Origin of the sequence: Rouxiella silvae, from assembly GCF_002093625.1 — a bacterium.
Taxonomy (GTDB): domain Bacteria; phylum Pseudomonadota; class Gammaproteobacteria; order Enterobacterales; family Enterobacteriaceae; genus Rouxiella; species Rouxiella silvae.
This window is the reverse complement of sequence record NZ_MRWD01000030.1, coordinates 1-57,671: the sequence shown is the minus strand read 5'-3', so window position 1 is coordinate 57,671 and position 57,671 is coordinate 1. Positions and strand designations below refer to the sequence as shown.

The following is a 57,671-nucleotide window of genomic DNA, read 5'->3' as shown; positions in this document are numbered from 1 at the left end:
CCCGAGCCTAGATGCACGCTGTCGTGCAATATAGCTTGATGCTTTTTGAGCGTTTCGAACGCCTGATAACGATTAGGCATAGCGTGGCTTCCCAGGGGATGAATAGCGATATTGTAGTGTTTTGGCGGGGTCGAGAGCGAGAAATGACTGCATTTTTGCCCTAAAAAAACCGCAAGATTATGCAAATGACCGCAAGTTGATGAAAGCCCGTGTTTTATCAAACCGCAATAATCAGTCTGGAACTTCTTTCTCTTGGCTGGACAACACTATGAACGCGCTGCTGTATATTTCTGTGATCCTCATTTGGGGCACAACCTGGTTTGCCATCTATCTGCAACAGGGTGTCGTTGCCGTTACCGTATCCATTTTCTATCGTTTTTTACTGGCCTCATTGTTGATGATGGTCACCCTGCTCGTCACCCGGCGCCTGCGCAAACTGGCGCTGAAAGACCACCTGTTTTGCGTCGCACAGGGCTGTTGTGTTTTCGCATTCAATTTTTACTGTTTTTACCATGCGGCAGCTTACATCAGCAGCGGACTGGAATCGGTCATTTTCTCGATGTCGGTATTGTTTAACGCCTTCAACGGCATGCTGTTTTTCCGCCAAAAGCTTTCACCTGCGCTTATCCCAGCCTCTATTCTGGGCCTCGCCGGGATCGTGACGCTGTTCTGGCATGACCTCAGTGCTGCGCATATCGCTCCAGGCCTGCTCAAAGGAATCGGACTCAGCCTGCTGGGTACCTTCGGTTTTTCATTGGGCAATATGATCAGCACCCGCCACAAGCAGCACGGGCTGGACGTAGTGAGTACTAATACTTACGCGATGGGTTACGGCGCGGCGGTAATGGCGCTGCTTAGTCTGTTTCAGGGTGCCTCTTTTGCGGTTGAATTAACGCCGTCTTATTTAGGATCGTTGGTCTATCTGGCCGTATTTGGTTCAGTACTGGGATTTGGGATGTATTTCAGTCTGGTCGGTCGTATTGGCGCCAGTCAGGCGGCCTACAGCACGCTGCTGTTTCCACTGGTAGCGCTTACAGTATCAACCTTCTATGAAGGATATCAATGGCATACCAACGCCGTTATTGGACTTACGCTGATCTTGCTGGGGAACCTGGTGATGTTTTATCGTCCACGCTGGCTTACCGAGTGGAAAAAGCCGCGGCCCGCACTGAGTTAACAGAACCTCAGTGGGTGCGCCGCGAATGCTTGTAATTATTAGGTAAAAAATGACTCACCCTGTCAGAGGGTTGTTTGTAGATATAAGGAGTCTACAAATTCAATCAAATTATCCCGCCGTTCACCCGCAGCGTTTGGCCATTAACCCAAGCGCCGTCAGGACCGGCGAGGAAAGCGACGCTGGCTGCGATATCGTCTGGCTGACCCAACCGCTCAAGCGGCGCAAGTTTGGTGATGTTTTCAATCAGCTGCTGTGATTTTCCGTTGAGGAAAAGTTCGGTCGCCGTCGGGCCAGGTGCCACCACGTTGACGGTGATATTGCGTCCGCGCAGCTCTTTGGTCAACACGCGGCTCATAGCTTCCACTGCCGCCTTGGTCGCGGCATATACGCCGTAAGTTGGCTGATACAGTCCCACTACGCTGGTAGAGAAATTAATCACGCGTCCGCCGTTACGCAGGCGTTTTGCTGCCTCACGCAGGGTGTTAAAGGTGCCTTTGAGATTGGTGTCGATCAGACGGTCAAAGGTTTCGTCATCGGTGTCGGCAATAGTTGAGAGTGTCATGATACCGGCATTATTGACCAGCACGTCAATGCCGCCAAAAGCCTGCTCGGCGCTGTCAAACATCTTGCGTACCGATGCCGCATCGCTCACGTCAGCCTGGGCGCTGACCGCGCGTCCACCGGCCTGCTCAATCTTGCGAACCAGCTCATCGGCTTCGTCGGCGCTACGGGCATAGTTTACGATTACCGTGAAACCGTCTTTTGCCAGACGCTCTACTATCGCGGCGCCAATACCGCGCGAACCGCCGGTAACCAACGCAACTTTTTGTTCTACAGGCTGTGCGTTTGAAGTCGTCATGCTGTGTATCCTTATTAGAGGTGTTCAATTGAGCCACGCTTGCTGGCCGGTGAACAAATAATGCACCTTTGAATCGTTCGGATAATCACCTATTATTCGTTAACACTATCCGGATAAAACGAACAATTGCGGCATAAAAATGGATAAACTCGACAGCATGCGGCTTTTTACGCGCGTGGTAGAGCTACGCAGTTTTACGCGGGCGGCAGAGGATTTAAATTTAAAACGCTCAACGGTGACTGACGCCATCAAGCAGCTAGAGACGCGCCTGAATGTACGACTGCTGCAACGCACGACGCGCCACGTCAGCTCAACGTTGGACGGTGAAGCCTATTACCAACGCTGTCTACGTATTCTGGCCGAGGTTGAAGAAGCTGAAATGGCGTTTGCCGGCGCGAGGCCAAAAGGTTTGCTGCGCATTGACGTTAATTCTGCCATCGCGCGAAACTTCATCTTTCCTGGACTCGAGAGCTTTTTGGTTCGTCACCCTGAAATGACGCTGGCTATCAGTGAAGGCGATCGGCTGGTGGACCTGGTGCGTGAAGGCATTGACTGTGTCATTCGCGCAGGTGAACTTAAAGACAGCGACATGGTGGCCCGCTCGCTGGGGCATTTTCAGGAAGTCACCTGTGCCAGCCCGCATTATGTGAAGAAATTTGGCCTACCGGACACGCTCGACGCGCTGCAACGGCATCATCAGATGGTGGGATTTCACTCTAGCGCCAGCGGAAATATTCTGCCTTTGACCTTTTATGTTGAAGGCGAAGAGCGGATTATTAATTTGCCGACCAGCGTTTCCGTCACGGGTTCAGAAAGTATGAAAGAGGCAGCACGACAAGGATTAGGCATTATCCAAGTGCCACACTATGGCGTGGCTGCTGATTTGGCTCAGGGAACGCTGGTGCCTATTTTGCCGCAGTTTCCCGCCGGTTCCATGCCCGTTTCCCTGCTTTATCCGAGAAATCGCCAGCTTTCGCCGCGCGTCAGGGTCTTTATTGATTGGATGGTGCAGGCATTTTCCATGCATAACGTTTAAAAATGGAGCGCGTCGCCACTCAGTCAGATTGCGTAATCTGGCTAAGTGGGAGTAAGTTATTCAAAGACTCACGGCCTTATCGGCCATCGGCTACGGAGTAAAACATGGCGCCAGCTTTATCAACCGTTTTTCTGCATATCGGCAGCGAAGACACTCAGGTCACTCTCGACGGCACAATACAGCGCTTAACATTGGGTTCACAGCTCACATCATTGGCGTATTTCAGGCACCAGCCTCCTACCCCCGCCGAGATGGAAACCGCCATTATGGTGGTAGAAGATGAGATTGCACGTTTGCGTCATGATATCGCTCCGGGCGCGCGTTTATACAGTGAAGACAATGATATCCGTGCCATCGCACGCCTGGCTGGCGTGGCAGAAAACGAAGAAATGTCTCTTTCCGTTGAGGCCGTCGAACGCACCTTCGACCGATTGGCACTGGTTATCAATGGGCGCCCTGCCAGCTTTGAAGGTATTCCAGACGGTAACGATTTCGCTGCCACCCTGCTGATCCTCAGAGAATTTATGCACCATCTCCAGTTCAACGAAATTGTGATAAAAGGCGCGAAATTTGAGATGCTAAATCAGCCTTCTCGCTAATTAAAATATCTGAAAATAAGCATCGCTCCCGAGGCAAGCAGAATGATATTGAGAAGCTTAAGAAACTGCTCACGTGACATTTTCAACGTGAAGTAACGCCCCAGCGTGATGCCTATCAGCATGCCCGGCAGCAGCGACAGCGCCAGTAGCCATAGATTGACGTCGAGATAGATCCCGGCAAAAGCGAAGATAATCACCCGCGTCAGCGTACTCAGGCCAATCAGTGTGGTTTGAGTAATGCGAAAAGCCTCTTTCTTCTCGATGCGCCCGCTGAGATAAATGGCATAGATAAATCCACCGCTGCCAAACAGCGCGCTGAATATTCCGCCGACCAGTCCAAATGGCACAGATGCCTTGGGCGAAAAAGGACGATGCGGTTTCAGTCCACTAAACGAGTAAAGGGCATACAGGACGACAAACATGCCCAGCGCGAGCAAAAGAATATCGGGACGAGTTTTTAACAGGATCGTTGCACCAACCAGGCTACCGATAATCATCAACGGCACCAGCCTTTTCAACTCTGACCACTGCGCGTTACGCCCATCTCGACTAACGTTGACCAGTGCGGCGCACAAGTCTAACAATGCCAAAACCGGCACAATCTCTTTCAGTGGAATGTAGAGCGCCATCACCGGGCTGGCGATAAGCGCCGAGCCAAAACCCGCGATGCCGAAAATCACGTAAGCCACCAATAACGTGGCAGCGAGCAGCAGATAATTTGCGAACGTGAGTGTGTCGAGCATGGTGTACCGAGTCCTTGGGTTAGCGGCGATTACTGCTAAACGAGATAGTTAAGCTGTTGCAGGCGGCTTCGCGTGCGCTGAATATCTTCCTGTTGAACACCTTCGGTCATTTTGTGCAGCGCATAGTCGCTGATTAAAAATAACCGGCAGTGTTGGTCATAAAGCACGTCGATCACGTTAATAAAACGCTGCTGCACTGCGGGAGAAGAGTTTTCGAGTTTGGGAACACCCTCTATTATCCAGCAGCGGTAATGCTCACACAGACTCAAATAATCCATCACGGCCGTCGGTGCAGCGCATAGCGCTTCGAAGGTAAGGTGAAGAAAATTCTCACTGGCCGACAACACATTAATGTGGCGATGACCCACGCGAAGCGGCAGAGGATCGCTGACCGGCAATAACGGTAGCACGCAGTCGCGACGCTGTGCCTCAGTGCCCGGACAGAGATAAGCCCCTTTGCTAAACGGCGTGAAAGTGTTGCCGCCCAGCGTGCGGTAATCCAAAGTCCCGCCCAGCGCCACCACCTGCATATTCTGCTTAATCAGTTCAATTGAGGAGGCAAAACGTGAATGATAAAGAGGATTCGACAACAGCTGGTCAGGGGGATAGTTCGAGGTGGCGACGAGGATAATTCGCCGCCTTGCAATCAGTTCAAGCAGGCTTTTCACCAGCATCGCGTCACCGACGTCGTGCAGATGCAGCTCATCGAAACACAATAGCTCGCAATGGCCCAACTGCGCGTTTAATGCAGCATCAAGAGTATTTTCACCGGTGTGCGGGCGGTTGATATGGCAGTGCAGTTCACGCAGGAAATCATGGAAATGGACCCGTATTTTATTTTTGACGGGAGCCGCTGAAAAAAAACTGTCGACGATAAAGCTCTTACCGCGCCCGACCGTTCCCCAAACGTAAACACCTGACTTAGGCAACGTCTCTTTTCTAAAAAACTTTTTGGGGGGACTTAACGACCGCTTCATCAGTGCATCAAGACAAGCAATAACCTGTTGCTGGTCAGGATCCAAAACAAACTGGTTCAAGCGGGCTTTATCATCCATAACCTGATGAAAATCAAAAAGGCTGTTCGCCTGTTTCATTTACGGCTCCCTGCATGATGGAAAGTACGTTTTACAGCCACGAACCTGCAATTTTTTAAGATTACGCCAGATATGAGCCCAAAAAAACCCCGCTAAAAGCGGGGTCAGTCGTCGTGAAAATTACCTGTCTTTTAAAGACTCACCAGCAGCCGCTAGGTGGGCAAGGATCAGAACGGGATATCGTCGTCGAAATCCATGGGTGGTTCGTTGCTTTGCGCCGGTGCATTCTGAGCCGGACGAGATTGCTGACCGCCGCTGAACTGATTACCGCCCTGTGGCTGCTGAGGTTGACCCCAACCGCCCTGCTGGCCACCTGAAGCTTGGCCGCCAGAAGGTTGGCCGCCGCCTGCAGGAGCACCGCCGCCCGCACGACCACCCAGCATTTGCATGGTGCCACCGACGTTTACCACGATTTCGGTAGTGTATTTTTCAACACCTGCCTGATCGGTCCACTTGCGCGTTTGCAGTGCGCCTTCAATATAAACCTGAGAGCCTTTACGCAGGTATTCACCTGCAACTTCTGCCAGCTTGCCGAACAGCACAACGCGGTGCCATTCAGTCTTCTCTTTCTGCTCGCCGGTCGCCTTGTCGCGCCAGCTTTCAGAGGTTGCCAGGGTGATATTGGCAACAGCACCGCCGTTAGGCATGTAGCGGACTTCGGGATCCTGACCCAGATTCCCAACCAGAATCACTTTGTTTACGCCTCTGCTGGCCATGTCGACTCTCCTGATGAGTTAATTTTATACAGTATAAACCATGAATTTTAGCATGGGCAGATTCTAGATAATACCTGCAATGCATATCGAGATAATGTTTACGGAGTCGACAAGGTTGCAGACTTCTACTGGATATCCATTCAGGTTTTTTTGTGTCATACTTACTCGTTTCGTACTTTCTGTGCCCAATTTTCTGATTCAGATGCCGTGTCTGGGGCGGATATACCCGAATCAATCGGTAAGCGGGTATGCAATTTCACACACGCATCGCGGACAGTCACCGGCACGGTGAGCTTTCAAGTTATTCCGGGAATGATGAATGGATAAGATAGAAGTTCGGGGCGCACGTACCCATAATCTCAAGAATATCAACCTGATTATTCCGCGCGACAAACTGATTGTTGTCACCGGATTATCCGGATCTGGCAAGTCCTCACTGGCTTTTGACACCCTGTATGCCGAAGGTCAGCGCCGCTACGTTGAGTCGCTTTCAGCCTATGCGCGGCAATTTTTATCCTTGATGGAAAAACCGGACGTCGACCATATTGAAGGGTTGTCACCGGCTATTTCGATTGAGCAAAAATCGACGTCGCACAACCCGCGTTCAACAGTCGGGACGATTACCGAAATTCACGACTACCTGCGCCTGCTGTTTGCTCGCGTGGGCGAACCGCGCTGCGCTGAACACGGCGTTCCGCTGGCCGCGCAAACCGTGAGCCAAATGGTCGACAACGTGCTGGCACAGCCTGAAGGGCAACGCCTGATGCTGCTGGCACCGATCGTCAAGGATCGCAAAGGCGAGCACACCAAAACGCTGGAAAATCTGGCGGCGCAGGGCTACATCCGCGCAAGGATTGATGGCGAAGTGTGCGATCTGTCCGATCCACCGAAGCTGGAGCTACAGAAGAAACACACCATTGAGGTCGTCGTCGATCGCTTTAAAGTGCGCGACGATCTGGCTCAGCGTTTGGCGGAGTCTTTTGAAACCGCGCTGGAGCTTTCCGGCGGAACTGCCGTGGTCGCCGACATGGACGACCCTAAAGCCGACGAAATGCTGTTCTCGGCCAACTTTGCCTGCCCGATTTGCGGCTACAGCATGCGCGAGCTGGAACCGCGTATGTTCTCGTTTAACAATCCGGCCGGTGCCTGCCCAACCTGTGACGGTCTGGGCGTGCAGCAGTTTTTTGACCCTGATCGTGTGATTCAAAATCCGGAGCTTTCGTTGGCCGGTGGCGCGATCCGCGGCTGGGATCGTCGCAACTTCTACTATTTCCAGATGCTGCGTTCGCTGGGTGAGCACTACAAGTTTGACGTCGAAGCGGCTTTCAACGAGCTGAGTGAAGACGTGGTGCACGCCATTCTGCACGGCTCCGACAAGCAGACCATAGAATTCAAATACATCAACGATCGGGGTGATACCTCGGTGCGTCGCCATCCGTTCGAAGGTGTGCTGCACAATATGGAACGTCGCTATAAAGAGACGGAATCCAGTGCGGTACGAGAAGAGTTGGCAAAATACATCAGCAATCGCCCCTGCGCGTCCTGTAAGGGTACGCGCCTGCGCGAAGAAGCACGTAACGTCTTCGTTGAAGAGACCACGCTGCCGGAAATCTCCGATTACAGCATCGGTCACGCGATGGAATTTTTCCTCAGCATGAACCTTACCGGTCAGCGCAAGCAGATTGCCGAGAAGATCTTGAAAGAAATCGGCGATCGGCTGAGATTCCTGGTTAACGTCGGCCTGAACTATCTTTCTCTTTCTCGTTCGGCCGAGACACTGTCGGGCGGTGAAGCCCAGCGTATCCGTCTTGCCAGCCAGATTGGTGCGGGCCTGGTGGGTGTAATGTACGTGCTCGATGAGCCTTCTATAGGTTTGCATCAGCGCGACAACGAACGCCTGCTCGAGACATTGATTCACCTGCGAGACCTCGGCAATACCGTTATCGTGGTTGAGCACGACGAAGACGCCATTCGCGCCGCCGACCATATTATCGATATTGGCCCAGGTGCCGGTGTTCACGGCGGTGAAGTGGTCGCGGAAGGCACGGCAGAAGACATTATGGCTACCGAGAACTCCCTGACCGGACAGTATCTCAGCGGCAAGCGCGAAATTTCTGTGCCTGAAAAGCGGGTTCCGGCCGATGCGGCCAAAGTGTTGAAACTGGTAGGCGCAACGGGTAACAACCTGAAAGACGTGACCCTTACCCTGCCGGTTGGACTATTTACCTGCATCACCGGCGTCTCAGGATCGGGTAAATCGACGCTGATTAATGACACGCTGTTCCCGCTGGCGCAGCGCCAACTTAATGGCGCAACCATTGCGGAAGCCGCGCCTTATCGTGATATTCAAGGCCTCGAGCATTTCGATAAAGTCATCGACATTGACCAGAGCCCGATCGGTCGTACACCGCGCTCAAACCCGGCCACTTATACCGGTATTTTCACACCAGTGCGTGAGCTGTTTGCCGGTGTGCCAGAATCGCGGGCGCGGGGTTATACGCCAGGACGTTTCAGCTTTAACGTGAAAGGCGGTCGCTGCGAAGCCTGTCAGGGCGATGGCGTAATCAAGGTCGAGATGCACTTCTTGCCGGATATCTACGTACCCTGCGACCATTGCAAAGGCAAACGCTATAACCGTGAAACGCTTGAGATTAAGTACAAAGGCAAGAGCATTCACGAAACGTTGGACATGACTATTGAAGAGGCGCGTGAGTTCTTCGATGCTGTTCCGGCATTGGCCCGCAAGCTGCAAACGCTGATTGACGTCGGCCTGTCGTATATTCGTCTCGGCCAGTCGGCCACGACGCTGTCCGGCGGTGAGGCGCAAAGGGTTAAACTGGCGCGTGAGCTGTCGAAACGCGGCACCGGTCAAACGCTGTATATTCTTGATGAGCCGACGACCGGTCTGCACTTCGCGGATATCCAGCAGTTGCTTGAAGTTCTGCATCAGTTGCGTGACCAAGGCAATACCATTGTGGTGATTGAGCACAACCTTGATGTGATCAAAACCGCAGACTGGATTGTGGATTTGGGTCCTGAAGGCGGACACGGCGGCGGTCAAATTTTGGTATCTGGCACGCCGGAAACCGTCGCGGAGTGCAAAGAGTCGCATACCGCACGCTTCCTGAAGCCACTGCTGGAACGCCATACGCAGAAAGCAAAAAAAACCGCCTGATTTAAGCCGGTAACAAAAATAGCGAGTCCTCGGACTCGCTATTTTTTTGCCTGTAACAGGATATGCATCATCATTATCATTCAGGAACGAATTTGCGGAACCTGGCTTAATCTCTCACGCGCAAAGTCCCAAAAAGCGCGAACTTTTAATGGCATACGCTGAATATTTTGCACCACCAGCTGTACGGGAAGCGGCAATGGCTCAAACTCGGGTAACAGGCGCACCAGCGAGCCGTCGGCAATATCATCGGCAACCTGATAAGAGAGTAATCTCGCCACGCCTTTCCCCGTCTTGACGGCCAAGCGACGGGTTTCAACGTCGTTAAACAATAAATGGGGGGCAAGCCGAACGCGCGGCCCCTCTTCGTGCGGGCCAAATCGCCATTCGTTGAAAGCGTCATTACTGCTAAGTACGGTTTGATGGGTATTCAACTCGCTGGGATGACGTAACGCCGGGTAGCGCGCTAAATAGTGCGGGCTGGCCACCAGTACAATACTCACCTCGCCTAGCCGACGGGCAACTTTGGCGGAATCATCGAGATGGCCAATGCGGACAGCAACATCGATGCTTTGGCCAATCATCTCCAGATTGTGGTCGTTGAGTATCAGCTCAATTTGGATTTCGGGATGCAGAGACTGAAACTCCATCACCAGCGGGGCGACGTGCCATCGTCCAAACAGCACCGGCGCAGTGATGCGCAGCAGGCCCTTCAACTGCGTGGCGGCGGTGTCCAGCACAGCATCATCATAGCTGCTCAGCACCAGAGCAGCGCGTTCGGCCAAACGCACGCCGGCCTCGGTCGGTGCCAAACGTCGCGTGGTGCGCTCCACCAGCCGAGCGCCAAAACGTTGTTCAAGAGAGGCAATGGCGCGAGTGACCGCCGGTGCAGAACGCCGTAATTTACGCGCAGCTCCCGACAAGCTGCCCTGATTGAGTACTTCGAGAAAAATAGCCAGCTCATCCAGACGATCCATAAATTATTCCATTTAATGAAATTATCAATTTCAATGTTCTCGGATTTCATTCATCCGTTGCAAGAGTAATCTATTAATTCACGCAATATCTTATAAGGAAGAGAATGATGAACATGTTAAAACTGTATGGCACACCGCTTTCTGGGCACGTCCACCGCGTGGCGCTGCTGCTGAAAATGCTTGAGCTGCCGCACGAATTTATCGAGGCCGGGGCAGAGGTTCGGGCGTCTGCGGCATTTCGGAAATTAAATCCTTGGGGACAAATTCCCGTGCTGGTCGATGGCGATATTGTCATTAGCGACAGCAATGCGATTCTGGTTTATTTGGCCAAAACCTATGCGCCCGACAGTCACTGGTTGCCAAACGAACCGGTTGCAGCCGCGCTGACTCAACAATGGCTGTGTAAAGCGGCCGGTGAGGTTCGCTACGGGCCGGCTTCGGCAAGGCTTATCGCGCAGTTTGGCACTGACGAAGATTATGCCTACGCAACCAAGTTGGCGGGCAAGTTCTTGCCTCATCTTGAGCAACATCTGACCGCGCGTGATTTTTTAGCCACCGATCGCGTCACCCTCGCCGATTTAGCCTGCTATACCTACATTGCTTTGGCCCCGGAAGGCGGTATTTCTCTCGACGCCTTTCCCGCGATCCGCCAGTGGCTAACGCGCATCGAACAGTTGCCGGGCTTTTTCTCAACCCCAGCGCTGCCTTTACCCGTAAAGGCAAAAGTCTGAGGTGACGTGATGGACATCTTCCATGCGGATGAAAAACGCGCGCAGTTAATGGCAGGATTTATGGTCGGCTCGGCGGGTATTTATCCGGCCATGCCACAGCAGCATCGCGATTTTTTTGCCGGATTGCCGTCATTTTTCATTGCCACTTTGGACGCCACCGGCTGGCCGGTGGCCACTGTGCTGAGCGGACCGCCGGGCTTCATCAGTACGGTCGATAATTCACACCTGAGAATTAATGCCCCGCGCCGAGAAGACTGTCCGGCGCTGTCGGCACTGCGCCCCGGTCAAACGCTGGGTGCATTGGGGTTGGACTTTACCAACCGCCGTAGAAATCGCGTCAATGGCGTGATTAGCCGCATGGATAAAAATCGGCTTGAGTTAGCGGTTAACCAAAGCTTCGGCAACTGTCCGAAGTATATTCAGCGGCGAAAAATTTCAGCGCAGGTCAATCATCCTCAGCCAATTGTTTATCTTGATAAACTAGACGCGGAGGAAAGAAATCTTATCCGCTCTGCCGACACCTTTTTCGTGGCCACGCACGCCCATGGGGAATCAATAAACGGCGGCGCGGATATCTCTCATCGCGGTGGAAAGCCCGGCTTTGTAAAAATTGAAGGCGACACGCTGTGGGTGCCCGACTTCTCCGGGAATCGCTACATGAATACGCTGGGCAACATGTTGGCAGAACCCCGCGCGGCGCTGTTGTTCCTCAACTTTGAGAGCGGCGACGTACTGCACGTGCAGGGAGAGACGGAAATACGCTGGCAGGGAGAAACCCAACATCCTCTTGAAGGTGCTGAACGTTTCTGGTGCCTGCACATTAGGCGAGCATGGCGTTTTCAGGCTCTGCTGCCGTGGCGAGGAACAGACATTGAATATTCACCCGCGACGCTTGATACCGGCGTATGGGCTTAACTATTGCTGCTCCTGCGCTTATGGAGGATCACCCGGTAATGTGGTGACGCTTTTCCTCTGGTAAACCGGAAACAACCTGCTGATAAGCCGTGTCGATCAGCGCATAGAACTGGGAATCCGGCAGATTCCCGTCGAGCAGTACGCTGTTCCAATGTGCCTTGTTCAAACAGTCACAGGGCACAATTTCAGGATGCTGATGGCGAAGATTTTCCGCACTTTTATTGCCAACCTTCAATGAAATTGCCGGATGACCTTCTATATCGCGCAGCATGGCAAACATCACACCCGCCACTTTTATCTGACTGGCCTGCCATTGATTTTCAGTGCTTTGATGCGTACCTGGTTTAGACAGACAGTAATCGAGCAGTTGAGCATTGTTCATATTAATCACACTTTCCGTAAGTAAAATGGGAAAGAGAAGTATAGCTGGTTAAAAAACATGCAACTGCAACCCGCTTAACAAAATCTATTCACCGTTCAACGTGACGACAATTCTTCTCGACCCGCCGTGATTGCGATGCTCGCACAAATAAATGCCCTGCCAGGTGCCCAGATTCAGGCGACCGTTAGTGATCGGGATATTCAAAGTGCAGCCCAGCAGGCTGCTTTTCAGGTGCGCGGGCATATCGTCGCTGCCTTCGTAGTCATGCTGATACCAAGGCTCATCCTCTTTTACCGCACGGTTGAAATAGCTCTCAAAATCGAGCCGCACCGTCGGATCGGCGTTTTCGTTAATCGTTAAACCTGCCGAAGTGTGCTGAATAAACACGTTGCACATTCCCACCGAAAGCTGGCGGATCTCCGGCAACAGCTGCAAGACTTCGTCGGTGACCAGATGGAACCCACGCGGCCGCTGTTTAAGTTTAAGCTCTTTTTGAAACCACATAACGCACTCCTTTTTTGATGAAAATCAAAGGAAGTTTCACTTCCTTTAGCAAACTTTTGATTTAACAAGACGGTCGGTCTATATTCATGCAATGACTGTTGAAAACTCAAAACCACGCCGTGGTCGTCCGCTTAAAGCTGGGCGAGAAAACACTGACACCCGCGAAACGCTGATCCGCAGCGGAACCGCCGTGCTGACCGAACAGGGTTTTGCCGCCACCGGCATTGACGCCATACTCAAGCAGGTTGGCGTTCCCAAAGGCTCTTTCTACTACTACTTCGACAGCAAAGAGAGCTTTGGTCAGGCAATTATTGAAAATTATGCCCGCTTCTTCGCGCATAAGCTGGATAAATTCCTGCTTGATGACACCCTCGCTCCTCTTTTGCGTCTCAAGGCCTTCGCTGAAGATGCCGCACGCGGCATGGCGAAATATGACTATACGCGCGGCTGCCTGGTCGGAAATCTCGGGCAGGAAGTCGCCAATCTGCCGGTTAACTTCCGAGAACAGCTCAAAGATATTCTGCACAGCTGGGAACATCGCGTGAGTGAGTGCCTCGCCCTGGCCCAGCGCCACGGCTCGCTATCGCCGCAGGCCGACTGCGACAACTTGGCGACCTACTTTTGGAGCGGATGGGAAGGGGCGGTAATGCGCGCCAAGCTTAATGCCAATGCCACTCCGCTGAATAATTTTATCCGCTACTTTCTGGCCGGTCTCCCCCGCTCGCCTAACGAGAGTTCCCACTCTGGAGTTGATGATGTTTAAAGCAATCGTGATTGATAAAACAGACGACACGTATCAGGCCGCCCTTAAAGAACTGGACGAGAGCCAGCTGCCTGCGGGCGAAGTCCAGGTTGACGTGCATTATTCAACGCTGAACTATAAGGATGGGCTGGCTATTACCGGCAGTGGGCCTATCGTACGCCGCTTTCCGATGGTGCCGGGCATCGACTTTTCCGGTATCGTTTCACACAGCAGTAACCCACAGTTTGCAGTAGGCGATCGCGTGCTGCTTAACGGTTGGGGTTTTGGTGAGAAAGCCTGGGGTGGACTGGCACAAAAAGTCAGTATTGATGCCCAATACCTGACGCCGGTACCGCCGTCTGTGAGCCTGAAGGACAGCATGATTGTCGGCACAGCGGGGTATACCGCAATGCTGGCAATTATCGCGCTGGAAAAAAACGGCCTCACGCCAGACAAAGGTACAGTGCTGGTGACCGGTGCCAACGGTGGCGTCGGCAGCTTTGCCATCGCGCTGCTCTCCCGACTCGGCTATCAGGTTGCCGCCTCAACCGGGCGTTCGGACGAGGCTGAATATCTGACAAAACGCCTGGGTGCCCGTGAAATCATCGACCGCAACACACTTAGTGAACCGGGTAAACCGTTGCAGAAGGAGCTGTGGGCAGCGGCAATAGATTCAGTCGGCAGCCACACGCTGGCCAACGTTTGTGCCAGTATTAAAGAGAGCGGAACCGTTGCGGCCTGCGGGATGGCACAGGGGTTGGACTTTCCCGCCAGCGTCGCCCCGTTCATTCTGCGCAATGTTACGCTGGCAGGCATCAACAGCGTGACGCGTTCATCTGAGGAGCGCAGGGTTGCTTGGTCTCGACTTGCCCAGCTTGTTGACGCCGAGCTGCTTGAGGCCGTCAGTCAGGAAATTACGCTTGATGAAACGATTGATGCCGCCGCGCGGTTAATTAAAGGCGAGATCCGCGGACGTGTCGTGGTTAATCTGAGGGCAGAGTAAGCGCGCAGTGATGAGTACTGAGCAAAAAAAATCGGCGTGAGATTTCGCTCACGCCGAAGGTTATCAGACCGCTTTTAACGATTACTGTACCGCAGCAAACGCCGCAGCAACCTGCTCCACGTTGTGGTGGTTCAGACCGGCCATGCACACGCGACCGCTGGCAATCAGATAGACGCCAAACTCGTCGCGCAGGCGATCAACCTGCGCCACGCTGAAGCCGGTATAGCTAAACATGCCGCGCTGCTGTAGCAAATAGTCAAAATCACGGCCCGGTAACGCTTTCTTCAAGCTGTTAACCAGCGTCTGGCGCATTTCAATTATGCGCGTACGCATAATTTCCACTTCGGCTAACCACTGGGCGTTAAGCTCTGCGTTGTTCAGCACGGTGGCCACCACTTTTGCGCCAAAGTTTGGCGGGCTAGAGTAGTTGCGACGCACGGTTGCTTTTAGCTGGCCGAGTACACGCCCTGCGGCTTCGGCGCTTTCACACACCACCGACAGTCCACCGACGCGCTCACCGTACAGTGAGAAAATTTTGGAGAATGAGTTACTCACCAGCATGTTCACACCGGCAGCGGCCATTGCACGGATGGCGTAAGCATCTTCGTTCATCCCTTCACCAAAGCCCTGATAGGCGATGTCGAGGAACGGGATAAGCTCGCGCTGCTTAACCAGCTCAATCACCTGATCCCACTGGGACGGGGTTAAATCGGAACCGGTCGGATTATGGCAGCAAGGGTGCAGCAGTACGATGCTTTGCGCGGGCAGAGTTTGCAGCGCGTCAATCATACCGGCAAAGTTAACGCCGAGATCCTCAGCATCAAAGTACGGATAAGTGTGCACCTCGAAGCCCGCGCCGGCAAAAATCGCGACGTGGTTGTCCCAGGTTGGGTTACTTACCCATACTTCTGAATTAGGGAAATAGTGTTTAAGGAAGTCGGCGCCCACTTTAAGCGCGCCCGATCCCCCCACGGTCTGAATGGTGGCAATACGCTGCTGTTGCAGCGCAGGATGTTCTGCACCAAAAAGTAGGGTCTGAATGCTGCTGCGATAGGCACTCAAGCCTTCCATCGGCAAATACACTGAAGCAGCCTGAGGCAGGGCATTCAGCTGATTTTCAGCGGCTTCGACAGCGCCAAGCTGAGGAATAATCCCTTTGTCGTCGTAGTACAGACCGATGCTCAGGTTTACCTTTTTCTCTCTTGGATCGTTCTTGAAGCTATCCATCAGCGACAGAATGGGGTCACCGGCATAAGCATCAACATGTTGGAACACGGTATATTTCTCCTAGGATTGTTTCTTGAACCAGCGCCAGAACCCCGTGATACGGGGCGCCGCTGTGTCGAAGCACCGACGTTTGACTGCTTTTTTACTGCTGTATTTTAATACCCCGTAGACTAGCAAATATCGCTCAGGAAGAAACATTTATGTTCAGTTCTTGTTGAGCGTGCCGTCAGACTCGATAGCGCCCAGGGCGGTGGTTCATGGCAATAATCAGGTTGAGCACGAAGGCGCCCAAAATCGACGCAATAAGCATCGGAATACTCACGACAAACAACGACGCCAACACGATGACAAAATCGACGCCCATCTGCAGTTTTCCCGCACGAATGCCGTATTTATCCTGTAGATAGAGCGCAAGGATATTCATGCCGCCCAGACTTGCCTTGTGGCGAAAGAGCACAATAAAGCCCATGCCCATAATCACGTTTCCGAAGAGTACGGCATAAAACGGCTCAAGATGGTCAAAATGAGCAAACAGCGGATGCAGGCTGGTAAAGACTGATACCAACGCCACAGCACTGAAGGTTTTGATGGTGAAGGCCCAGCCCATGCGGCGAATTGCCAGGTAATAAAACGGCAAATTGATGACGAAAAACACCGCACCGAATGAGTAATGCGTCAAGTAGTGCACCAGAAATGCCAGACCCGCGGTGCTGCCGGTCAATGCGCCCGACTGACGCAACATCATTACGCCAAAAGAGACCATCAGGGTACCCATCAGAATGGCCAGCACGTCTTCGACCCAAGTGTGTGAAATACGCGGTTCCGGGATGTTATCGATATTATCCATAGCAGTGTCTGTCGCCCTTAAGTGCTGATCATTTAGAAAATAAAGAAACCGCACAGGCTATCTTGCCCGTTGGGGTCTGCGAATTTTCATAGATAATTAACGACAGGGCCAAAGAAGGCAACCGTTTTTGCACAATTCACGCACTTTAAAATACAAAAACAATCAACTCATGCAAATATTGGCAACGCAGTAGCATTAACACGCATAAAACATTCTTTATATGCACCAAATAAGGGATGCTGCACCATAACAGTTCAATAAAGTCAGGGTATCTGACAGTTAACTTTATTGAATACTAAGCAGGCCATTCTCTTTTATTCGATTCAGAACTACGGAGGTTTTAATATGAGCAACGCTCTTATGAACCGAAAGAATATGGCTTATAAGCGTGCTCAAACCCGCCAAGTCAGCGACGGCAACTTTCAGCAAATAGTCTGCATCCCCCGTGGTTTTATAGGCGTCGATCACGGCATCAACCTCTTCAAGCATCAGATGAAATTCACTCACACTTTCTGGCAAGTGATTGATTAAACGTATTTCTATCAGTCCAATCATGCCTAAACCCAAAGCTTCGGGGGCAAGGCGCGCGTGATAGCCCAGAATCATTTGCTGCTGTTCAAGGCTTATCCTTCTGCGTGAACACTGTGAGGCAGACAGCCCCACGATTTCACTCAGCTCCTGATTGGTCAGCCGCCCGTTAGCCTGCAACAGGGTCAGTATTTTTAAATCATAATCATCAATGCTGTACATGAGTACTCACCTGCCTCTCTATTTTATTTATTAACACACTATCAGTTTTTTAATAGCCAAACCGGTCCTTTATAGCCCGAGAGATGCTTTTCGTGCTCAATGCATCGTTTACTGACTAAAGCCCCCGTGACGCTGAAAAATATGCGAGGTAGGCATTATTAATTAACCACGATATTTCTTATACTTACGCCGCAATTAAAAAATACATCACCGTGACTGTTGTCCTTTTTATTACACAGGTCACCGACAAGGGAAAGTAATGAAAAAACTGCTTGTTTCTCTCGTTCTGCTGGCTGCGGGCACCGCAACGGCTCAGGCAGAGGGCGTCTCTTCACATCTCGACAGGGTTATTCAGAAAGGCTCACTCAACGTTTGTACCACCGGCGATTACAAGCCCTACACTTATTTACGCCCCGACGGCCAATATGAAGGCATTGATGTCTCGATGGCGCAATCATTGGCGGCGAGTTTGGGTGTAAAAGTGGTTTGGGTGAAAACGACTTGGAAGACCATGATGGACGATATGAGTGCTAACAAGTGCGATATCGCGATGGGGGGAATTTCTGTCTCTTTGGCCCGCCAGCAAAAAGCCTGGTTTGCCAATATGTTGACTCAGGATGGCAAAATTCCGTTTGTACGCTGCGAGAACGTGCATAAGTACCAAACGATCGAACAGTTGAACAAACCTGAGGTTCGCCTGATTGAGCCGGTGGGCGGCACCAATGAAGCTTTCGTGCACGCACACTTGCCCAACGCTCACCTGGAGCTTTCACACGATAATCTGGCAATTTTCCAAATGCTGGTCGATAAAAAAGCCGACGTCATGGTTACCGATGCTTCTGAAGCTCTGTTCCAGCAAAAGCATTATCCCAAGCTTTGCGCCGTAAATCCTAAAAAGCCGCTGCAGTATCTTGAGAAGGCTTACCTGCTGCCAAAAGATGATATTAGCTGGAAAATGTATGTCGATCAGTGGCTACATTTAAGTAAAGCAAACGGCGATTATCAGAAAGTTATCGCACAGTGGCTGGGAGCGGCTCACTAAGTTTTGAAGGACTAAGCAGGCCGTCAGGGTGCAGCATGGCTACGCCCTGACGGGGATTATTCGCCGAGATAGAGGCGGGCAACGCGGGACGTTAAGGTGGTGATCAGTTCATAGGCGCTGATGCCAGTCTCACGGGCGATGCGCTCAACCGGCAGGGAAGGTCCCCACAGAATCGCTTCATCACCCACGCAATCCTGTGCATCCGGGCCTAAATCGACAGAAATCATGTCCATAGAGACCCGGCCTACGATCGGCACTTCTCGTCCATTGACCAAAACCGGCGTGCCGCTGGGTGCACTGCGTGGATAACCGTCGCCGTAGCCAATGGCTATCACGCCCAGCCGAGTGTCTCGCGGGCTGGTCCAGATACCGCCATAGCCAACCGGTTCGCCGGCACGATGGTCGCGTACGGCTATCAGGCTCGAGCTTAAGGTCATGGCCGGGCGGCAACCGTACTCGCTGGCTTCGGTTGCGGCCAGCGGAGACACGCCGTACAGAATAATTCCTGGGCGCACTAAATCAAGATGCGAGGCAGGCCAAAGCAGAGTTCCCCCTGACGCGGCGATCGATTTAAGGCCCGGTTTATGCTGCGAAAAATCGTGAAAACACTGCATCTGCTTTAGGGTGTAATCATTTTCCGGCTCATCGGCGCGGCTAAAATGACTCATCATATTCACGGGTTGAACTGCGTTTGTGCACCGGCAGAGTCGCTGGTAAAAAGCCTCGGCCTCATCGGGCGCAACGCCTAACCGGTGCATGCCGGAGTCAAGCTTCATCCACACTTTTAACGGCGCAGTCAATTGAGCGCTTTCAAGCACGTCAAGCTGCTCGACGCTGTGAACCGCCGTTTCCAGACTGTGTTCAACCAGCAGCGGCAAGTCTTCGGCGGCAAAAAATCCCTCAAGCAGCAAAATCGGCTTAAGAATGCCACCCGCGCGCAGCGCCAGCGCCTCCCCCAAACGAGCAACACCATAGCAATCAGCATCTTGCAAACTGTGTGCTGCCTCAAGCAGGCCGTGCCCGTAGGCGTTGGCCTTCACCACTGCTACCACCCGACTTTGCGGAGCAACGTGCCGAATCCGTTGCAGATTATGGCGCAAAGCGCGGCGATCAATCACAGCCGTAGCCGCCTTCATTGATTGTCCTTATGAAGAATTTAATAATGCAGATTCCGGGCACTGCCCGAACACTCGCTGCCAAGTCACTCGCCCTGAAAAGAACTAGTCCTCGTCGTATTGCGGGCCGCCATAATTATCAAATCGCGACCATTGCCCGTTAAACGTCAGGCGTACCGTACCGATTGGACCATTACGCTGCTTACCTAGAATGATTTGCGCGATGCCCTTCTCTTCACTGTTGTCGTGATAAACCTCGTCACGATAAATAAACATGATCAAGTCGGCATCCTGCTCGATTGAACCCGATTCACGCAGGTCGGAGTTGACTGGGCGCTTATCGGCGCGCTGCTCCAGGCTTCGGTTAAGCTGAGAAAGGGCAACAACCGGCACCTGCAGCTCTTTCGCCAGCGCTTTAAGCGAACGGGAAATCTCAGCGATTTCCAGAGTACGGTTATCCGACAGCGAGGGAACGCGCATCAGCTGAAGGTAGTCAATCATGATCATGCTCAGGCCACCGTGCTCACGGAAAATACGCCGGGCACGAGAGCGAACTTCGGTGGGCGTCAGACCTGAAGAGTCATCGATGTACATATTACGTTTTTCAAGCAGGATACCCATAGTGCTCGAAATACGCGCCCAGTCCTCGTCGTCGAGCTGACCGGTACGAATTCGGGTCTGGTCAACGCGCGACAGGGACGCCAGCATACGCATCATCAGCTGATCGCCGGGCATCTCGAGGCTGAAAATCAGCACGGGTTTTTCCTGCATCATGGCGGCGTTTTCGCACAGATTCATGGCGAAGGTGGTTTTACCCATCGAGGGACGTGCGGCAACAATGATTAGATCAGATTTCTGCAAACCGGCCGTTTTCTTGTCTAAATCGCTGTAACCGGTAGAAACGCCGGTTACGCCGTCGTGCGGACGCTGGAACAGCTCTTCAATGCGCGCCACGGTGCTTTCAAGAATGCGGTCAACGCTTTTCGGGCCTTCATCTTTATTGGCGCGGCTTTCGGCAATCTGGAAAACACGTGACTCTGCCAAGTCCAGCAGATCTTCACTGCTGCGGCCCTGCGGATCATAACCGGCGTCGGCGATTTCATTAGCTACCGAGATCATTTCTCGTACCACCGCTCGCTCGCGGACGATATCCGCATAGGCACCGATGTTGGCCGCACTCGGGGTGTTTTTTGATAATTCTGCAAGATAGGCAAAACCACCCACCGAATCCAAATCCCCTTTCTGCTCGAGAGATTCAGACAGCGTAATCAGGTCGATAGGCTTGCTCATCTCCAGCAGGCGCTGCATCTCGGTAAAAATCAAACGATGCGGACGGCTGAAGAAGTCATTGCTTACCACGCGTTCAGCAACGTTATCCCAACGCTCGTTGTCCAGCATCAGTCCACCCAGCACGGACTGCTCGGCTTCTATCGAATGTGGCGGAAGCTTTAACCCTTCCATCTGACGATCGCGGGGTTCGTTCGGTTTATTGGTTGGTTTGTTGTTTCCTGCCATGGGTGAATGCTTTCCTACTATAAATAACTGGCTTGGTACCGTCTGGCTGACGGTCAGAGCGAACGCTAATAACGCGTCAGTATACCCAATTATAATTCCTTGTGATGCCTCATTTCCAAACGGTCTTAACAGCAGCACTTGCCGACTAGGAAAGCCCAATCAATTAGCGTAGGGTAAAAATCACACTTTATAACGAGGATAAAAGATGGCTAAGCGTATTCAATTTAGCGCCACGGGCGGTCCGGAAGTCTTGGAATATGTTGATTTTGAACCACAAGATCCGGCGGCGGGCGAAGTTCAAGTCGAGAACAAGGCGATAGGCATCAATTATATCGATACCTATGTGCGCAGCGGTCTTTATCCCACCGCCTCGCTGCCATCAGGTTTGGGGACCGAAGCCGCAGGTGTCGTCACTAAAGTCGGTGCCGAGGTTAAGCACGTTAAGGTGGGTGACCGCGTGGTATACGCCCAGTCTCCACTCGGTTCCTACAGCGAAATCCATAATGTTTCAGGGCAAAAGGTCTTTGTACTGCCTGATGCCATCAGTTTTGAACAGGCCGCGGCTGCCTTCCTTAAGGGACTGACGGTACAGTATTTATTCCGCCAAACTTATAAAGTGAAAGCGGGTGACGTCTTCCTGTTTCAGGCTGCAGCGGGCGGCGTAGGGCTGATCGCCTGCCAATGGGCCAAGGCGTTGGGTGCCAAACTGATTGGTACCGTCGGTTCCGATGAAAAAGCGGTGCTCGCTAAAGAAGCGGGAGCATGGGCAACGATCAATTATCAAACCGAAGACATCGCCGCCCGCGTTGCCGAACTGACTCAAGGGGAGAAAGTGTCGGTAGTGTATGACTCGGTGGGTAAAAGCACCTGGCTGGACTCGCTCAACAGCCTGAAACGTCAGGGCCTGCTGGTGAGCTTTGGCAACGCTTCAGGTCCGGTAACCGGCGTAGACCTCGGCATCTTGAATCAAAAAGGGTCGCTGTACGTCACGCGCCCTTCCCTCAATAATTACGTCACAAATTACGAAGAATTGACGGCCGCCAGTGAGGAGCTTTTCTCGCTGATTGCCAGCGGCGCTATTAAAGTTGACGTAAAAGATACGCAGAAATTTCCGCTATCTCAGGCACGCAAGGCACACGAAACGCTGGAAAGCCGCGCCACAACTGGCTCAAGCCTGCTGATCCCAGGTCAATAACCGGGTTTTGCCTAAAAGCAAAGAGGGCTCCGGTTAGGGAGCCCTCTTATGCTGTTCTGGCGTCAATCATGTTGAGTTCAGAACGGTACTGCCTGTAGGTTACTGCAAGGTAAATCGGGTGGCGATGTTGCTTAAGCAACTATTTTAGAGCTCACCAGATCGGATGAAAGCTTGTCGTCTGTCACGATATGCCCATCCTAGCAGCCACCAATGTTAAAAAATATGATTAATTGATTGCGAAAGCACTTTATCACTCAACCTGTGATCGAGCCCACATAAGTAAAAGTTATGCCTGAGGTCTTACATTTTCCGCATTCCCGATGGAGAATTTATCCCGCTGATAAGGTTGGCGTTTATATTTTAGTCAGCAAATACAGCATGCTTAACGAAAGCGTCTGCGGTTATAACGTGGTTTTTCAGGCTGCTTGAAGGCGCGATAAATCCACACAATCACTACCGCCAGAATAAGCCAAGGTAACATTTTTATAACAACTGCCAGCAGTCCACCCAACATCATTACGGCAAACGCCACCACTAACGCAGCAACCATCCCCAGCAATGAAATACCGGTCAGCAATAGCATAAAGAAAAAACCGAGTACGAATAAAATTTCCAACATGGCAATACTCCTCAGGAAAAACAGTGTCGACAGACATGACTGATAAGACGTTCTACCGAGAGATGTATCAAGAAACGTGCCAGTGCGGAATATTATTTAAATCTTTATATATCAATATGTTGCATATCCCGCCGTTTCAGCGGGATATATTCTTTGGTCAAAAAAACCAACAATTGGTGAAATCACTCAAGCCTGCAATAAAATCACGCTTCAGTCGTGGCCATTTGCGGACGGGTCACCATCGACAAGGCCTGCTCAACGACGTCGATTCCAGCCCCTGGCTTGTGCGCATTTTCACTCAAATGCCTGCGCCACTGGCGAGCGCCAGGAATACCTTGGAAAATGCCCAGAATGTGTCGCGTAATGTGGCCGAGGTAGGTGCCTTTTGAAAGTTCCGCTTCAATATAGGGATAGAGCGCGCGGATCACCTCAGGACCTGTCAGTGCCGATTTCTGGCTGCCAAACAGTTCGCGGTCAACCTCTAGCAGCATGGACGGATTTTGATAGGCTTCACGACCGATCATCACGCCATCCATATGTTGCAGATGCTGCTTTGCCTCATCCAGCGATTTGATACCGCCATTGATTGCCATGGTCAGGTGTGGAAAATCCTGCTTGAGCTGATAAACGCGCGGATAGTCGAGCGGCGGGACTTCGCGGTTTTCCTTTGGACTCAATCCGGAAAGCCAGGCCTTGCGCGCATGGATGATAAAAGTATCGCAGCCGCCGTGCTCAGAAACCTGCTGCACAAAGTCGCAAAGAAACGCGTAGCTGTCGAGTTCATCAATACCGATGCGGGTTTTTACCGTTACGGGGATAGACACCACGTCGCGCATTGCTTTGATACAGTCGGCGACCAAGGAAGCCTGCGCCATGAGGCAGGCACCAAACATGCCGTTTTGTACGCGATCGGAAGGACACCCCACATTAAGGTTGATTTCGTCATAGCCGCGTTCCTCGGCCAGCTTGGCGCAGGTGGCTAAATCTTGGGGATTGCTGCCGCCGAGTTGCAGAGCAATAGGATGCTCCTGCTCGCCAAACGCCAGATAATCACCCTTACCGTGAATAATAGCGCCGGTGGTGACCATTTCGGTATACAGCAGCGCTTCGCCGCTCATTATGCGATGAAAGTGGCGGCAGTGGCGATCGGTCCAGTCCAGCATGGGCGCGATAGAAAAACGCTGTGCGCTGTATTTTTGCGTCGTGATGGGGGTTTCACCGCGATGGGATAAGGTGTTCATTTCTGTATTTTCGTGCATTTTTATCTATTTAGGCTAATTGATGCTTTCTCAGTACACCATGCAGCACACATAACAGGGTGCACTCGGATACAGGAATTAGCGGAAGTATCGCTCACTATACCATAGTTGTGCGGGTACGTGCTGACGCGCCAATGCTCTGGCGGGGGCAGAAAAATTACGCCAGAGTGACCTAATACTGTTAATAGCACGACTGGCTGGTACGCATTCAGAACGAAGTAACTGCGGGTCAGGTCTCGGCGAATAGACAGAAGCATGATAAAATCAGCACTCTTTTTATGCAGAGACGTCGCGATGAACCCAACCACTACGGAAAATATCCTCATTCAGGCTGAGCATCTTTGTCAGCAACGTAGCGTACGGCTTACCCCGCAGCGGCTCGAAGTATTGCGTTTAATGACGCAACAACCTGGGGCCATCAGCGCCTACGACCTGCTCGACCTGTTGCGTAAAACGGAGCCGCAGGCCAAGCCCCCAACAGTTTATCGCGCTCTCGATTTCCTTTTGGAACAAGGTTTTATTCATCGGGTTGAGTCGGCAAACAGCTATGTTGTCTGTCACCACTTTGAGGAACCAAGCCACACGTCTGCCCTGTTTATCTGCGATCGCTGCGGTTTTGTCACCGAAAAAACCACCGACGGCATCGAAGAACGTTTAAGCAAGCTGGCTAAAGACTCAGGTTTTGTGCTGCGTCATTCCGTGGTTGAAGCACACGGGCTGTGCTCCGACTGTTCAGTGATTGAATCCTGTGAAAGCCATGACCATTGCGAACACGACCACAGCATTGCAGTTAAAAAGCGATAAACAACGCGTTCAATTTCAGCTGAGGAAAAGTGATGCGAGATATCTTCAAGGCCAGCTGTCACTGTGGCGCTGTAAAGTTTAACGTCAAACTTACCGACGGGTTTAACACCATCAGACGCTGCGATTGCTCGCTTTGCCGCATGCGCGGAGCTGTTGCCGTGTCGGCAGACCTGAAAGATATTAGTTTCACTCAAGGGCAGGAAAAACTGATCGAGTACAGCTTCAATACCAAAACGGCCAAACACTACTTTTGCTCAACTTGCGGCATTTACACCCACCATCAACGTCGGTCCAATCCTACGCAATACGGCGTTAACGTAGCCTGCCTAGAAGGCGTTTCTCCGTTTGATTTCGCTGAAGTACCTGTATTGAACGGCAGAAGTCATCCCGCTGATTCCAAAAGCGGTGCACTCATTGCGGGATATCTAAGATTTACTGCAACGGATGAATGAATTATCGGTGAGACGAGTTGACTATTTGATGGGGAGAAATGGCTCAAGGGGGGGCTAAAGTCGGTAAATGGTTGGGTACGTCCTTGTACCCTGCATCCTGAAAAGCGTCTTGGGTAGGAGCAGCTTAATGCTCAGGATGCAGATTCGGGGAGAATCACCTTCTACCAGTGGTATTTATGGTCTGATTCCCAGGACTTAACTTCCTTTTCAGCCTCTTCTTTCTGATATCCATATCTTTCCTGAATCTTGCCGACAAGCTGATCGCGCTTACCTTCAACGACGGTCAGGTCATCATCGGTCAACTTACCCCATTTTTCTTTCACTTTGCCTTTAAACTGCTTCCAGTTACCGTCTGCTTGGTCCTTATTCATCATCAACTCTCCTGATTAGCTTAGGTTTGACTGCATTTGATAAATGCTTATCAACAGTTCTAATTGTAGTAGAGGATTTCAATAATTCAGGTTAAAGCAGTAATAAAGCGTATAACTAGGATTAATCTAAAGAATTTAAAACCATGTATCATGACGCCAATGGCGACGCCAAATCCATCCTAAGGCCAGCCCCCTTAGGGATAAAAATACCGCCACCGCCAACCACAGCGCGTGATTACCCAAAGCGGGCAACGCCAGCAGCGACAGAGCATAGCCGAGCGCGGCGATCGCCATACTGTTGCGCATTTCACGTCCGCGAGTAGCACCGATAAACATGCCGTCGAGTAAATAACACCACACGCCAACCAGAGGTAAAATGATTTGCCAATTTAAATAGCGGTCTGCCTGCGCCCGAAGCTCGGGTAGAGATGTCAGCAAGTTGACAATATGCTCTCCGGCCAACGCATAAACGACGGCAAACATCAGTGCCACCAGCCCTGCCTGACGGCAAGCGGCGTGCCAAACGTGCAACAGCCGGCTTTTATTTTTGGCACCAAATGCCTCACCGGAATGAGCCTCTACCGCATAGGCGAAGCCGTCTAAAGCAAAGGCGGTGAAGGTCAGCAGGTTCATTAATACGGCGTTTACGGCAACAATCTCACTGCCTAAGCGCGCACCGAGGATGGTCAAAGAAGCAAAACACAGTTGAAGCAGCAGCGAGCGCAGCATGATGTCACGATTAAGCGTAATCAGCTGGCGCAGATTTCCCCGCCAAGACTGTTTTAAGAGGCTAAAACTGATCCCCCGCCTTCTCATTACAATTGAAACCAACCATAGTCCAAGTGCCAAGGTGGCATATTCTGAACAGGCGGTCGCCACGGCGGCGCCTTTAACATTCCACCCAAGCCCCATCACCAGCCACAGGTCGAGCACGACGTTCAGCAAATTTCCGGCGATTAGCATAATCACCGGCGCTCTGACGTACTGAATACCCAATAGCCAACCTAGAATTACCAAGTTTGCCAGTGAAGCCGGCGCGCTGTACCAGCGAATAGAAAGAAAGATCTCGGCCTGATCCAAAACCGCCTGACTGCCGCCGACAATGCTCAAGGCCAATGAAATCAATGGATGGCGAAACAGGAAAATCAACACGCCGGCAATCATGGCTAACATAAACGGCTGGACGAAAGCGCGTGCTAACAGGACGTTATCTTTTGCTCCCAATGCCTGCGCTGTCAGCCCTGTGGTGCTCATGCGTAAAAACAGCAACAGCATAAACAGGAAGCTAGTGACCATTGAACCCACCGCAACGCCGCCAAGATAATCGGGACTGTCGAGATGGCCTATGACGGCGGTGTCCACCAGCCCCAGTAAAGGCACGGTAATGTTTGAGAAGATCATCGGCAGCGCAAGCAGCCATAGGGCCTTGTCGGCTGGGCTGAAAAAGGTTTTTTTGAGTGCAGGCAAGCTGAAAAGCGATCGCATAATGGCTAAAAACCCAGGCTGAGATAACAATTCGGGACAAAAACAATATCGCCCCAATTAAGGGGCGATGGGCAAACGGCAAGCGTTTGCTGGCAGGGAATATATGCCGAACGAATGGCCAGATCCTGACTGCAAATGTTAGATCCAATCACCATTGCGAATCACGCCGACCGCAAGACCTTCAATGCTGAAGCTTTGTTGACGTAGGTCGACCACAATAGGTTCGAACTCACTGTTTTCTGGAAGCAGCTGTACGGTATTACCCTGTCGCTTAAGACGCTTAACCGTGACTTCGTCATCGATGCGCGCAACAACAACCTGACCGTTGCGAACGTCCTGCGTTTTGTGAACCGCCAGCAGATCGCCATCGAGAATACCAATATCGCGCATCGACATACCGCTTACGCGCAGCAGGAAGTCAGCGTTAGGTTTGAACATGGCAGGATCAACCTGATAATGCGCTTCAATGTGCTGAGTAGCCAGTAAAGGCTCGCCAGCGGCAACGCGGCCAATCAGTGGCAGGCCTTCTTCTTCTTCCATCAGCAGGCGAATGCCGCGAGAAGCACCGGAGATAATCTCGATTACGCCCTTGCGCGCCAGTGCCTTAAGATGTTCTTCTGCCGCGTTAGGGGAACGAAAACCCAGACGTGTGGCAATCTCGGCACGAGTTGGCGGCATACCGGTGGTGGAGATATGATCGCGAATAAGGTCATAGACCTCTTGTTGTCTGGTCGTTAGTGCTTTCATTCCGCCCCCTGGTTGTTTATACAGTCCAGCTGTGAGTATATACAGGTAATGGGTGAATTAAAACCTAAGAGTGAACAAAAACAGACATTAAGAATATTTAAAACATTCAGAGCCAGCGCGGCACTAGGATAGTTGCCCAAGTGAAAATGGCAAAAACAATGGTAATGAGAACGGCGGCCGACCCCATGTCTTTGGCGCGGCCAGAAAGCGTGTGAAATTCCGGTCCTATGCGGTCGATGGCGGCTTCTACTGCACTGTTTAATAATTCAGCAACCAAGACTAAAATCAGTGAACCAATCATTAAAATACGCTCGATGCTGCTCACATCCAGGTAAAATGACAGTAAGATGGCAGGCACCACGACAATGGCTTCCTGACGAAATGCAGCTTCGTTTTTCCAGGCCGCGGTTAATCCCTTTAAGGAGTAACCTGCGGCCTTGTAGATTCGGGTCAATCCCGTAACTTGATTTGACATTATTTTGCGTCTTAGAGTGATTTTGGGGCATTTTAGCCTGAATCCGTTGTCCTATCACCACAGATCTCATACCGGGTTTCTGGTATCCTTGCGGCGAATTGCTAACAAGAGGCTTTACGTTTTTTATGTCAGGATGGCGTAGACTTTATTATACCCTATTGAATTTACCGCTAAAATTGCTGGTAAGAAGCAAGGTCATACCTACAGATCCGGTGACGGAGTTGCGTTTAGATCCAACTCGCCCAATTCTGTACGTTTTGCCTTATAACTCCAAGGCCGATCTGCTTACTCTACGGGTTCAATGCCTCGCGCAGAACTTGCCCGATCCTCTTATTCCGCTAGAAATAGACGGCGTACACCTGCCAAGCCACGTTTTTATTGGTGAAGGGCCGCGCGTATTTTCCTATTATCAGCCCAAACAAGAGTCAGTAAAACTTTTCCACGACTATCTCGACCTGCATCGCAATAACCCTAACTTGGATATTCAGATGCTGCCGGTCTCGGTTATGTTTGGTCGTGCGCCGGGTCGCGAAGGTCAGGACGCGCCGCATCTTCGTGTCTTGAACGGCGTACAAAAATTCTTTGCCGTGCTCTGGCTCGGCCGCGACAGCTTTGTGCGTTTCTCGAACACGGTATCGCTTCGCGATATGGCAACCCAGCACGGCACCGATAAAATCATTGCCCACAAACTTGCCCGCGTGGCGCGTATGCATTTCTCGCGCCAGCGTTTGGCCGCGGTGGGCCCGCGCCTGCCGGTTCGTCAGGATTTGTTTAACAAGCTTTTAGCCTCAAAAGCCATTGAGAAAGCGGTTGAAGACGAAGCGCGCACCAAAAAGATCTCCCACGACAAGGCACAGCAAAACGCTATCGCCTTAATGGAAGAAATTGCTGCTAACTTCAGTTATGAGGCGGTTCGCCTCTCTGACCGCGTATTAAGCTGGACCTGGAACCGTCTTTATAAAGGCATCAACGTTAACAACGCCGAGCGCGTACGTCAGCTTGCCCAGGACGGTCAGGAAATCGTTTATGTGCCCTGCCACCGCAGCCATATGGACTACCTGCTGCTCTCTTACGTGCTTTATCATCAAGGATTGGTTCCGCCACATATTGCGGCAGGTATCAACCTCAACTTCTGGCCAGCGGGACCTATCTTCCGCCGCTTGGGTGCGTTCTTTATTCGTCGAACCTTCAAAGGGAATAAACTTTACGCCACGGTTTTCCGTGAGTACTTGGGTGAACTGTTTAGCCGCGGCTATTCCGTCGAGTACTTCGTTGAAGGAGGTCGCTCACGCACCGGCCGTCTGCTCGAACCTAAAACCGGCACCTTGGCGATGACCATTCAAGCTATGCTGCGCGGCGGATCGCGTCCTATAACACTGGTGCCGATTTACATCGGATACGAACACGTGATGGAAGTGGGCACCTATGCGAAAGAGCTGCGCGGAGCCACCAAAGAGAAAGAAAGCTTCCTTCAGATGATCAACGGGTTGCGTAAATTGCGCAACCTGGGTCAGGGCTATGTCAACTTTGGCGAGCCGCTGCATTTGACACCGTATCTTAACCAGAACGTTCCCCAGTGGCGCGATGCGATAGACCCTATCGAAGCACATCGCCCAAGCTGGCTGACACCGACTGTGCAGGATATTGCCGACAAAATAATGGTTCGAATCAACAACTCGGCGGCTGCCAATGCCATGAACCTGTGCTGTACGGCGCTGCTGGCATCCCGTCAGCGCTCATTGACCCGCGAGCAGCTGATTGAACAGCTGGATTGCTATCTGCAGCTTTTGCGCAATGTGCCTTACACCGCTGACTCAACCGTGCCGGACCTCACAGCCGATCGACTGCTCGACCACGCACTGAATATGAACAAGTTCCAGGTCGAGAAGGACAATATTGGCGATATCATCATCCTGCCGCGCGAACAGGCAGTACTGATGACCTATTATCGCAACAATATTCATCACCTTCTGGTGATGCCATCTCTGATAGCAAGTATTTTGATGCACCACCGCGAGGTGAGTAAGTCCGAGCTTCTGCGTCAGGTCGAGCTGATTTATCCAATGATAAAAGCCGAACTGTTTATGCACTACGGTAAAGAGCAGTTGCCGCAGGTGCTTGACGTTCTCAGCGCCGAACTTGCACGTCAGGGGCTGATCGTGGTCGAAGGTGAACAGCTTACACTGAATCCTCTGCGCAGCAGGCCTCTACAGTTGTTGGCTGCGGGCGTGCGTGAAACATTGCAACGCTATGCGATTACCCTGTCGCTGCTGAGCAATAATCCAAGTATCAGCCGTGGCGCGCTGGAAAAAGAGAGTCGTATCATGGCACAGCGTCTGTCGGTGCTGCATGGTATCAACGCTCCGGAGTTCTTCGACAAGGCAGTATTTACTACGCTGGTCGGCACGTTGCGCGATGAAGGCTATATCAATGATATTGGTGATGCTATTCCGGAACATACCCGTGAAATCTATACCATTCTCAGTGACTTGATTACGCCAGACATTCGACTGACGATTGAAAGCGCAGGCATGCCTTCTGAATTACCGGTGGCGACCGAGCCTCCGGCCGAAGCTAAAATCGACGTTAGAGATACCGACCACTAATCGACTTTATATTCGCGTCGTCACTGTATGGCACAAAAAAAACCCCGATCGCTTCAATGCGCATCGGGGTTTTCTTTTTACAGGACTGGCTAGCCGCCGGCCATTGAGTAGCTCAGCAAGATGCCGATAAACATTACCATGCCGACGTAATTGTTATTGCGAAAGGCCTGAAAACACTGCTCGCGCTGGCGCTTTGCCGTGATTTTCTGCTGATGTACAAACAGGCAAGCGGCAAGCAGCAGCGACCAATAAAACGGGGCACCAAGCTGGTTGAGATGACCCACAGTCGCCATTAACACCAGCGTTGCCAGCTGCAAAAGCCCGTTAATCAGGTTGTCGTAGCGGCCAAAAAGAATCGCGGTAGATTTCACGCCTATCCTAAGGTCATCGTCCCTGTCTACCATCGCGTACTGAGTATCGTAGGCAACAGTCCAACAAATATTAGCCAAAAATAGCAGCCAACAGCTCAGCGGCACAGCTTCGCTCACGGCCATGTAGGCCATCGGGATAGCCCAACCAAATGCCGCGCCCAGCACCACCTGAGGCAGGTTACTCACACGCTTCATAAACGGATAGATCCACGCCAATGCCAATCCGCCCAGCGACAGCAGAATGGTTTTTCCGTTTAACAACAGCACCAGGCAGAATGACAGCAGAATCAGCGCAGCAAACAGCATCTTGGCCTGCGCGCTGGTGATTGCGCCACTCGGTAACGGGCGGCCAGCGGTACGCTTCACGTGCCCGTCAACCTTCCTATCGGCATAATCATTGATGACACACCCCGCCGCGCGCATGAAAAATACACCCAGAACAAAGACAATCAGAATCTTGAGCGGCGGCATACCGCCGCTGGCCAGCCACAGCGCCCACAGCGTCGGCCACATTAAAAGCAGCGAACCAATCGGCTTATCAATTCGCATCAGCCGGCAATAATCACGCCATTGTCCCTGCATCACAGTCCCCATCAACTTGATCTTCTCCCTTACAGCATTACTTTTCTGTCGTTGGTTTTACCGCATCGTCGCCACTCGCGTACACAGGCGAAGCAGGCAAGAAAATTTCGGTCAGCAGCAGTGGCTTGTCTGAAAGCCTCAGACGAGACCGCCGGGCCCAGTATTTAGCCTGCTGCCCCAGATGAATATAGTCACGGCTCAGATGATTGCCGCTAAATAAATAGCGCCCAAGTGGCAAGGTTCCCAAGTCCACCAGCGCCTGATCGTCTCCAGTCAGCGTTTCGAGTGGAATAACCGTGCGGCCCAGCAGCCAGGGCACATCATCACCAAAAAGGACGATTTCGCGCAGCCAGTAGCGCTCACTCATCGGCAGTTGCTCGGCCTCTTCTTTGCTTAACTGGTGGTGTTCAATGAAACACTCTTTCTGCGGGGTCACGCTGACGGTGGAACAGTGCTGTTCAAAACGACGCGTCATCGACCCCATTTCCAGCAGCCAGTCTACGACCGAGGGAGGGACGTCGGAAGAGAATTCAAACCAGTGAATAGCATCCGGAAAGGGAACATAAGACTCAGACATCAACGCACTCCGAGTGGGTAGAAATCTCTACCACAAAAGAAATTAAGGCTGGCATTCTAGCGCAGATTCCCCCGGCGGTAATCCCGCCGAGGAGAACATTTACTCACGTTTCAGGCGTTCACCGTTAGCCAAATAAAGGGTAACAACCAGCACCAAAATTGCGGCGGTATAAAGTAGAGTATCAATCGGACTTTTGTGGTCGACGATGATAAAGCGAATAATCGCCGTGATCGCGATATAGACGAAGTAACGCAAAGGGAAATGGTATCCCGACGCAAAGTACTTAACTATCAGGGCAATAAACTCAAAGTACAGGAAGTAAATAACAATGCCTTCAATCAGCATATAAGACGAGGATTCGTCGTTATTAACGAACAATACCAGAGCCAAATGATACGTTTCTCGCCCCAGGAACAGCATTAAAATTGCCGCCAGCCCCAATAGAAAAACGTTTAAAATTCGCTGCATGATGACCGCAATCATCGTTGCCTTTTTAGATCCTGCCATGTGATGTAGATCCCACTTTTGATGTTGAATGGCAGAAGAATACCACAGCGTTCAAAAGGGTAAAGGCGGATGTTTTTGCTGTAATCTTCTTTTTGGTTATCGTTTCTTTCAAAATAAAAAGGGCTAACTGACAAACAGTTAGCCCTTCAAGCTGCGAACAATTAACCCAGCAAATCACACATTATTGCTGGAGAAAGTTCTTAGGCACGCCAGTTTTTAAAGCGGTTGATTAAACCGTTGGTAGAACTGTCGTGGCCGGTCACGTTCTCACTGCCTTCAAGCTCAGGCAGGATACGGTTTGCCAGCTGCTTGCCTAATTCTACGCCCCATTGGTCGAAGGTATAGATATTGAGGATAGCGCCCTGAGTAAAGATTTTATGCTCATACAGCGCAATCAGTGCGCCCAGGCTGAACGGGGTAATCTCACGCAGCAGAATAGAGTTAGTTGGGCGGTTGCCTTCAAACACTTTGAAAGGCGCCACGTGTTTAACGTCTTCAGGCTTTTTGCCCTGTGCAGCAAACTCTTCCTCAACCACGTCCAGCGATTTACCAAAGGCCAGCGCCTCAGTTTGCGCGAAGAAGTTGGACAGCAGTTTGGCGTGATGATCGCTTAACGCATTATGGCTTACCGCCGGTGCGATGAAATCACAAGGGACGATTTTAGTACCCTGGTGAATCAGCTGATAAAAAGCGTGCTGTCCGTTGGTGCCCGGCTCGCCCCAGATGATTGGGCCCGTCTGGTAGTCCACGGCATCGCCGTTGCGGTCAACGTATTTGCCGTTGGATTCCATATTTCCCTGTTGGAAATAGGCAGCAAAACGGTGCATGTACTGGTCGTATGGCAGAATTGCTTCGGTTTCAGTGCCGTAGAAATCGTTATACCAGATACCGATCAGTGCCAGAATAATTGGCAAGTTTTTCTCGGCAGGCGTTTCGGCGAAGTGTTTATCCATCGCATGCGCGCCGCTCAGCAGCTGTTCGAAGTTTTCGAAGCCTACTGAAAGGGCAATCGACAGACCAATCGCAGACCAAAGAGAATAACGACCGCCCACCCAGTCCCAGAACTCGAACATGTTGTCGGTATCAATGCCGAACTCGGCCACGGCTTTACCGTTAGTAGAAAGCGCGGCGAAATGCTTGGCAACGTGCTGCTCATCACCGGCAGTTTGCAGGAACCAGTCGCGCGCGCTGTGGGCGTTGGTCATGGTTTCTTGCGTGGTGAAGGTTTTTGATGCCACCAGGAACAGCGTGGTTTCTGGATCCAACGGTTTCAGCGTTTCGGCGATGTGCGTGCCGTCAACGTTGGAAACAAAGTGCATATTTAAATGGTTTTTATAAGGACGCAGCGCTTCGGTCACCATGAAAGGCCCCAAGTCTGAACCACCGATACCGATGTTAACGATGTCAGTAATTGGCTTGCCGGTGTAGCCCTTCCAACTTCCGCCGATCACACGTTCGGTGAAGCCTTTGATTTTGGCCAGTACGGCGTTCACTTCTGGCATTACGTCTTTGCCATCAACCACAATTGGCGTATTGCTGCGGTTACGCAGGGCAACGTGCAGCACGGCGCGGTCTTCCGTACGGTTAATTTTCTCACCTGAGAACATCGACTTGATGGCGTCCTGCAGACTGGTCTCTTTGGCCAGCGCATGCAGTTTTTCAAGCGTTTCTGCCGTGATGCGGTTTTTAGAGAAGTCGATCAGAATTTGATCGTCGAAGGTCGCAGAAAACTTGGCGAAGCGATCGCTATCTTCAGCGAACAGCTGACTGATTTGCACATCTTTAACTTGGTCGAAATGCTGCTGCAGGGCCTGCCAGGCAGCGGTTTTAGTTGGATTGATATTTTTCATAGCAATGCTCTTAGGCTGAGAATGTAAGGTGACATCTTGACTATTATTTAGCGCAACTGCCTTGATTGTATCCGGTATTTTACAAGTTTAGATGCCTTTTCTTGCGTTTCTTGCAATAGGCAATAACTGTTGGCAATGCGCCGCATAGACAAATACCGCAATCAATAATAGATGACAATCTTTCAAAATGTGAGACAGATGCCGCGCGATCGTTGACAGATGGCGCAGAACCAGTAATTCTAGGCACCTAACTTATACGCGTCCGCGCGCGTAAGCCAGAAGAGGCGCGTCGCCCAGGCAATGTATCGGAGGAACCGTATCCTGCGAAGGTGCATTATGGGGTGCGACGCCGAGGTCAGACACCCAACGGTTGGGAAAAGATCGACTACAGGGGCTGAATCCTCTGGGTTGTCACCGCTATAGCTCTGTGAGCTATTGGCATGGTGGGGCGCTTCTGGGTGTATCGTAGCATCTCTACGTCTGCTCCCGTTTCCCGCTCTACCCTTGTGCCAAGGAATATGCAATTAAAAAGGCCGTCATAAACATGGCGACCCTGACACGAGGTTTTAAATGAATCAAGCAACAATCCGCAACGCCGACCCGACGCCTTTGAGCAGCACGGTCATTGCCAAATTTGGTGGCACCAGCGTGGCGGACTTCGAAGCGATGAACCGCAGCGCCGACGTTGTACTCTCCAATCCTGATGTTCGAGTCGTCGTACTCTCCGCCTCTGCTGGCGTAACGAATCTGCTGGTTGAACTGGCCGAAGGTTCCGACAGCACGCGCCGCGTATTCCTGCTCGACGAAATTCGCCGTATCCAAAACGCTATTATCGACCGCCTGGACAAGCCTGAGGTTATCCATGAAGAGATAGAGCGGATGCTGGAAAACATCAGCATGCTTTCCGAAGCGGCAAGCCTTGCCACCTCGAGTGCATTGACCGATGAACTGGTCAGCCACGGTGAAATGATGTCGACGCTGCTATTTGTCGAAATCCTTCGCCAGCGCAACGTTTCTGCCGAGTGGTTTGACGTGCGCAAAATCATGCGCACCAATGACCGCTTTGGCCGCGCCGAGCCAGATACTCAGACACTGTATGAACTGGCAAGCCAACAGCTGCTGCCACGTCTGAAGGAAGCACTGATTATTACTCAGGGCTTTATTGGCTCAGAACCTAAAGGCCGCACGACTACGCTGGGTCGCGGCGGCAGTGATTACACCGCAGCCCTGCTGGGTGAAGCGCTGCACGCGTCTCGCGTTGATATCTGGACCGACGTTCCGGGCATTTACACCACCGATCCCCGTCTGGTCCCGGCCGCTAAACGCATTGATCGTATTGCGTTTGAAGAAGCGGCTGAAATGGCCACCTTCGGCGCCAAGGTTCTGCATCCGGCCACGCTGCTGCCCGCTGTTCGCCGCGGTATTCCGGTGTTTGTGGGCTCAAGCAAAGACCCGTCCGCCGGTGGAACGTTGGTCTGCAACACCACTGAGAATCCGCCGCTGTTTCGCGCACTGGCGCTGCGCCGCAAGCAGACGTTGCTCACGTTGCACAGCCTGAGCATGCTGCATTCGCAAGGTTTTTTGGCCGAAGTTTTCAGCATCTTGGCGCGTCATAACATCTCGGTGGACTTGATAACGACCTCCGAAGTCAGCATTGCATTGACGCTCGATACCACCGGGTCTACCTCGTCCGGCGAGAGCCTGTTGACCACTTCTCTGCTGACCGAGCTTTCTTCACTGTGCCGCGTCGAAGTTGAAGAGAATCTGGCGCTGATAGCAATCATTGGCAATAAGCTTTCTCAAGCCTGCGGCGTGGGCAAAGAGGTCTTTGGCGTGTTGGACCCGTTTAACATTCGCATGATTTGTTACGGTGCCAGTAGCTATAACCTGTGCTTCCTGGTTCCGGGCGATGATGCTAATCAGGTTGTTCAAAAACTGCATCATAATCTATTCGAGCAAAATCAATAGATTATCGATTCCAGTTAACCAGATAATTAAGCCGGGTCGAAAGATCCGGTTTTTTTTACCAAGAAAAACACAACATTAAAAACTATTAAATTATAACAAGACACTGAGGATCACTCTGCATGTTAGCCAAAATTACACGCCTGTTCCCCCTGTGGGCCGTTTTACTGGCCGTCGCCGCCTATTACACGCCCACGACCTTTACCCCTATCGGCCCGCACGTCAGCACCCTATTGATGCTGATTATGTTTGCAATGGGCGTAACGCTTGAATTTGGTGATTTTAAGCGCGTGCTGTCTCGGCCCGCGCCGGTTGCCGCCGCCACTTTCCTGCATTATTTGGTGATGCCGCTGGCCGCATGGTTGCTAGCGAAGCTGTTCCACATGCCTGATGATCTGGCAGCCGGTATGATTTTGGTGGGCAGCGTTGCCAGCGGAACGGCGTCCAACGTGATGATTTACCTGGCCAAAGGTGACGTGGCACTTTCTGTGACCATTTCCTCCGTCTCTACCTTAGTCGGCGTATTCGCCACGCCCCTGCTCACTCGTCTTTATGTGGATACGCACATTAACGTTGATGTCGAGGGCATGCTGTTAAGTATTCTACAAATTGTCGTGATCCCTATTTTGGCTGGTTTGATTATTCATCACCTGTTTACCAAAGCCGTCAAACGCATCGAGCCTTTCCTGCCACTGTTCTCGATGGTCTGCATTTTGGCTATCATCAGCGCAGTGATCGCAGGGAGCCAAGGTTTGATTGGCTCGGTAGGACTGGTAGTGGTTATCGCGGTGATTCTGCACAATGCCATTGGCCTGCTCAGCGGTTACTTTGGCGGTAAGCTGTTTGGATTTGATGAAACCACATGCCGCACCATTGCGCTGGAAGTGGGCATGCAAAACTCCGGTCTGGCCGCAACGTTGGGCAAACTGTACTTCACTCCCATTGCAGCACTGCCGGGTGCAATCTTCTCGGTATGGCACAACCTCTCCGGCTCGCTGCTGGCCGGTTACTGGTCGGGTCGTCCGGTGAAGAAAGAGCAGAAATCCGCTGAGGAATAATCTGCGCTGACAGACAAATTGGATTGATAAAAAAGGGTCGCGATATTCTCGCGACCCTTTTTTTTAAACGGTGAGTTTTATTTAGCCAGACCAGGTACGTCGTCCAACTCTTCACGTTCGTCGTCTTTTTCGTCTTTATCGAGCACGTTGTAGGCGACGGCGCAGAACAACGAGTTAAGGCGTTTCATGTCGCCCAGCAGCCCAAGATGCAGCGAACTGGTTTCAATGCTTTGTACGTTGTGCTGATGAAGCCTGTCAACGTGGGCGTGCGCATAACGGCGGTCAAGCAGGCGGAAACGATGTTTGGAACGACGCAGTCTTTTTGCACTGGTCAAATCGTTTGAAAGGAACACCGACAGGCTAAGTCGCAGGTTATCCACCAGCTTCTCATGCAAATTGTCGAGCTCACCGAGGCCTTCCGCCGAGAACGCGCGTCGGGTGTCGTGAGACTTGGCGGTGATATCACCGGTCATGCGTTCGATAATATCGCCGGCTTGCTCAAGGTTAAGCGCCATCTCGATGATTTCGGCCCAGCGACGAGAGTCGTCCTCTCCCAAATCTTCTTTATGAATTTGTGCCAGATAGAGTTTTATCGCGGTATACAGCACGTCGACATCGTCATCCAGGCGGCGAACCTCACGGTCGTTAGTTATCTTTCCATGCATCACTTCATGCTGCAGGATAAGCATATGTTCAACCACGTCACCCATGCGCAGCGTCTCACGCGCGGCATTAGCCAGCGCCAACGTAGGGGTGTCGATAGCGCTAACGTCCAGATGGCGAGGACGCAAACGTGGGTCATCTTCTGGCATATCGGCAATCCACAGTTCACAAATTCTTGCCATCATGCCAGCCATTGGCACCAGCGCCAGACAGCGGATCAGGTTATAGAAGACGTGGAAATAGATAACCAATTCCTCATCGGGGATACCAATTTTAGCCAACAGGCCAGTCAATGGCCCGATAAAGGGCAGCACGATCACGCAGCCAATCAGCTTGAAGAGTAGGCTCCCCAACGCAACTCGTCGACCGGCAGCATTTTGTTTACTGGCGTTGATCATCGCCAAAATACCGCTGCCGAGATTGGCACCGATGACCAGACACAGTGAAACTTTCAGTGAAATAACGCCCGTAGCCGCAAGCGTTGCCGTTAACAGCACCGCAGCGAGGCTGGAATAACTGATGATGGCAAAGACGGCACCGGTCAGGGCATCAAGAATGGTATCGCCAGTTAGCGACGAGAACAGCACCTTCACGCCCGACGCCTGAGTAATCGGCGTGGCGGCACTGACGATCAGTTCGAGAGCGAGCAGAATAAGGCCCAGACCAATTCCGACCCGCCCCATCTGCCCCGCCCGCGTCTGTTTGCGGCTAAGGAAGAACGACACGCCAACGAAGATAAGCAGCGGAGATAGCCACGAGAGGTCGAAAGTCAGCACGCGCGCCATCAGTGCGGTGCCAACATCGGCGCCGAGAATAATCACCAACGCCGGGGAAAGTGCGACCAGCCCCTGGGCAACAAACGAGGTCACCAGCAGTGCCGTGGCGTTGCTGCTCTGCACCAGTGCCGTAACACCGATGCCCGAAACAAACGCCAGAGGCTTCTTTTCAACACTGCTGCTGAGAACGCGGCGCAAATTGGCACCAAACACGCGCATGATGCCAGTACGCACAATGTGCGTACCCCATACGAGTAATGAAACAGCAGAAAGCAAATGAAGAAGAGTTAACACTAAAAAATAGCTCCTTTAGCGCCAGGCCTGGATAGGCCATCCTGCCTGCCTGGCGTGTTGGAGCAGGATAGCATCCGGATTAATGGCCACCGGATTGCCGACCAGGGTTAACAGCGGCAAATCGTTGTGCGAATCCGAATAAAAACTGGCGTGCTCAAGCCGGCTCGAGTCCTGATTTAACAGGGTCATCAACCGGGAGACTTTTCCTTCACGGAAAGTCGGCACGCCTTGGGTAAAACCGGTATACAGGCCGTCGACAATCTCAACGCCGATGGCCAGAGTTTCGTCCACGCCAAGAAATCTGGCAATAGCCGCAACCAGATGCTCGCCCGAGGCGGAAATGATAATGATCTGGCAGCCCTTAGCGTTATGCTCGGCCAAGCACGCGCGCGCGTCGTCATACACCCGCTCGGCAATAACTTCATGCACGAACCGCTCAACCATTGCGCTCACGTCGGGCACACTTCTGCCTTTCAGCGGGGTCAGCGTCCAGTTCATATATTCAGTCATGTCCATCTGGCCTAGTGCATACAGGCGCATCATTTCGGCATCCTGCTGCAAAAATATTTCCGGTTCAGCGACCCAACCCTGCTCAACCATAAAGGCTGACCACAGGCTGGAACAGTCTCCACCAATCAGCGTTTCATCAAGATCAAATAGCGCCAGATTCATGCAACTTCCCGTAAGGTATCAAGATCTAACTGTAGACCAATATCGGTGCCATCAGCGATGAGTGACGCAACGGAGCGGTTTAAAACGTCCACGGATAACTCGACATTGTGAGCCATAACACGATAACGAACGACGTTACCCAGCAGGCTGTGATTGATAATTCGGGCTGGAATACCCTGTTGTGGAGCACAAAAAGCGATCGACTCGGGCCTTATTGCCACCTGTGAAGGGTAGCTTTGGCCGGTCAGGGCATGTGCCTGCTCGGCGGTGAGCAGATTATAACTGCCAATAAATCCTGCCGCGAAAGCATTTACCGGAGCAGTATACAATGTTTCAGCGTCGCCATTCTGTACGATTTGTCCTTTATTCATCAGAACAATGCGGTCAGACATCGTCAACGCCTCCTCCTGATCGTGGGTCACAAAGATGGCAGTGAGGTTCATCTCGCGCTGAATACGGCGGATTTGCTCACGTAAATGCTTACGAATACGGGCATCCAGCGCCGAAAGCGGTTCATCGAGCAGCAGCAGTCGAGGCTCAGTTACCAGCGAACGTGCCAAAGCCACACGCTGACACTGGCCCCCAGAAAGTTGATGAGGATAACGACGGGCAAATTCGTTTAATTCCACCAGCGCCAACACCTCGGCCACTCGGCGTTTAACCTCACTGGTTGAGAGTTTCTGCATTTTCAGGCCAAACGCCACGTTGCCCTCAACCGTCATGTTAGGGAACAACGCATAGCTTTGAAACACCATGCCAATGCCGCGCTTTTGTGGCGTAAGTGGAACAATGTCTTGCCCCTGCAGAATGATTTTTCCACTGTCAACCGAGGTCAGGCCTGCCAGACAGCGCAGCAGCGTTGATTTTCCACAGCCACTTGGGCCAAGGAGGGTGACAAACTCGCCCTCTTTGGCGCTGAAATCAATATTATTGAAAATCTGCGTCTGGCCGTAGTGCTTGTTGAGTTGGGTGACTTCTAAATAGGACATATCAGCGCTTCCCTTTATTCAGAACGTTGGCCACCCAGGTAAATACCAAGACAACCACGAAATAGGAGATGACCAATGCGCTGGTGAAATGGCCACTGCCATTGCGCATATTGTAGAGATAAACCTGCAGCGTTTCATAGCGGCTGCCGACCAATAGGTTAGCAAACACAAACTCACCGATTAAAAACGAGAACGACAGCAGCACAGCAATCGACGCGCCCTTTCGCAAGTTTGGCAAAATCACCATCAGCGCGGCTTTCCAAGTGCTGGCGCCGAGCAAATGTGCCGCATCCATCAGGTCACGCATATTAATCGCCTGAATGTTGTTGGAAATGGCCCGATAGATAAACGGCAGTGCAATGGTGAAATAACAGCCAATCAAAATCCACGGAGTGCCCGTCAACTCAAACGGCGGAGAGGAGTACAGTTCCATCAGGCCGACCGAAGACACCACCGGCGGCACGGCAAAGGGCAGCAGGATCAACACATTCATCAGGGCATCAAGCCTTGGGAAATAGTAAGCAATCACAAACATAAGCGGCAGGATAAGCACCATCGAGAACAAAAGCGTCCCGAAGCACACCAGCAGCGAGTGTCCTAATGCCACCAGAAAACGCGGATCGCTCCAAAGAGCTATCAGCCATTTCAGGGTGAATCCGCTGGGTAAAATCGTTGCGCCCCAGTCCTCCACCAGCGCATAAATTAGCGTCGCTGCTAGCGGCAAGAGAAGAACGATAAACAGCAACCACACGATGAGCCGATGATAAATGCTTTCAGCACGCGACATGATTTGCCTCCAGAACCAGAATATTCACAGAATTAGCCTTAACGAACATTGAGATAGCTCCTGCGCAATATCCACTGATGTACCAGTGTAATGACTGCCATTAACAGCACGAGCAAAATCGCCAGGGCACTGCCCATATTCGGGTCGAGGGAGATATCACCCGATACTAGCGCCGCAATACGCACTGGCACCACGTTAAAGTTGCCGGTGGTTAGCGCATAAACCGTCGCGTAGGCACCGAGCGCGTTAGCCAGCAAAATGACGAAGGTCCCCATCAGAGCCGGGGCAAGCACCGGCAAACCAATATAGCGCCAAAAACGCCATTTCCCGGCCCCCAACAAGGCTGCCGACTCTTTCCAGTCTTCACGCAGTCCGTCGAAAGCTGGGTATAGCAGCAGCACGCCCAAGGGAATTTGAAAGTAGGTATACAGCACGATCAGGCCGTCTTTTGAGTACAGATTGAAGGTGCTCATCAGGCCATATTTACGCATTATCAGCGTGAGCGTGCCGTTGAGTCCCAGCAGAATGACGAAGGCAAAAGCCAAGGGTACGCCCGCAAAATTACTGGTCATGTTGGTAAAGGACATCACAAAATCGTGCAGTTTTGTCGGACCTAGCTGGCGAAGTGAGTAACTACCAACTAAAGCAATCAGCAAACCGTACAGGCTCGACCAAACCGAAATATCCAACGAGAATTTAATCGCCTGCAGATAAAAAGGTGAGGTCAATATGTCGCTGTAGTTACCAAAACCCCAGGCTTCATAAGTGTCGCTATAAAAGCTGCTCACCGCGACCCACACCAGAGGTGCAAGCTGGAAAGCAATAAAGAACACCGCGAAAGGCAGCACAAACAGCAGGGCGAGCCACTTAGCTTTCATCCGTTATCCTCGGCGGTTTCAGACCAGTAAATCCGCGCAGTGCGGTTTGTCGTGGCTGATATTGAGTAATTGGCAAACGGTGCCACACAGTTCAGTTTGTAACGGCTCGGCAGCAGCCATGCTGAATGCGCTGCCAAATACAAACATCGGCACCTGACGCTCTTCGTCAAGAATTCCGCCGTGGCTGCGATCGTTGTTCATGCCGTGATCGGCGGTGACAATCACCTGGTAACCCTCGGCTAACCAGTTATCAAGATAGTGAGAAAGAATTCCGTCGGCGACGCGCGCTTTGTTGCGATATTGCATCGAGTCCAATCCAAACTTATGGCCGGTATCATCGATATTCATGGGATGAATCAGCAAAAAGTCAGGATCATGCTTAAGGCGCAGGCTTTCCGCATCATCAAACAAATGGGAATCCGGATAGGTATCGTCGTAATAAAAATGCCCGTGCTGGATAGTCAGGCTTTTATCGTCGGTATGGCGATCGCGCGCTGGGGTAAAAGGCGTACGGTTATAAAGCTCGCTAACCCAGTGATAGGCCGCCGCCGCCGTAGTTAATCCCGCATCGCGCGCATAATGGAAAATGCTGCGCTGGGTTGATAAACGGTCGACGTGGTTGTGAACAATTCCACTGACCACCGGCGTTACGCCGGTAAGAATGCACTCATATAGCGGTCGTGACAGCGAAGGTAGCTCGCATTCCAGTTGATATAAGCGTCCGCGTCCTGCGGCACACTGTGCCTGTAAATATCCCATTGCATCGCGGGCTACCTGAAAATTCAGGCCGTCCAATACCACCAGAATGCTTTTCATTACGTGTGACCCTGATAAATTTATAAAAATTCAACACATGTCGAAGGCGATGACTTTTTAGTAACGATCTATTTAGCTTTAGTGAGAGCAACACCGTTCAATATTCTCACCAGAGTATTACCTGAAACATTTCCCTCCTCTTCAAGGTAGGAAAATGAATCCTCTAAAGATTTCGCGTTGCAGGAAGGCGGCGACCGAGTGTTTCCCGGGAGCTTACTGAAGTAAGTGACCGGGAAACGAGAGGGAGGCCAACGCCCCTGCGGTGCGAAAGATGACGAGGATTTATTGCTGCATGTTGATCATGACGTCTTCTTGCCACAAACGTGGGAGAGTCTTAGAACTCTTGTTCCAGGCTTCTGGGTCAGCAATCGGATGGGCATTAGCGTATTCGCTGTTTGGCAGCAGTTTAGCTTTCACGTCTTCTGGCAGAGTCAAATGTTCTGCGCGAATAGGTCGTGCATAACCGCGTGCCAGGTTGATTTGGCCAGCGTCAGAGAAGATATATTCGCGTGCCCACTTAGCGGCGTTAGGGTGCTTGCCGTATTTATTGATGATGGTTGAATAACCGGAGGTGATGCTGCCGTCAGACGGGATAACAACGTCAAAACGGGTTTTATCAATCTGGTCACGGTAGTTCAGGCCATTGAAGTCCCATACTACGCCAACCTGCACTTCACCTTTTTCCAGCGAAGCAATGACCGGATCCGTCAGGCTCAGACGGCCTGCTTTAGCCAGCTTGGCAAAATACTCCAGGCCAGGCTTGAGGTTTTTCTCGTTGCCACCCATCGCGTAAGTGGCCGCCAGCACGCCGTTAGCGGCCTGAGCCGCGGTGCTTACGTCGCCAATAGTCACTTTGTATTTGCCTTTCAGCAGGTCAGCCCAGCTGTGCGGCTCATCTTTAACCTGTGATTTATCAATGATAAACGCGATAGTGCCGGTGTAGGCTAGAACCCAGTTACCGTCTTTGTCTTTTGCCCAGGCAGGAACCTGATCCCAAGTGCTTGGTTTATAAGGCAGAGTTACACCCTCTTTCACCGCAACCGGACCAAAAGCGGCACCCACGTCACCGATGTCAGCGCTGGCATTATTTTTCTCCGCCAAGAATTTGGCGATTTCCTGCGCCGAACTCATGTCGGTATCACTGTGTTTGATGCCGTATTTAGTGTTTAAATCATTCCAGGTATCTTTCCAGTTTGCCCATGAGTCAGGCATACCGACGCTGTTTACCGTACCTTCAGCTTTAGCGGCTTTCTCAAGATCCGCAAGAGATTCGGCGGCAAACGCCGTCGTGGTGGTCATTACCAGCGCGGTGGTTAACACAGAAGCGAACAACTGTTTCATAACTGATGCTCCAGATGATAGTGTGTGTGAGTGCTGGTCTAGTCCAGCAAGAACCAAGCCAATCTAACGATCGTTTGTGATAATTATATGACAGCGTGAAAAAGCAGCATTTTTAAGCTCATCGCTGTTAGCGAGCGCACAAATTTTCGACCTTTACTTGCCATTGTGGTGCAAAAACGCACTGAAATGAGGCTGATGACCAATGAGTGAATCGCAGACCGCCGTAGCAACCATCTGCCAGACACTGAGTGAAAAGATAGCTGCCGGACTTTATTTTGCCGAGGGGCGACTGCCTTCGGAAAGAACGCTGAGCGAGCAATTCTCTACCACGCGAATAACGTTGCGCGAATCACTGAGTCAACTTGAGGCTCAAGGGTTGATTTATCGTGAAGTGCGCCGCGGATGGTTTATTTCCCCACCGCGCATTCTGTATAACCCGCTGCAACGCAGCCATTTCCATGCGATGGCTCAGGAACAGGGTCGTTTCGCGCAAACGGAACTGATTGATGCCTGTCAGAGAAGAGCCAGCGACAATCTATGCCAAAAGCTTAATCTGCCACTGCAAAGTGACATTTATTGCATTCGGCGACTGCGATATATCGATGGCCGCGCGGTGCTTTACGTTGAGCACTACCTTAATCCGCAATTTTTCCCCGATATTCTTCACGCCGACCTGACTCAATCGTTGACTGATCTGTATTTATCTCGCTATGGCATAAAGTATGGCCGAGTGCGTTTTGACATGGTGCCAACCCGTTTGCCACAGGAGGCGTCAGATGCATTGAAAGTGACAGCAGGAAGCCCGGCGCTATTTATTACCAGGATCAACCGCGATCAGCAGGATCGGGTTATTGACTGCGATCTTGAATACTGGCGCTATGATGCCTTACAGATCGACGTTGAGGTGGGGTAAAAAATTTTTCGGGACCAGAACTTATCTCCGTCTCCTTGCCCTTCCCAAAATGGGTTAAAGGCCAAGAAGACGGACAATAATCGATTAATCAGCGTCGTATCCGAGATTAGGTGCCAACCAGCGCTCGACCTCGGAAACAGGCATGCCCTTACGTGCCGCATAATCTTCGACCTGATCGCGCTGAATCTGGGCAACCGCAAAGTACTTGCTGTCCGGGTGGCTGAAATACCAACCTGAAACGGCGGCACCCGGCCACATGGCGAACGATTCGGTCAGTTGCATACCGGTATGAGTTTCAACATCCAGCAGCTTCCAGATCTGGCCTTTTTCGGTATGCTCGGGACAAGCCGGGTAACCCGGCGCAGGACGAATCCCCTGATAATTCTCGCGGATCAGCTCTTCATTACTCAACTTCTCATCGGCAGCAAAGCCCCAGTGGACCTTGCGCACCTGTTCGTGCAGATATTCTGCAAACCCTTCAGCTAATCGGTCTGACAGCGCTTTAATCATTATTTTATTGTAATCATCGTGCTGCCGATCATAAGCCTCGGCCAGTGCGTCCTCTTCCAAACCGCCGGTTACCGCGAAGGCCCCCATATAATCGGATTTACCGCTGGATTTTGGTGCCACAAAGTCCGCCAAGCAGTAGTTAGCAAAGTCAGTTTTTTCAGTTTGCTGACGCAGATGATGACTGACCACTAGCACCTCATCTCGGCTTTCATCGCGATAAATTTCAATATCATCGCCGACGCGGTTTGCCGGGAACAGCCCGAAAACACCGCGGGGATTGAGCAGCTTTTCATTCGAGAGCTTATCAAGCAGGTCATTGGCATCCTGGAACAGGCGTTTAGCCTCTTCACCCACGATTTCGTCTTCCAGAATACGTGGATATTTACCTGCCAGAGACCAGGTCATGAAGAACGGCGTCCAGTCGATATAGTGACGCAACGTTTCAACGCTGGCTTCAACCTGCTGGATCCCTAAACGCAGGGCGACGGGCGGCGTATAGTTTTCCCAGTCGAGGGCACTGGCATTCGCGCGAGCAATATCGAGGCTAACCGGTGGCGTACGCGGCTTTTTACGGGCGTGCTGTATGCGCACCGTTTCGTATTCTTTACGCGTTTTTTCAACAAACACATCGTGCTGCGTGTCTGACAACAGGGCTGACACCACCCCTACGGAACGCGAGGCATTCTGCACGTAGGTGGTTGAGCCGTGATAATTTTGTTCAATTTTTACTGCCGTGTGCGCTTTTGAAGTCGTCGCTCCGCCAATCAGTAAGGGAATGGTGAAACCCCGGCGCTGCATTTCTTTGGCGACGTTAACCATTTCATCAAGAGACGGTGTTATCAGACCAGAAAGGCCAATAATATCCACCTTCTCTTCAATGGCGGTTTTCAGAATTTTATCGGTCGGCACCATCACGCCCAAATCGATAATTTCGTAATTATTACACTGCAACACAACGCCGACGATGTTCTTGCCGATGTCATGCACGTCGCCTTTCACCGTCGCCAGCAGAATTTTACCGTTGGTTTTACCCTTCTCCTTGCTGGCTTCAATGTACGGCTGCAGATAGGCAACCGCCTGCTTCATAACGCGGGCGGATTTCACCACCTGCGGCAGGAACATTTTCCCCTCGCCGAATAGGTCGCCCACCACGTTCATGCCATCCATCAGTGGGCCTTCAATAACTTCAATTGGCCGAGCGGAGAGTTGACGTGCCTCTTCGGTATCGAGCTCAATAAATTCGGTGATACCTTTTACCAGTGAATATTCGAGACGTTTTCTGACTTCCCAGCCGCGCCATTCCGCCTGCTGTTTGTTGGCTTCGCCGTCGTCTTTGCTACCTCGGTATTTCTCGGCCAAATCAAGAAGGCGCTCTGTTCCGTCCTCTCGACGGTTGAGGATCACATCTTCAACCGCATTACGCAGCTCGTCGCTTAAATCGTCGTAAATCGCCAGCTGACCGGCATTGACGATACCCATATCCATGCCGTTACGAATGGCGTGATACAGGAATACGGCGTGGATGGCTTCACGTACGGGGTCATTCCCGCGAAACGAAAAGGAAACGTTGGAAACACCGCCAGAAATCATCGCATGAGGCAGCTCGGCCTTAATGTCGGCACAGGCATCGATAAAATCTACCGCGTAGTTGTTATGCTCTTCGATACCGGTCGCAACGGCGAAAATATTCGGGTCGAAAATGATGTCTTCGGGTGGAAAGCCCACTTCTTTGGTCAACAGATTGTAGGCGCGACGGCAAATTTCTATTTTACGCGCCCGCGTATCGGCCTGACCCATTTCGTCAAAAGCCATCACCACCATGGCAGCACCGTAACGGCGCACCTTGCGAGCATGTTTGAGAAAAGCCTCTTCCCCTTCTTTCATTGAAATTGAGTTAACAATCCCTTTGCCCTGAATACATTTCAGCCCTTTTTCAATGACATCCCATTTTGAGGAGTCAATCATAATAGGCACACGGGCAATATCGGGCTCACCGGCAATCAAATTCAGAAACTTGACCATCGCAGCTTCGGCATCAAGCATGCCTTCGTCCATGTTGATATCGATGATTTGCGCACCGCTTTCAACCTGCTGACGCGCCACGGCCAGCGCTTCCAAATATTTCTCTTCTTTAATGAGCTTTTTGAAGCGGGCAGAACCCGTGACGTTGGTACGCTCACCGACGTTAACAAATAGTGTTTTGGGGTCGATGGTCAAAGGTTCGAGACCCGCAAGACGACAGGCAACCGGAATTTCAGGCAGCTTGCGCGGAGGAACGCCTTCAAGCACCTTAACCATTGCCGCAATGTGTGCTGGCGTGGTGCCGCAGCAGCCCCCCACAATGTTCAGGAATCCAGAACGTGCCCACTCGCCAATGTGCTCGGCCATCTCTTTGGCTTCAAGGTCATACTCACCAAAGGCGTTGGGCAAACCGGCGTTTGGGTGCGCGGTAACGTAGCACTCGGAAATGCGCGAAAGCTCGGCAACGTATTGACGCAGCTCGTCAGGACCCAATGCACAGTTAAGGCCAAAGGTTAGCGGCTTGACGTGGCGCAGCGAGTTATAAAACGCCTCCGTCGTTTGACCCGACAGGGTGCGACCGGATGCGTCGGTAATGGTGCCCGAGATCATCACCGGCAGCAGTACGCCCATCTCTTCAAACACGGTTTCAACGGCAAAGGTCGCCGCCTTGGCGTTCAAGGTGTCGAAGATCGTCTCAACCATGATCAGATCCGCACCGCCTTCGATCAATGCACGGGTCGATTCACAATAGGCCTCGACCAGTTGATCGAATGAGACGTTGCGGTATGCGGGATCGTTGACGTCAGGAGAGATCGACGCCGTGCGGTTGGTTGGGCCCAGTACCCCAGCCACATAACGCGGTTTCTCCGGCGTGCGTGCAGTCCATTCGTCGGCACAGATGCGGGCGAGCCGCGCCGCCTCATAGTTTATCTCGGCTGAAAGCGACGCCATGTGGTAATCGGCCATGGCGATGGTGGTAGAGTTAAAGGTGTTGGTTTCAAGGATGTCGGCACCGGCTTCAAGATAGCCATAATGGATAGCCGTGATAACCTCTGGCTTGGTCAGCACCAACAGGTCGTTGTTACCTTTGAGATCGCTTTCCCAATCGGCAAAACGTTCGCCGCGATAGTCTTCTTCTTCAAGATGGTAGCTTTGGATCATGGTGCCCATGCCACCGTCCAGAACGAGAATGCGCTTCGCTAGCTGTTCATGCAGTGCTTCAACTCGATTTGTCACTTTCACCTCATCACTCATCACCGGCAATCATCCTAGCATACCTTGGCTGGGCGCAGTGTTCGCCTGGATGTGAGACTTTTTCATCAAATTCTCGAGCCTTATTCCAAGGCCTATGCAACACATCGGATGAGCGCAAAACCTGTTTGCGATCCATACTGTAAAAACGAAAACGAATTCCAAAATAATATTTTAATGCCGATATCTTAGGCAACGCTGACAAGGGAAAGCATGATGGTGACTTCTTCAGCCACGGCGGTAAAACGCACAAAGAAAGCGAAAAACACAACGGCCAGCGCCAGTGCAGCAACCGGTCAGGTTCAGTCTTTAACGCGCGGTTTGAAACTGCTGGAATATATTGCCGAGGCACAAGGCAGCGTGGCACTAACCGATCTTGCACAGCAGGCCGGGCTGCCTAATTCAACCACTCATCGACTGTTGACTACTATGCAGCAGCAAGGTTTTGTGCGCCAAGTAGGGGACTTGGGGCTGTGGACTATTGGTTCGCATGCCTTTGTCGTCGGCAGCAGCTTCCTGCAAAGCCGCAACCTGCTGGCAATGGTACATCCGATGTTGCGACGTTTGATGGAAGAATCTGGAGAAACGGTAAACCTGGCGGTGCTCGATCACAGCGACTATCAGGCGATCATTATCGATCAGGTGCAATGCAACGCGCTGATGCGCATGTCGGCACCGATTGGTGGCAAGCTGCCAATGCATGCCTCGGGGGCGGGCAAGGCCTTCCTTTCGACGCTGCCGGAAGAGCGCCTGGTAAAAATGCTGCATAAAATTGGTTTACACAGCTACACGCCACTGACGCGCACCTCACCGGCTAACCTGAAACAGGAGCTGGCCGACACCCGTAAACGCGGCTATGCCTTTGATGATGAAGAACATGCGCTGGGATTACGCTGTGTGGCGACCTGTATTTATGATGAACACAACGATGCCTATGCGGCCATTTCCATTTCAGGGCCTATTTCAAGAATTACCGATGATCGCGTGACTGAGCTTGGCGCACTCGTTATCCACGCGGCGAAAGAAATAACCCAAGCCTACGGCGGCGGAAAACATTAATTGTGCATTCGACGGGGACAATAATTAGGCGTTTAGCGGCTGCTGAATCCTGTGGCTAAAGCGCTGCCTGGGGCGATAGGCGTAAACGTCTTCAATATGTCCATCAAGAATGCGCTGCTGCAGGCTACGCCAGTAATCGGGGCAAAACAGGTCACCGTGCAACACGTCAAAAAGCGGACGAAGGCGTTTATCACTGCACAGGAAGTAGCGAAACTCTTCAGGGAACACGTCATTCTCAGCCACACTGTACCAAGGTCCATTGGCCAATTCGTCTTCGGGATAAAGCGCGGGCGGCAGATTTCGGAAATTAATCTGAGTCATATAGCAAATCTCGTCGTAATCGTAAAATACGACGCGGCCGTGACGGGTAACACCAAAGTTCTTAAACAGCATATCGCCAGGAAAAATATTGGCCGCTGCTAACTGCTTGATAGCATTACCGTACTCTTCAATGACATCGTGCAACTGCTGGGACGTAGCGTGCTCAAGATAAATATTCAACGGCGTCATGCGACGTTCAATGTATAAATGCCGCACGGCGATGCTGTCCCCCAAGTCTTCAATTTTATTGGCCGCTTCGCGCTGTAACTCTTCCATCAGCTCTGGGCTAATACGATTCTTGGGTAAGATGAAATGCTCAAACTCCTGCGTGTCAGCCATTCGTCCGACACGATCATGCTCTTTAACCAGCTGATAGCACTCGCGAACCCGCTGCTCAGTCACCTGCTTAGGGGGAGTGAAACGGTCTTTAATGACTTTAAAAACTCGGTCGCTACCGGTTAGGGTAAATACCAGCATCACCATGCCTTTTACGCCTGGAGCAATAATAAACTGATCTTCACTTAGCGCCATATAGCGCAAATGCTCTCGATAACATTCTGTTTTTGCGTGTTTTTGACAGCCAATAGAACTGTAAAGCTCAGCGGTTGTTTTAGCGGGCAATATCTCACGCAGCCACTCAACCAATGCACCGGGATTAGGGGCATAAACCATAAAGTAAGATCGAGCAAAGCCAAAGACGATGCTGGCATCATCATGTTGGGTCAAACAGCTGTCGACAAACAGTTTGCCGTGAGGCGTTTGATGTATCGGCAGCAAGAACGGGTGAACCTGCTCTTGAAGACGAATTTTTCCGACCAGCCACGCGGCTTTATTGCGATAAAAAAGCTCGGTAGCCATTTCAAACTGCGCATCGGCGAGCGTATTTGGATCTAAGGCATCGGCCAGTGCGCTAGCAATAGCATCAACGTCTCTTTCAATGTCATCCCACGGTAGTTGCAGTGGCAATTCCATTAACAGCTTGTGTAGCAGAATAGAAAGCCCTTCCGTCTGCGAAAGGATTCTGGCCAACGGACGATGCAGTTGGCTACCGCTTCCAGCCTGCTGCTCACTGAAAATAAAGAGTTTGTCCGCCGTTAAATCACGGTGTTTGAAGATGCGACAATAGACCGAATTAAAGAAGCTTTCAGCTATCTCGCCGCGCGGATAGTCGGGTAACAGTTCGCTGTAGCAAGCTTTTACACGGCTAACGAAGGCTGCATCAAAAAAGTGAGGCCCGGTAATACACCTGAGCTGGCTGGCCACTAAACCAACGTGGTGGTCATAAAGATGAATTCTCTGCTTCATTGCTTGCTGTACGGCCAACCAGTCAGCCTGTTCAAAACGACGTTGCGCACCGGAAGTGACTTCCAAAAAACGGCCATACTGAGCATCAAAACCTTGCAGGATGGTTTGGGCAATGAGCAGTTCGGTCTTCATCATCTACCCTCTGTAAATTGTTCGATTAAAAAGGGTCCAATTAACACTGGACCCCTGGCTATATTAGGAAAACTGCTGCTCTTCGGTTGAGCCAGTCAACGCGGTTACCGACGAGTGCCCCCCTTGAATAATAGTGGTCACTTTATCGAAATAACCGGTGCCCACTTCTTGCTGATGCGAGGCAAAGGTGTAGCCACGTGCCACAGCATCAAACTCTGGTTGCTGCACTTTTTCGACGTAATGCTTCATGCCTTCGCCCTGTGCATAGGCATGCGCCAGATCGAACATGTTGAACCACATACTGTGGATACCCGCCAAAGTAATAAACTGGTACTGGTAGCCCATTGCCGCCAGTTGATCCTGGAAACTGGCGATGGTCTTATCGTCCAGATTCTTCTTCCAGTTAAACGAAGGTGAGCAGTTATAGGCCAGTAATTTACCTGGGAATTGCTGATGAATGGCGTCGGCAAAGCGTTTAGCCAATGCAAGGTCGGGCGTAGACGTTTCACACCAGACAATATCGGCATAGGCCGCATAGGCTAGACCTCGGGAAATTGCCTGCTCTATGCCAGCATGTGTGCGGTAAAAGCCTTCATGAGTGCGTTCGCCGGTAATAAACTCGCTGTCATAAGGGTCGCAGTCGGACGTCAGCAGGTCGGCGGCATCAGCATCTGTTCGCGCGACAACTAACGTTGGAACTCCAAGAACGTCCGCCGCCAAACGCGCTGATACCAGCTTCTGCACCGCTTCCTGCGTCGGAACCAACACCTTGCCGCCCATGTGTCCGCACTTTTTCACCGCGGCCAGTTGATCTTCAAAGTGCACCGCCGCGGCTCCGGCCTCAATCATCGATTTCATCAGTTCAAATGAGTTGAGCACCCCGCCAAAACCGGCCTCCGCATCGGCAACGATCGGCAAAAAATAGTCGGTGTAGCCTGACTGACCCGGCTCAATGTTATTGGACCATTGGATTTGGTCAGCACGGCGGAACGTATTATTGATACGCGCCACCACCTCGGGCACTGAGTTCACCGGGTAAAGCGACTGATCGGGGTACATGCTCGATGCAGTATTTGCGTCGGCGGCAACCTGCCAGCCCGAAAGATAGATAGCTTCGATGCCCGCTTTGGCCTGCTGTAAAGCCTGTCCGCCGGTCAACGCACCGAGACAGTTCACATAGCCTTTGCGCGATGCGCCGTGCAGGAGATTCCATAAACGCTGCGCCCCATGTTGTGCCAATGTGCACTCGGGGTTAACCGAGCCGCGCAGGCTGATAACTTCTGCGGCAGTATAAGGACGAACAATACCTTTCCAGCGAGGCTGCGACCATATCTCTTCAAGCTGCTGAATTTGTTGGGTACGGGTTGTTTTCATAACGCTATCTCCACATAATTTTAGGCTTTTATCAGGCCAGCAGCGCATAGCCTGGCAGCGTGAGGAAGTCGATCAGTTCATCCTGAGTCGTGATTTTTTCCATAAGTGCCGCGGCCTCGTGAAAACGCCCTGAGCTAAACCGCTGCTCACCCAGTTCTTGCTGGATGACCTGCATCTCTTCTGCCAACATCCGCTGAAAGAGTGCTTTAGTTACCTGTTGTCCGTCGTCCAGCGTTTTGCCGTGATGGATCCACTGCCAGATGGAAGTTCGGGAGATTTCTGCGGTAGCGGCATCCTCCATTAACCCATAAATTGGCACGCAGCCATTACCTGAAATCCAGGCCTCGATGTACTGCACGGCAACGCGAATATTGGCGCGCATACCTTCGGCAGTCCGTGAACCGGAACAAGGCTCAAGCAGCGCCTCTGCGTTAATCGGCGCATCGTGTTCACGTAAGACGTCCAACTGATTTGCTCGTGTTCCCAAGGCTTTATTGAATACAGACATGGCGGTATCGGCTAAACCTGGATGTGCAATCCAGGTGCCGTCATGCCCATTCGCTGCCTCCAGCTCTTTGTCTTTTATCACTTTATTTAGCACCCATTCATTGCGCTGCGGGTCCTTACTGGGAATAAATGCCGCCATGCCGCCCATAGCAAAGGCGCCACGTCGATGGCAGGTCTTAATCAACAATCGTGAATAAGCGCTGAGGAATGGTTGTTCCATAGTCACGACCTGACGATCGGGAAGTACCCGTTCGGGGTGATTTTTCAGTGTTTTGATATAACTGAATATATAGTCCCAACGTCCACAGTTCAGACCTACAATATGATCCCGCAGGTGATAAAGGATTTCGTCCATTTGGAACACGGCGGGAAGAGTTTCAATCAATACGGTCGCCTTAATGGTACCGCGCGGTAGCCCAACGCTGTCTTCGGCATAACTAAAGACCTGACTCCACCACTGCGCCTCTTTGTAAGACTGCATTTTAGGCAGGTAAAAATAGGGGCCACTGCCTTTTGCCAACAGTTCGCGGTAGTTGTGAAAGAAATAAAGGGCAAAATCAAACAGCCCGCCGGGGATCGGCTCGCCCTCCCACATCACGTGCTTCTCAGGCAGATGCATCCCTCTTACCCGACAAACTAACACTGCAGGATTTGGCTTTAGTTGATAAATCTTCCCTGATTCATTGGTATAGCTAATCGTCCCCTTTACCGCATCACGCAGATTGATTTGTCCTTCAATAACTTTTGCCCACTCGGGAGCGAGGGAATCCTCAAAATCAGCCATAAAGACTTTGACGTTGGCATTCAACGCATTGATGACCATTTTGCGCTCTACGGGACCGGTAATCTCGACACGCCGGTCGCGCAGGTCATTGGGGATACTTTTAATTTGCCATTCAGATTCTCTAATGGAAGTCATTTCCGAAATAAAATCAGGCAGCACTCCCCTGTCTATATTGGCCTGCACAGTCTTCCTTTCGGTAAGCAACTGACTACGGGAAGGGGTGAATTGGCTGACCAGATCGGATAAAAAGTCTATTGCCTGCTCGGTTAAAACGCTGGAGGCCTGTTCCGAGAACTGGCGTGTAAAGGCGAGTGGACTGCGGGTTATCTGCTGTGACATCAACATTCTCCTGACTTATCAAGGTAATCAGCGGTTAAATATCTGAGTGCTATGCGATTGCCTTGGCCATATACCCGACATCTCCAGGATCGTTTTGAATAACACGATCCGGCAGGTCATTTAGTAGCCAATAGAATTAAGCGTAACCAATAAATACGTAAAATCAAAAACGATTTCCATTTTTATTTAAAATAAAAATAAACATGTTTTTATTCATTGAGTTAACGGAATAAATTTTTTATTAAAAACAGGATTGATTTCCACTTTTGAAAAAAGAAGGGATCTTGTCTAGGTTCGAGAGGGAGGGAGAATAACTGGCGGGTGGAAACGACAACGGCCAATTTAATGGCCGTTGTGTTGGGATGATCAACAACAGATCAGTCGAGAGTTCATTCCAGCGTAGGATTCATATGACGGAGATCGAAAGGTGTTATCTGGTAGACATAATAATTCAGCCAATTGGTAAACAACAGATGTCCATGACTGCGCCAACTGGCCTTAGGTGCCAATTCTGCATTGTCGTTCGGGAAATAGTTAGTAGGCATATCAGGCGACAGGCCTGCTTCTAGGTCACGCAGGTACTCACCCGCCAAGGTTCCGGCGTCATATTCAGGATGACCGGTAACGAATGCCATACGCTTGTCTTTAGTAGCAAACAGATAAGCGCCAGCGTCTTCTGACTCAGCCAAAATATCGAGGTCGGTGTATTTACGCAGCTCTTCAATGGGGAAGTCAGCATAACGTGAATGTGGTGCGAGGAAGGACTCGTCGAATCCACGGGTCAATAAAGCCAGCGGCTGTAGCGTTTGATGAGCATACACACCTGAAAGTTTGGTTTCTCGGGTCATTTTCGGCGTCCCATAAAGCACGTTAAGCGCTGCCTGTACGGCCCAGCAAACAAACAGGGTAGAAGTTACATGCTCTTTTGCCCAATGAACGATGCGTTCAATTTGCGGCCAATAGGCAACGTCGCAGAAATCGACTAAACCCAGTGGCGCACCGGTGACTATCAGGCCGTCATAGTTGTCGTGCTGGATATCTTCGAAGTCACAGTAGAAATTATTCAAATGTTCCGCAGGTGTGTTCTTTGACTCACGGCTGTCGATGCGCAGCAGTTGAACATCAATCTGCAAGGGGGAATTGGAAAGTAGACGTAAGAACTGATTCTCAGTCTCGATCTTCTTCGGCATCAAATTGAGTATCAGCACTTTTAATGGGCGAATTTCTTGAGTTTTTGCACGTGAAGACGTCATCACAAAAACGTTTTCATTGCGTAAAAAGCTCACGGCTGGTAACTCATCTGGAACCCGAATCGGCATAACAACTTCCTCACTGCATCCGCTTATACGTTTAGACATCTAGATGCCTGAAGATAGCGGGTTTCGGGAGCCATGTCGAGCTTGTAATCACAAGGTGAAAATTATTCAGCATATTGCTATATATTCATAATCTTTAGTTATTTAGGACGTAAAAAAATGAGGGTTTGGCTATTTACAACGCACGAATATGACCAATAATCATCCTGTATTCAGACGCAAAAAGGCCCCTGTCTGACGACAGGGGCCCGATTTTCGTGGCCGTTGACCCGGCTTTTCGCCCTTTTACAAACGTCAATTAGCAAAAAACCCCAGCTTTCGCTGAGGTTCTGTGCTTTATTTGATGCCTGGCAGTTTATGTACGACTTCGTCATACACCCTTCGGGCCGTTGCAAGCAACGTGCTAAAAGCGAAGCTTTTAGTCCTGCTCTCTTCTCGAGCAGGCAACCGGCCATCAACGAGTTAAACAAAAAAACCTCAGTCTTTCGACTGAGGTTTCTCTGTTTATTTGATGCCTGGCAGTTCCCTACTCTCGCATGGGGAGACCCCACAC

The 57,671-nt window shown here is 51.4% G+C and carries 52 protein-coding genes and 1 riboswitch (1 of these 53 running past the window's edge); of the genes, 17 read left to right on the top strand and 35 right to left on the bottom strand.

Features of this window, described 5'->3' with window-relative positions:
• On the bottom strand, positions 1–80 hold the start of the coding sequence (locus BS639_RS13555; RefSeq protein WP_055774212.1) for a helix-turn-helix domain-containing protein. 799 nt of this gene lie to the left of the window's left edge; only the first 80 of its 879 coding nucleotides appear in the window; the start codon lies at positions 78–80; its stop codon lies beyond the left edge, outside the window.
• A gap of 188 nt (positions 81–268) precedes the next feature.
• Here BS639_RS13555 and BS639_RS13550 point away from each other — a divergent pair, with 188 nt between their 5' ends.
• Positions 269–1,177, top strand: a complete 909-nt coding sequence (locus tag BS639_RS13550) for a DMT family transporter (protein ID WP_055775247.1) — start codon at positions 269–271, stop codon at positions 1,175–1,177.
• Between the two features lie 103 nt (positions 1,178–1,280).
• Here BS639_RS13550 and BS639_RS13545 read toward each other — a convergent pair whose 3' ends face one another.
• Positions 1,281–2,036: an SDR family oxidoreductase gene (locus BS639_RS13545; RefSeq protein WP_084983338.1), complete on the bottom strand. Its 756-nt coding sequence runs from the start codon at positions 2,034–2,036 to the stop codon at positions 1,281–1,283.
• A gap of 139 nt (positions 2,037–2,175) precedes the next feature.
• Here BS639_RS13545 and BS639_RS13540 point away from each other — a divergent pair, with 139 nt between their 5' ends.
• Together BS639_RS13540 and BS639_RS13535 are read left to right on the top strand one after the other, a co-directional pair.
• On the top strand, positions 2,176–3,072 hold the full coding sequence (locus tag BS639_RS13540) for a LysR family transcriptional regulator (RefSeq protein ID WP_055774207.1): 897 nt from the start codon (positions 2,176–2,178) through the stop codon (positions 3,070–3,072).
• Between the two features lie 104 nt (positions 3,073–3,176).
• The gene (locus BS639_RS13535; protein ID WP_084983337.1) at positions 3,177–3,671 is read left to right on the top strand and encodes a hypothetical protein; all 495 of its coding nucleotides are present in this window, start codon (positions 3,177–3,179) and stop codon (positions 3,669–3,671) included.
• On the opposite strand, the gene BS639_RS13530 is transcribed toward BS639_RS13535, so the two are convergent.
• The 3 genes from BS639_RS13530 to ssb1 all read right to left on the bottom strand — a co-directional run bounded on the left by BS639_RS13530 (position 3,668) and on the right by ssb1 (position 6,224).
• The gene (locus BS639_RS13530) at positions 3,668–4,414 is read right to left on the bottom strand and encodes a sulfite exporter TauE/SafE family protein (protein WP_055774203.1); all 747 of its coding nucleotides are present in this window, start codon (positions 4,412–4,414) and stop codon (positions 3,668–3,670) included. The two genes, BS639_RS13535 and BS639_RS13530, sit on opposite strands and share 4 nt — an antisense overlap.
• A gap of 35 nt (positions 4,415–4,449) precedes the next feature.
• Positions 4,450–5,508 carry a cell division protein ZapE gene (gene zapE / locus BS639_RS13525; protein ID WP_084983336.1) on the bottom strand — a complete coding sequence of 353 codons (1,059 nt, stop codon included), beginning with the start codon at positions 5,506–5,508 and terminating at the stop codon, positions 4,450–4,452.
• Positions 5,509–5,675: 167 nt separating this feature from the next.
• Positions 5,676–6,224 carry a single-stranded DNA-binding protein SSB1 gene (gene ssb1 / locus BS639_RS13520; RefSeq protein ID WP_055774185.1) on the bottom strand — a complete coding sequence of 183 codons (549 nt, stop codon included), beginning with the start codon at positions 6,222–6,224 and terminating at the stop codon, positions 5,676–5,678.
• A 319-nt stretch (positions 6,225–6,543) separates the two neighbouring features.
• Here ssb1 and uvrA point away from each other — a divergent pair, with 319 nt between their 5' ends.
• Positions 6,544–9,399, top strand: coding sequence for an excinuclease ABC subunit UvrA (gene uvrA / locus BS639_RS13515; protein WP_084983335.1), 2,856 nt, complete (start codon positions 6,544–6,546; stop codon positions 9,397–9,399).
• An 80-nt stretch (positions 9,400–9,479) separates the two neighbouring features.
• Here the strand turns inward: uvrA and BS639_RS13510 are convergent, their stop codons facing one another.
• A complete protein-coding gene (locus BS639_RS13510) occupies positions 9,480–10,373 on the bottom strand; it encodes a LysR family transcriptional regulator (protein ID WP_055774181.1) in 894 nt (297 codons plus the stop codon).
• Between the two features lie 107 nt (positions 10,374–10,480).
• On the opposite strand from BS639_RS13510, the gene BS639_RS13505 reads away from it, so the two are divergent.
• Entirely contained in the window at positions 10,481–11,104 is a 624-nt protein-coding gene (locus BS639_RS13505) for a glutathione S-transferase family protein (RefSeq protein ID WP_084983334.1), read from the top strand.
• A gap of 9 nt (positions 11,105–11,113) precedes the next feature.
• Positions 11,114–12,019 carry a pyridoxamine 5'-phosphate oxidase family protein gene (locus tag BS639_RS13500; protein WP_084983333.1) on the top strand — a complete coding sequence of 302 codons (906 nt, stop codon included), beginning with the start codon at positions 11,114–11,116 and terminating at the stop codon, positions 12,017–12,019.
• A 28-nt stretch (positions 12,020–12,047) separates the two neighbouring features.
• Here BS639_RS13500 and BS639_RS13495 read toward each other — a convergent pair whose 3' ends face one another.
• Together BS639_RS13495 and BS639_RS13490 are read right to left on the bottom strand one after the other, a co-directional pair.
• On the bottom strand, positions 12,048–12,401 hold the full coding sequence (locus tag BS639_RS13495) for an MmcQ/YjbR family DNA-binding protein (protein ID WP_055774175.1): 354 nt from the start codon (positions 12,399–12,401) through the stop codon (positions 12,048–12,050).
• A gap of 84 nt (positions 12,402–12,485) precedes the next feature.
• Positions 12,486–12,905, bottom strand: a complete 420-nt coding sequence (locus BS639_RS13490) for a secondary thiamine-phosphate synthase enzyme YjbQ (protein WP_055774172.1) — start codon at positions 12,903–12,905, stop codon at positions 12,486–12,488.
• Between the two features lie 91 nt (positions 12,906–12,996).
• On the opposite strand from BS639_RS13490, the gene acuR reads away from it, so the two are divergent.
• Both acuR and acuI read left to right on the top strand, forming a co-directional pair.
• On the top strand, positions 12,997–13,668 hold the full coding sequence (acuR, locus tag BS639_RS13485; RefSeq protein WP_084983332.1) for an acrylate utilization transcriptional regulator AcuR: 672 nt from the start codon (positions 12,997–12,999) through the stop codon (positions 13,666–13,668).
• On the top strand, positions 13,661–14,650 hold the full coding sequence (acuI, locus tag BS639_RS13480) for an acrylyl-CoA reductase (NADPH) (RefSeq protein WP_055774169.1): 990 nt from the start codon (positions 13,661–13,663) through the stop codon (positions 14,648–14,650). The genes acuR and acuI overlap by 8 nt, the downstream gene beginning before the upstream one ends.
• 81 nt (positions 14,651–14,731) lie before the next feature.
• On the opposite strand, the gene BS639_RS13475 is transcribed toward acuI, so the two are convergent.
• From BS639_RS13475 to BS639_RS13465, 3 genes are all read right to left on the bottom strand, one after another.
• Positions 14,732–15,925 carry an amino acid aminotransferase gene (locus tag BS639_RS13475; protein WP_055774166.1) on the bottom strand — a complete coding sequence of 398 codons (1,194 nt, stop codon included), beginning with the start codon at positions 15,923–15,925 and terminating at the stop codon, positions 14,732–14,734.
• 178 nt (positions 15,926–16,103) lie between these two features.
• Positions 16,104–16,724 (bottom strand): YitT family protein, encoded by a 621-nt coding sequence (locus BS639_RS13470; RefSeq protein ID WP_084983331.1) that lies wholly within the window; start codon positions 16,722–16,724, stop codon positions 16,104–16,106.
• A gap of 285 nt (positions 16,725–17,009) precedes the next feature.
• The gene (locus BS639_RS13465) at positions 17,010–17,474 is read right to left on the bottom strand and encodes an Lrp/AsnC family transcriptional regulator (protein WP_055774163.1); all 465 of its coding nucleotides are present in this window, start codon (positions 17,472–17,474) and stop codon (positions 17,010–17,012) included.
• 259 nt (positions 17,475–17,733) lie between these two features.
• Between BS639_RS13465 and BS639_RS13460 the strand changes: the two genes are divergently transcribed.
• Positions 17,734–18,516: a transporter substrate-binding domain-containing protein gene (locus BS639_RS13460; protein WP_084983330.1), complete on the top strand. Its 783-nt coding sequence runs from the start codon at positions 17,734–17,736 to the stop codon at positions 18,514–18,516.
• 56 nt (positions 18,517–18,572) lie between these two features.
• Here the strand turns inward: BS639_RS13460 and alr are convergent, their stop codons facing one another.
• Together alr and dnaB are read right to left on the bottom strand one after the other, a co-directional pair.
• Positions 18,573–19,652, bottom strand: a complete 1,080-nt coding sequence (alr, locus tag BS639_RS13455; RefSeq protein WP_084983329.1) for an alanine racemase — start codon at positions 19,650–19,652, stop codon at positions 18,573–18,575.
• Positions 19,653–19,736: 84 nt separating this feature from the next.
• Positions 19,737–21,146 carry a replicative DNA helicase gene (dnaB, locus tag BS639_RS13450; RefSeq protein ID WP_055774157.1) on the bottom strand — a complete coding sequence of 470 codons (1,410 nt, stop codon included), beginning with the start codon at positions 21,144–21,146 and terminating at the stop codon, positions 19,737–19,739.
• A 205-nt stretch (positions 21,147–21,351) separates the two neighbouring features.
• On the opposite strand from dnaB, the gene BS639_RS13445 reads away from it, so the two are divergent.
• A complete protein-coding gene (locus BS639_RS13445; protein ID WP_084983328.1) occupies positions 21,352–22,341 on the top strand; it encodes a quinone oxidoreductase in 990 nt (329 codons plus the stop codon).
• Between the two features lie 382 nt (positions 22,342–22,723).
• Here BS639_RS13445 and pspG read toward each other — a convergent pair whose 3' ends face one another.
• Positions 22,724–22,960, bottom strand: a complete 237-nt coding sequence (gene pspG, locus BS639_RS13440) for an envelope stress response protein PspG (RefSeq protein ID WP_084983327.1) — start codon at positions 22,958–22,960, stop codon at positions 22,724–22,726.
• Positions 22,961–23,163: 203 nt separating this feature from the next.
• Entirely contained in the window at positions 23,164–24,201 is a 1,038-nt protein-coding gene (gene dusA / locus BS639_RS13435) for a tRNA dihydrouridine(20/20a) synthase DusA (RefSeq protein WP_139804100.1), read from the bottom strand.
• Between the two features lie 312 nt (positions 24,202–24,513).
• On the opposite strand from dusA, the gene zur reads away from it, so the two are divergent.
• On the top strand, positions 24,514–25,023 hold the full coding sequence (gene zur, locus BS639_RS13430) for a zinc uptake transcriptional repressor Zur (protein ID WP_055774152.1): 510 nt from the start codon (positions 24,514–24,516) through the stop codon (positions 25,021–25,023).
• Positions 25,024–25,055: 32 nt separating this feature from the next.
• Positions 25,056–25,475: a GFA family protein gene (locus BS639_RS13425; RefSeq protein ID WP_084983325.1), complete on the top strand. Its 420-nt coding sequence runs from the start codon at positions 25,056–25,058 to the stop codon at positions 25,473–25,475.
• Between the two features lie 161 nt (positions 25,476–25,636).
• Here the strand turns inward: BS639_RS13425 and BS639_RS13420 are convergent, their stop codons facing one another.
• The 4 genes from BS639_RS13420 to BS639_RS13405 all read right to left on the bottom strand — a co-directional run bounded on the left by BS639_RS13420 (position 25,637) and on the right by BS639_RS13405 (position 28,553).
• Positions 25,637–25,846, bottom strand: a complete 210-nt coding sequence (locus BS639_RS13420; RefSeq protein ID WP_009638605.1) for a CsbD family protein — start codon at positions 25,844–25,846, stop codon at positions 25,637–25,639.
• A 135-nt stretch (positions 25,847–25,981) separates the two neighbouring features.
• The gene (gene dinF / locus BS639_RS13415) at positions 25,982–27,331 is read right to left on the bottom strand and encodes an MATE family efflux transporter DinF (RefSeq protein WP_084983324.1); all 1,350 of its coding nucleotides are present in this window, start codon (positions 27,329–27,331) and stop codon (positions 25,982–25,984) included.
• Between the two features lie 138 nt (positions 27,332–27,469).
• Positions 27,470–28,078: a transcriptional repressor LexA gene (gene lexA, locus BS639_RS13410; protein ID WP_055774146.1), complete on the bottom strand. Its 609-nt coding sequence runs from the start codon at positions 28,076–28,078 to the stop codon at positions 27,470–27,472.
• 106 nt (positions 28,079–28,184) lie between these two features.
• Positions 28,185–28,553 carry a diacylglycerol kinase gene (locus BS639_RS13405; RefSeq protein ID WP_055774144.1) on the bottom strand — a complete coding sequence of 123 codons (369 nt, stop codon included), beginning with the start codon at positions 28,551–28,553 and terminating at the stop codon, positions 28,185–28,187.
• Positions 28,554–28,678: 125 nt separating this feature from the next.
• Here BS639_RS13405 and plsB point away from each other — a divergent pair, with 125 nt between their 5' ends.
• A complete protein-coding gene (gene plsB / locus BS639_RS13400) occupies positions 28,679–31,159 on the top strand; it encodes a glycerol-3-phosphate 1-O-acyltransferase PlsB (RefSeq protein WP_055774142.1) in 2,481 nt (826 codons plus the stop codon).
• Between the two features lie 89 nt (positions 31,160–31,248).
• On the opposite strand, the gene ubiA is transcribed toward plsB, so the two are convergent.
• The 4 genes from ubiA to pgi all read right to left on the bottom strand — a co-directional run bounded on the left by ubiA (position 31,249) and on the right by pgi (position 35,046).
• Positions 31,249–32,112 (bottom strand): 4-hydroxybenzoate octaprenyltransferase, encoded by an 864-nt coding sequence (ubiA, locus tag BS639_RS13395; protein WP_407690307.1) that lies wholly within the window; start codon positions 32,110–32,112, stop codon positions 31,249–31,251.
• 37 nt (positions 32,113–32,149) lie between these two features.
• Positions 32,150–32,689: a chorismate lyase gene (gene ubiC, locus BS639_RS13390; RefSeq protein ID WP_055774138.1), complete on the bottom strand. Its 540-nt coding sequence runs from the start codon at positions 32,687–32,689 to the stop codon at positions 32,150–32,152.
• Positions 32,690–32,788: 99 nt separating this feature from the next.
• Positions 32,789–33,196 (bottom strand): phosphate-starvation-inducible protein PsiE, encoded by a 408-nt coding sequence (psiE, locus tag BS639_RS13385; RefSeq protein WP_055774136.1) that lies wholly within the window; start codon positions 33,194–33,196, stop codon positions 32,789–32,791.
• Between the two features lie 200 nt (positions 33,197–33,396).
• The gene (pgi, locus tag BS639_RS13380) at positions 33,397–35,046 is read right to left on the bottom strand and encodes a glucose-6-phosphate isomerase (RefSeq protein ID WP_055774134.1); all 1,650 of its coding nucleotides are present in this window, start codon (positions 35,044–35,046) and stop codon (positions 33,397–33,399) included.
• A gap of 271 nt (positions 35,047–35,317) precedes the next feature.
• Positions 35,318–35,508: riboswitch (Lysine riboswitch) on the top strand.
• A gap of 108 nt (positions 35,509–35,616) precedes the next feature.
• Here pgi and lysC point away from each other — a divergent pair.
• Positions 35,617–37,014 carry a lysine-sensitive aspartokinase 3 gene (lysC, locus tag BS639_RS13375; protein WP_055774132.1) on the top strand — a complete coding sequence of 466 codons (1,398 nt, stop codon included), beginning with the start codon at positions 35,617–35,619 and terminating at the stop codon, positions 37,012–37,014.
• 119 nt (positions 37,015–37,133) lie between these two features.
• Positions 37,134–38,069: a ketopantoate/pantoate/pantothenate transporter PanS gene (gene panS, locus BS639_RS13370; RefSeq protein ID WP_055774130.1), complete on the top strand. Its 936-nt coding sequence runs from the start codon at positions 37,134–37,136 to the stop codon at positions 38,067–38,069.
• A gap of 77 nt (positions 38,070–38,146) precedes the next feature.
• Here panS and BS639_RS13365 read toward each other — a convergent pair whose 3' ends face one another.
• The 7 genes from BS639_RS13365 to BS639_RS13335 form a co-directional block, all read right to left on the bottom strand.
• The gene (locus BS639_RS13365) at positions 38,147–39,802 is read right to left on the bottom strand and encodes a Na/Pi cotransporter family protein (protein ID WP_055774128.1); all 1,656 of its coding nucleotides are present in this window, start codon (positions 39,800–39,802) and stop codon (positions 38,147–38,149) included.
• 15 nt (positions 39,803–39,817) lie between these two features.
• Positions 39,818–40,474: an HAD family hydrolase gene (locus BS639_RS13360; RefSeq protein ID WP_084983323.1), complete on the bottom strand. Its 657-nt coding sequence runs from the start codon at positions 40,472–40,474 to the stop codon at positions 39,818–39,820.
• Complete coding sequence (locus BS639_RS13355; RefSeq protein ID WP_084983322.1) at positions 40,471–41,463, bottom strand: ABC transporter ATP-binding protein; 993 nt, start codon at positions 41,461–41,463, stop codon at positions 40,471–40,473. Before BS639_RS13355 ends, BS639_RS13360 begins: the two co-directional genes overlap by 4 nt.
• Before the next feature lies 1 nt (position 41,464).
• Positions 41,465–42,250 carry an ABC transporter permease gene (locus BS639_RS13350; RefSeq protein ID WP_084983321.1) on the bottom strand — a complete coding sequence of 262 codons (786 nt, stop codon included), beginning with the start codon at positions 42,248–42,250 and terminating at the stop codon, positions 41,465–41,467.
• A gap of 38 nt (positions 42,251–42,288) precedes the next feature.
• A complete protein-coding gene (locus BS639_RS13345) occupies positions 42,289–43,128 on the bottom strand; it encodes an ABC transporter permease (protein WP_055774121.1) in 840 nt (279 codons plus the stop codon).
• Positions 43,129–43,146: 18 nt separating this feature from the next.
• A complete protein-coding gene (locus BS639_RS13340; protein ID WP_055774119.1) occupies positions 43,147–43,944 on the bottom strand; it encodes an alkaline phosphatase family protein in 798 nt (265 codons plus the stop codon).
• 282 nt (positions 43,945–44,226) lie between these two features.
• A complete protein-coding gene (locus BS639_RS13335) occupies positions 44,227–45,285 on the bottom strand; it encodes an ABC transporter substrate-binding protein (RefSeq protein WP_055774117.1) in 1,059 nt (352 codons plus the stop codon).
• Positions 45,286–45,487: 202 nt separating this feature from the next.
• Here BS639_RS13335 and BS639_RS13330 point away from each other — a divergent pair, with 202 nt between their 5' ends.
• The gene (locus BS639_RS13330; protein ID WP_084983320.1) at positions 45,488–46,198 is read left to right on the top strand and encodes a UTRA domain-containing protein; all 711 of its coding nucleotides are present in this window, start codon (positions 45,488–45,490) and stop codon (positions 46,196–46,198) included.
• Between the two features lie 84 nt (positions 46,199–46,282).
• Here BS639_RS13330 and metH read toward each other — a convergent pair whose 3' ends face one another.
• Complete coding sequence (gene metH, locus BS639_RS13325) at positions 46,283–49,984, bottom strand: methionine synthase (RefSeq protein WP_084983319.1); 3,702 nt, start codon at positions 49,982–49,984, stop codon at positions 46,283–46,285.
• A gap of 213 nt (positions 49,985–50,197) precedes the next feature.
• Here metH and iclR point away from each other — a divergent pair, with 213 nt between their 5' ends.
• Entirely contained in the window at positions 50,198–51,040 is an 843-nt protein-coding gene (gene iclR, locus BS639_RS13320) for a glyoxylate bypass operon transcriptional repressor IclR (protein WP_084983318.1), read from the top strand.
• A gap of 24 nt (positions 51,041–51,064) precedes the next feature.
• Here the strand turns inward: iclR and aceK are convergent, their stop codons facing one another.
• The 4 genes from aceK to metA form a co-directional block, all read right to left on the bottom strand.
• Positions 51,065–52,798 (bottom strand): bifunctional isocitrate dehydrogenase kinase/phosphatase, encoded by a 1,734-nt coding sequence (aceK, locus tag BS639_RS13315; protein WP_084983339.1) that lies wholly within the window; start codon positions 52,796–52,798, stop codon positions 51,065–51,067.
• Positions 52,799–52,861: 63 nt separating this feature from the next.
• Positions 52,862–54,172 carry an isocitrate lyase gene (aceA, locus tag BS639_RS13310; RefSeq protein WP_055774109.1) on the bottom strand — a complete coding sequence of 437 codons (1,311 nt, stop codon included), beginning with the start codon at positions 54,170–54,172 and terminating at the stop codon, positions 52,862–52,864.
• 31 nt (positions 54,173–54,203) lie between these two features.
• Complete coding sequence (aceB, locus tag BS639_RS13305) at positions 54,204–55,802, bottom strand: malate synthase A (RefSeq protein WP_084983317.1); 1,599 nt, start codon at positions 55,800–55,802, stop codon at positions 54,204–54,206.
• 389 nt (positions 55,803–56,191) lie between these two features.
• A complete protein-coding gene (metA, locus tag BS639_RS13300) occupies positions 56,192–57,121 on the bottom strand; it encodes a homoserine O-acetyltransferase MetA (protein ID WP_055774105.1) in 930 nt (309 codons plus the stop codon).
• Positions 57,122–57,671 lie beyond the last annotated feature (550 nt).

Excerpts from the sequence above, each read along its gene's own strand:
- BS639_RS13550 (WP_055775247.1), top strand. The coding sequence starts at position 269 with ATGAACGCGCTGCTGTATATTTCTGTGATCCTCATTTGGGGCACAACC.
- BS639_RS13545 (WP_084983338.1), bottom strand. The coding sequence starts at position 2,036 with ATGACGACTTCAAACGCACAGCCTGTAGAACAAAAAGTTGCGTTGGTT.
- BS639_RS13540 (WP_055774207.1), top strand. The coding sequence starts at position 2,176 with ATGGATAAACTCGACAGCATGCGGCTTTTTACGCGCGTGGTAGAGCTA.
- BS639_RS13535 (WP_084983337.1), top strand. The coding sequence starts at position 3,177 with ATGGCGCCAGCTTTATCAACCGTTTTTCTGCATATCGGCAGCGAAGAC.
- BS639_RS13530 (WP_055774203.1), bottom strand. The coding sequence starts at position 4,414 with ATGCTCGACACACTCACGTTCGCAAATTATCTGCTGCTCGCTGCCACG.
- zapE (WP_084983336.1), bottom strand. The coding sequence starts at position 5,508 with ATGAAACAGGCGAACAGCCTTTTTGATTTTCATCAGGTTATGGATGAT.
- ssb1 (WP_055774185.1), bottom strand. The coding sequence starts at position 6,224 with ATGGCCAGCAGAGGCGTAAACAAAGTGATTCTGGTTGGGAATCTGGGT.
- uvrA (WP_084983335.1), top strand. The coding sequence starts at position 6,544 with ATGGATAAGATAGAAGTTCGGGGCGCACGTACCCATAATCTCAAGAAT.
- BS639_RS13510 (WP_055774181.1), bottom strand. The coding sequence starts at position 10,373 with ATGGATCGTCTGGATGAGCTGGCTATTTTTCTCGAAGTACTCAATCAG.
- BS639_RS13505 (WP_084983334.1), top strand. The coding sequence starts at position 10,481 with ATGAACATGTTAAAACTGTATGGCACACCGCTTTCTGGGCACGTCCAC.
- BS639_RS13500 (WP_084983333.1), top strand. The coding sequence starts at position 11,114 with ATGGACATCTTCCATGCGGATGAAAAACGCGCGCAGTTAATGGCAGGA.
- BS639_RS13495 (WP_055774175.1), bottom strand. The coding sequence starts at position 12,401 with ATGAACAATGCTCAACTGCTCGATTACTGTCTGTCTAAACCAGGTACG.
- BS639_RS13490 (WP_055774172.1), bottom strand. The coding sequence starts at position 12,905 with ATGTGGTTTCAAAAAGAGCTTAAACTTAAACAGCGGCCGCGTGGGTTC.
- acuR (WP_084983332.1), top strand. The coding sequence starts at position 12,997 with ATGACTGTTGAAAACTCAAAACCACGCCGTGGTCGTCCGCTTAAAGCT.
- acuI (WP_055774169.1), top strand. The coding sequence starts at position 13,661 with ATGTTTAAAGCAATCGTGATTGATAAAACAGACGACACGTATCAGGCC.
- BS639_RS13470 (WP_084983331.1), bottom strand. The coding sequence starts at position 16,724 with ATGGATAATATCGATAACATCCCGGAACCGCGTATTTCACACACTTGG.
- BS639_RS13465 (WP_055774163.1), bottom strand. The coding sequence starts at position 17,474 with ATGTACAGCATTGATGATTATGATTTAAAAATACTGACCCTGTTGCAG.
- BS639_RS13460 (WP_084983330.1), top strand. The coding sequence starts at position 17,734 with ATGAAAAAACTGCTTGTTTCTCTCGTTCTGCTGGCTGCGGGCACCGCA.
- alr (WP_084983329.1), bottom strand. The coding sequence starts at position 19,652 with ATGAAGGCGGCTACGGCTGTGATTGATCGCCGCGCTTTGCGCCATAAT.
- dnaB (WP_055774157.1), bottom strand. The coding sequence starts at position 21,146 with ATGGCAGGAAACAACAAACCAACCAATAAACCGAACGAACCCCGCGAT.
- BS639_RS13445 (WP_084983328.1), top strand. The coding sequence starts at position 21,352 with ATGGCTAAGCGTATTCAATTTAGCGCCACGGGCGGTCCGGAAGTCTTG.
- pspG (WP_084983327.1), bottom strand. The coding sequence starts at position 22,960 with ATGTTGGAAATTTTATTCGTACTCGGTTTTTTCTTTATGCTATTGCTG.
- dusA (WP_139804100.1), bottom strand. The coding sequence starts at position 24,201 with ATGAACACCTTATCCCATCGCGGTGAAACCCCCATCACGACGCAAAAA.
- zur (WP_055774152.1), top strand. The coding sequence starts at position 24,514 with ATGAACCCAACCACTACGGAAAATATCCTCATTCAGGCTGAGCATCTT.
- BS639_RS13425 (WP_084983325.1), top strand. The coding sequence starts at position 25,056 with ATGCGAGATATCTTCAAGGCCAGCTGTCACTGTGGCGCTGTAAAGTTT.
- BS639_RS13420 (WP_009638605.1), bottom strand. The coding sequence starts at position 25,846 with ATGAATAAGGACCAAGCAGACGGTAACTGGAAGCAGTTTAAAGGCAAA.
- dinF (WP_084983324.1), bottom strand. The coding sequence starts at position 27,331 with ATGCGATCGCTTTTCAGCTTGCCTGCACTCAAAAAAACCTTTTTCAGC.
- lexA (WP_055774146.1), bottom strand. The coding sequence starts at position 28,078 with ATGAAAGCACTAACGACCAGACAACAAGAGGTCTATGACCTTATTCGC.
- BS639_RS13405 (WP_055774144.1), bottom strand. The coding sequence starts at position 28,553 with ATGTCAAATCAAGTTACGGGATTGACCCGAATCTACAAGGCCGCAGGT.
- plsB (WP_055774142.1), top strand. The coding sequence starts at position 28,679 with ATGTCAGGATGGCGTAGACTTTATTATACCCTATTGAATTTACCGCTA.
- ubiA (WP_407690307.1), bottom strand. The coding sequence starts at position 32,112 with ATGCAGGGACAATGGCGTGATTATTGCCGGCTGATGCGAATTGATAAG.
- ubiC (WP_055774138.1), bottom strand. The coding sequence starts at position 32,689 with ATGTCTGAGTCTTATGTTCCCTTTCCGGATGCTATTCACTGGTTTGAA.
- psiE (WP_055774136.1), bottom strand. The coding sequence starts at position 33,196 with ATGGCAGGATCTAAAAAGGCAACGATGATTGCGGTCATCATGCAGCGA.
- pgi (WP_055774134.1), bottom strand. The coding sequence starts at position 35,046 with ATGAAAAATATCAATCCAACTAAAACCGCTGCCTGGCAGGCCCTGCAG.
- lysC (WP_055774132.1), top strand. The coding sequence starts at position 35,617 with ATGAATCAAGCAACAATCCGCAACGCCGACCCGACGCCTTTGAGCAGC.
- panS (WP_055774130.1), top strand. The coding sequence starts at position 37,134 with ATGTTAGCCAAAATTACACGCCTGTTCCCCCTGTGGGCCGTTTTACTG.
- BS639_RS13360 (WP_084983323.1), bottom strand. The coding sequence starts at position 40,474 with ATGAATCTGGCGCTATTTGATCTTGATGAAACGCTGATTGGTGGAGAC.
- BS639_RS13355 (WP_084983322.1), bottom strand. The coding sequence starts at position 41,463 with ATGTCCTATTTAGAAGTCACCCAACTCAACAAGCACTACGGCCAGACG.
- BS639_RS13350 (WP_084983321.1), bottom strand. The coding sequence starts at position 42,250 with ATGTCGCGTGCTGAAAGCATTTATCATCGGCTCATCGTGTGGTTGCTG.
- BS639_RS13345 (WP_055774121.1), bottom strand. The coding sequence starts at position 43,128 with ATGAAAGCTAAGTGGCTCGCCCTGCTGTTTGTGCTGCCTTTCGCGGTG.
- BS639_RS13340 (WP_055774119.1), bottom strand. The coding sequence starts at position 43,944 with ATGAAAAGCATTCTGGTGGTATTGGACGGCCTGAATTTTCAGGTAGCC.
- BS639_RS13335 (WP_055774117.1), bottom strand. The coding sequence starts at position 45,285 with ATGAAACAGTTGTTCGCTTCTGTGTTAACCACCGCGCTGGTAATGACC.
- BS639_RS13330 (WP_084983320.1), top strand. The coding sequence starts at position 45,488 with ATGAGTGAATCGCAGACCGCCGTAGCAACCATCTGCCAGACACTGAGT.
- metH (WP_084983319.1), bottom strand. The coding sequence starts at position 49,984 with ATGAGTGATGAGGTGAAAGTGACAAATCGAGTTGAAGCACTGCATGAA.
- iclR (WP_084983318.1), top strand. The coding sequence starts at position 50,198 with ATGGTGACTTCTTCAGCCACGGCGGTAAAACGCACAAAGAAAGCGAAA.
- aceK (WP_084983339.1), bottom strand. The coding sequence starts at position 52,798 with ATGAAGACCGAACTGCTCATTGCCCAAACCATCCTGCAAGGTTTTGAT.
- aceA (WP_055774109.1), bottom strand. The coding sequence starts at position 54,172 with ATGAAAACAACCCGTACCCAACAAATTCAGCAGCTTGAAGAGATATGG.
- aceB (WP_084983317.1), bottom strand. The coding sequence starts at position 55,802 with ATGTCACAGCAGATAACCCGCAGTCCACTCGCCTTTACACGCCAGTTC.
- metA (WP_055774105.1), bottom strand. The coding sequence starts at position 57,121 with ATGCCGATTCGGGTTCCAGATGAGTTACCAGCCGTGAGCTTTTTACGC.